Below are 57,671 nucleotides of genomic sequence, written 5' to 3'. Positions count from 1 at the left end.
ACAGCATAGGTCACCGGAAAAATCAGCTTACCTTGGTATTGCCCATGCGGATTAATAAAGGCGGCATTTTGTTTACACTGATTCATCAGTTTTAAGCTAAATTGACGCGCTTGTACATTGGGATTCGCCACTGAGGTGACTTGGCCATTTTTATAAAAAGTGCCGGAAAAATACAGCTTATCCAATTGTCTAAAATTGCTTTTTGACCAGTCTTTGACTTCAATTGCCAATAAACCCCACGCTGGATGCCAAATTAAAAAATCCGAATAACGCCCCAGTGCTTCAGGTTCATACCAAATGCAGACCTGATCCTCATCGCTAAATAAGTGTTCTAAAAATTTAAAGACTTTCTTTTCGCCAGCAGTGGCGTCAGTTTGGTTTAAGCTGCTTGGTATAAATTCGGCCATGATCGAAACACTGTATTTTCCCCACGCGAAATATACGCTAATTTTGCGTTTAATTTAAGCGGCTTTGCTGCCATTGCTTTAAGCCCCAAATGGCCAGTCCCACAAAAGCTGCATATAAGGCTGCGGTTAAAAAAAGTTGCTTATACATAAACATGCCCACATAAATCACGTCTAATACAATCCATAACCACCAAGTGGCAAGATATTTACGACTGGCCCAATACGTAGCCAATAGGCTAAACGCCACCAATTGTGCATCTAATAAAGGTAAGGCAGCTTGGGTAAAATAATGCAGGCTTAAACCAAAAGCCAAGCCCAATACAAAGGTAATACATAACTGCACTCGCGCAGTTTTGAATGCAATATGCTGTACCTGTTGGTTGTTGTGCGTTTTATGCCACGTTGCAAAACCATACATGGCCATGCCCATAAAAAAGCCTTGCAACACGGTTTCGGCATAGAGTTGATAGGTATAAAACAAATAGCCATACACGGCTGCGGCAATAAAATTAAACAACCAACATAAAATATGTTTTTTTACCGTTAAAGAGACTGCGATGACACTTAAAATGACCGCAAAGATTTCTAAACTGCTCATTCTAAATGCGCCATGGGCAATTTGAGGCGTTCATCCATATGTTGGCTGCTATATTCAGGATGAAACTGGGGTTTCCATAAACTCAGTTTATGCTCTTCGCCAAAACGATCGACATGTAACTGGAAGATGCCATAACGGCCAATATAATATTCATAAGATTGGCTGGCAAAGGTCAAATAAATGGACCATTCTTCTAAATCTAAACGACGCACTTCATGCTGAGTTTCTAGCGGCAATTTACTCAGTAAGTCATCCCGCATGGCAAACACGGCCCGCGAATCACGTTGCTCGATACATTGCTGCATAAAAAGGCGTGCTACTTCATCAAAGAGGATTTGTTTTTCTAAAAAAATTTGCGCCAATACATCGTCAATAAAACGCGCAGGCCCAGCCGTTAAAGGCGGGGTATAAGGCGCTTGTGTCATTGTACGACTGGTCAATTCTAAGTAGTGATACATCAATATCGCCAAGACCACAATTACAACGAAAATCAAGAGCATATGACCCATTGGGCAACCTATGTTTATCGCAAAACTTTATGGCGCTACTATAACGATTCTCAGGCAATAAAATAAACCTTATTTCAGCCTATCAGCGAAATATAATCCGCTTTAAAGGCCTAAGATCCAAACGGATCTTAGGCCTTCATGCTTAGTCGCGTGTTTTTACATCATACAACTCAATTTCAAAAATTAAGTTTGAATTGGCAGGAATTACGTTGCCCATTTTGCGCTCGCCATAAGCCAAATGTGCCGGCACGATCAGTTTACGTTTGCCACCCACTTTCATGCCCATAATGCCTTGATCCCAACCTTTAATGACACGACCTGTACCAATCACGCATTCAAAGTAGTTACCACGATCAAGTGATGAGTCAAATTTGGTGCCATCTTCTAACCAACCGGTATAATGCGTGGTAATTAACGCACCTTTGACCGCTTCTTTACCTGTCCCTTCAACTAGGTCAATGATTTGTAATTCGTTGCTCATTTCATATACCTCAACAAAAACGCTAGTATAAACAAGATTAGAAATTCAGTTCTTGAATATCCGGATCATTGAGTAAATATTCGGTTAAGCGTTGATGATTTGTTGCTGAACCAATCAAAATCCAACGGCCGCTAATACGATTTTGAGTTTTATGTTGGCTATTGCGAATGACTTTCAGCTGATAGGTTTTAAATAAATCTTCGTATTTGTCTAAGGTTTCTTGGTTATAGATACACACAATACGGTAAGGTCTGGCTTGGTTTAAATCTTCTATTTGTTCTTGCACATAAATTAAAATCGCCAGCACCATCATCACAATCACAGCGCTAAATACACTTAACATTTCATAACCTGCACCTACCGCCATGCCTAAAGCGGCAGTCATCCAAATCGTGGTGGCGGTGGTAATACCTGAAATGCGATTTTCTTCTTTAAAAATCACGCCTGCGCCTAAAAAGCCTAAACCAGTTAAAATATTGGCAGCTAAACGATCGGGATTGTCTACCCCAATTTTGATCGATAACATGGTAAATAAACAGGAGCTGACGCTCACCATAATCATGGTACGTAGCCCTGCCGATTTACTGCGATATTCACGTTCGGCACCAATGACCGCACCAATTGCTAAGGCCAGCACTAAACGATACATTTCTGCATCTGTCATGTTGTTCTTCTTATTGTGGATTTTCTTATAGTAGATATACAAAGCTTGGCGTTAAGATGCAAGTTTGCCTTAACGCCCAAGGCTTTATTTCAGCTGAGTCCATTCAATTGTGGCTTGCGCGTTGTCACCAATTAAGGTCCATTCACCATCCATGACATTGAGCTGTAATTGCATGGTACGTTCACACAGCGCTTGAATGGCGTTGGTTGTCGCTTCCGATAACTGCCACACTTCAACGTTTTTTAAAGTTTTGATTTTACTGCTACGCTTATACCATTCATCCACTGCTGAACCGTAGGCAATAACCGCCACTTGGTCGCAGCGTGCGCTGGCTTTTTTGACTTTATCTTCATCTGGCAAACCTACTTCAATCCATTTTTGTAATTGACCCGTAAGGTCTTTTTGCCACAGAGCTGGTTCATCAGTTTCAAATAAATCTTTGGTAAATTCTAAATGCTCATCAGCATAACGCGCATACGCCAAAATACGCACCATTAAACGTTCAATGGTTTCTGATGGGTGCAGTGCCATGGTCAGTTGGTAGTCGCCATACTGATGCACGTCCATATTGGCGATATTTAAGTCTGCCTTGTAAATGGTTGCTTTTAAAGCCATTGCTAAAATCTCCTGTTTGAATTGCCGCTAGGATACTCGATTTAAGCGGCAAACCTACGCTTTGGCGAAGTTTTTGCATGGTGTCGAGATAAATTTAAGTACTAGAGATAACCGCATGTGGCAGCGCTTTAAACAAAATTTATTTTTACAGGTGGTATTGGCCCTAATATTAGGGATTGGGATGGGGTTGCTTTGGCATGATGGCGCCTTAATGCTCAAACCCTTAGGTGATGGCTTTATTGCCCTGATTAAAATGCTCATTGCACCCATAGTCTTTTGTGTGGTGGTGTTAGGGATTTATGGCGCCCAAGATATTAAAAAAATGGGAAAAGTCGGCACCAAAACCATTATCTACTTTGAAATTGTGACCACACTTGCCCTGGTTTTAGGCATCGCGATTGCCTATATCTTTAAACCCGGTGCCGGTATGAATATTGATGTGGCCAGCTTAGATCAGCAAGACTTTAGTGTTTATGCCGAACGCGCTGAAGGCATCAGCTCTGGGGCAGAGTTTTTATTTAACTTGATTCCTAAAACTTTAATCGGTGCATTTAGCAATGGTGACATTTTACAAGTGCTGCTAATTGCCATTTTATTTGGCGTGAGCATGTTACTGATTCCCAAAACACTGGCCGAGATTGTATGCCAAGCGTTAGAAGCCTTTTCTGAAGTGTTTTTTAAAATGATGGGCTTAATTATTCGCCTTGCACCACTTGGGGTGTTTGGCTCTGTGGCCTATACCACCGCTAAATTTGGTCTAAATTCCTTTGCTCAGTTAGGTTATTTGGTGTTGCTGTTTTATGTCACTTGTATTTTATTTGTGCTGATTTTATTGGGCAGTATTTTAAAATTGAGCGGCTTAAATATTTTTAAGTTTTTAAATTACTTTAAAGCTGAGTTGTCTATTGTCATGGGGACCGCCTCTTCAGACTCAGTTTTACCGCAAGTCATGAAAAAACTTAAAAATTTAGGTATCAAAGACTCAACTGTAGGTTTAGTCATTCCGACTGGCTACTCATTTAATTTAGATGGTTTTTCAATTTATCTGACGTTAGCAGTCATTTTCATTGCCCAAGCCTGCAATATCGACCTATCCATGACCGATTTACTCAGTATTTTATTGGTATCTTTAATTACCTCTAAAGGGGCGCATGGAATCCCAGGCTCTGCTTTGGTGATTCTCGCCGCTACCTTATCAGTCATTCCAGCCTTACCAGCAATTGGGTTAGTCTTATTGCTGTCTGTCGATTGGTTTATTGGCATTATGCGTGCGTGCACCAATTTAATTGGCAATTGTGTGGCAACCGTAGTTATTGCGGATTGGGAAAATGATTTAGATCATGCCAAAGCACGTGAAGTACTGCATCAAGGCGCAACAACTCCACGCTCGGTTTAATCAATCGTGCTGATCAATACGGCAGGCCAAAAGCGCCGCTTCAAAGGCCTGCCAATCTCGCGCGCTTTGGTAAATCACTTCAATGCGGTTGTCGATATGTTCAGCACTGCTTTGGTAGTTAAATTGCTCAGGATTAAAATTAAAACTTTTCCAGCCTTGCTCAGTATTAAAAATTGCTTTAATACGTAACCAATCTTGCTGTTCACAAAGTAAATCTAATACATCATAAAAATTAAATTGCCAACGCTTGGAAAATTTCCAACCAGCTACCGCATAGCCTTGTGCTTGCTCAACATAGTGATACGGCAATTGTTTAATCTCAGGTAAAGCTTGATTAACTAAAGTCTTTTGTATTTTGAGAAGTGGCTGTACTTGACGCTTAGGTGCACGATAAACGTGATCAATGTCAGCCAGCTGAAGATTACCGTTTTCAGCAAGAAGCCACGTTTGTCCATAGGCTTGATATTCTTGCTGCAAGGCCTGTAGCGCCTGTTGATCGGCTGCTGTCATCAGATCTTGATGCGAAATCACAATCATCTGTGCAGCTTTGAGTTGATCTTGATAGAGGTGTTGTGTACTCCATGTGGCATCATGCAAACGTGAACCATCCACCACCGTAATTGGACTGCGTACAGCTAAATGCGCTTGCCAGTGAGGTTCGGTGAGTTGCTCTAACAACTCGGCAGGATGGCCCAGCCCTGTAGGTTCAATAAACAAACGATCCGGTTGTTCTTCGCTAAGTAAGCGCGACAAAGCAATTTGCATCGGTAATTGACTACTACAACATAAACAACCACCCAATAACTCTTTGACCGCATAGCCTGCATCTTGTGGCAGTAACGCTTGATCAACGCCAATTTGTCCAAACTCATTCATGAGCACTGCCCATGTTTCACCTTCAGGTTTTTGCGCGAGAAGTGCTTTTAAAAGTGTGGTTTTACCTGCGCCTAAAAAACCAGATATCACATGTGTGGCTACAGCTTGTGGCACAACGATTTGCATATCCACCCCCAATTTAAAATTGCCCTCATGCTATGCAAACTCAAGCTAAGTTGCAATACAAGCATTAAAATGCCAACTCAGACAGGCTGATGTAAGATTTGCTTACATTTTTAGTCGTCGCGTTGTATAGCTGCTTACTGCCTAAAAGGACTTCTTTGTTAAGTTATATTAAATTTTACGTTTAATTTCTAAGCGATTTTTCATATTTAGATACAATTTGAGCAAAAGTAAATGAATTTTATTTACAACAACTACACAGCTCAGACCTTATTGTATTTTTCACGTAATCATTAAATGACTTCTTTGTCACGCACCTTGCCCAACTTCACGGCAGCCTCGTAGTATGAGCTGCGTTGCACTGCTGCCCCCACATGAAGTGCAACATCTACTCTTTTTATTTTCAAGGATGCCAAATTATGAATATCAAAACCTTAACGCTAAGCGCCTTACTCGCTTCAACAGCAACTTTAAGCTTTGCCGATGTCAATGTGAATGAAACCCAGCAACCTGCTTCAGAAGCAGCTGCACCTATAGTGGTCTCTGATCAAGAACAAGTCGAAACACCGACGCCAATGCCAGCGCAAGAGACCCAATCTCAAGCGGAGTAAACCGGGCTTTTTTAACAACGCTGCCTCCAGAGTGCAATTGACTCAAACAGCGTTGAACATAAGGTCAAATTGTGCTGCGCAATTTGACCTTTTTTTATGTGCTCTTGGTTTTACTATAGAAAATAATGATGATTAAATCAAAAAACGATATGCCTATAAAATTAAAATTATCAATTAAAACAAAATATTAAATAAAAACCATCATTTCAAACCGATAAGATTTAGCCTAGCTATCCACTATGGCATAGCTTGTGAAAGAGCATTTTTAGGTCCTTAATAGGGCTATTGTGAATGGATTGAATGGATATTCGCTGTGACGACAAACAAAACTGAATATACGACTGAAGTTGCCATTTTAGGCGCAGGTCCTGTGGGTCTTACCATTGCTAACTACTTAAGTAAACAAGGCGTACAGGTCAAAGTGGTTGAGCAACTCGACAGTTTAATTGACTATCCACGTGCGATTGGTATTGATGATGAGTCTTTACGTACCATTCAATCTTTAGGTTTAGTTGATCAAGTTTTACCGCATACCACGCCTAATCATGCGATGCGCTTTTTAACCCCAAAAGGTCGCTGTTTTGCTGACATTCAGCCTATGACCCGCGAATTCGGTTTCTCGCGTCGTAATGCTTTTGTACAACCACAAGTTGATAGCATTTTATTAAATGGTTTAGCGCAGTATCCACACACTGAAGTGTTATTTGCCCGCCATTTAACCCATTTTAATCAAGATGCATCAGGGGTGACTTTAAATGTCACCACTAAAGATGGTGGCGAAGAAAGTATCCGCGCGCAGTATTTAATTGCCTGTGATGGCGGTAACTCAATTGTGCGTCGTACTTTGGGCATTGGTTTCGATGGTAAAACTGCGCCTAACCAATGGATTGTAATTGACATTGATAACGACCCACTGGCGACACCACATATTTACTTATGCTGTGATCCGGTGCGTCCATATGTTTCGGCAGCCCTACCACATGGTATCCGCCGTTTTGAATTTATGGTGATGCCAGGTGAAACTCAAGAAGAGTTAAGCAAACCTGAAAATATTGCCAAACTTCTTTCTAAAGTATTACCAACGACTGATGGCATTGAAGTGATCCGTCAACGTGTCTATACCCATAATGCCCGTATTGCCGATAAATTCCGTGTAGATCGCATTTTACTGGCAGGTGATGCTGCGCATATTATGCCAGTTTGGCAAGGTCAAGGTTATAACAGCGGTATGCGCGATGCGTTTAACTTGGCTTGGAAAGTCGCTCTAGTGGTACAAGGTAAAGCTCATGCTGCTCTACTGGATTCTTACCAAGTGGAACGTAAAGATCATGCCAAAGCAATGATTGATTTATCGGTAATGGCAGGTAACGTACTTGCGCCACCAAAGAAATGGCATGGTATTGTGCGTGATGGTATTGCGTATGCCCTTAACTATATCAAACCGATCAAGCAATATTTGCTAGAAATGCGTTTTAAACCTATGCCACAGTACCATGATGGTGCTTTAATCAATAATGGTGCCAAAACTACACCTGTGGGCAAAATGTTTATTCAGCCAAACGTACAGCTAGAATCTGGCGAAACAGTATTGCTTGATGAAGTTATTGGCAACGACTTTGCCATTGTGGCTTGGGGTGTTGATCCGAAATGGGGTATTTCAGATGCAACTATGCAAACTTGGCAAAAACTTGGGGTTAAATTTATCCAAGTGATTCCTGTGGTACAATTATCTAATAATAAACGTAAACACTATGACGGTGTGATTACCATTGGTGATCCTGCGACTGAGATTCGTAGCTGGTTTGGTAAAACCTCTGAATCTGTAGTGATTTTACGTCCAGACCGCTTTGTAGCAGCACTGGCTATTCCGCAAACTTTAGATCATGTCAGCCAACAATTATTTGCTAAGCTGCATGTCAACTAATCAAAGCTTTAAAAAAAACCACGCGCTCAGCGTGGTTTTTTTATGCGAATTTTATACTCCCTATACGGTTTTGATCTCAGCTATTAAATTAAAAAAATCCCATATAAAACTGTTCTTTTAAGATTTTTAAAATTAGGTGAATGGCATCGTTTTTATGCGCTTTACGATAGCTGGCATATAAGCCAATCATTGGTAAAGGCTCAACCGTATTTTTTACCACAATTTTATCGCCTAATAGCGGAATCACATAGGCCGGCACAATACTCCAGCCCACACCCATACCGACCAAATTCACATTCAGCAAGATATTGGTAGAGTGCTGCACCACGTTGACATTCAGCTTGGCATCTTTAAAGTAATTGGTAATTAATTTATGCAATTGCGGTGAAGCATCCTCATCACTAATCACAAAGTTTTGCCCATTAAAGCTTTTAATGCTGACATGACGTTGCTCAGCTATCGGGTCATCTTTGGGCACAATTAAAGCCAAAGGCTCACTAAAGATTTGCACGCATTCAATGTCAGGTGATTCATCTTGATAGCGCGTAAAGGCAATATCAAGCTCAGCTTTTTTTAAGGCTTTAAACTGATCAGCATCGGTAAAACTATGAAAATGAATTTTCAACTCAGGAAAATGCGCGCGGATATTGGGCATAATGTAGGGAAAGATTTTCATTTCTGCCACCGGCACAAAGCCAATATTCAGCTGATCTTTTTGTAAATTTGCCACGCGACGTGCATCTTGAATGGCGAGTTCTGCATGCTCTAAACTTAATAACGCTTGTTTTAAAAAAGCTTTACCTTCTTCGGTCAGTTCCACTTTACGATTAGAACGAATCAAAAGCTGCACACCAACTTCTGTTTCTAAGTCTTTAATTTGCTGACTTAATGACGGTTGCACGGTACACATACGCTGTGCGGCCTTGGTAAAATTCAGTTCTTCAGCAACTGCAACAAAATAGCGTAAATGGCGTAATTCCATAGCCGTATGCCCCCTAAGATAAACGAAGTTTGGCAGCAACTGTAGCCTTGTAATACAACAATGTTGCCAAAACAATTACAGCACAACCTAAATAAGTCAGTTGATAGTCAAAATAAGCAATGCAATAGCCCATCACCACTGAGCCTAGCGCAAGCCCCACATCAAATAAGGTAAAGAAAGTAGATACCGCATGCCCTATACGTGCCTTGTCTACCGATTGAATGGCCAGTGTTTGCATGCAAGGGAATAAAGAACCATAGCCCAGACCAATAAAGACCGCAGATAACCACAGTGTCCACTGATTTTGCACAAAACTAACAATTACCAAGCCAGTGGCAAAGGCAATAAAGGAAGGATAAATCACAAAGCTTGGACCTTTTTTGTCATAGAACTTACCCACCCATGGGCGTACCAACAACATTGAGGCAGCAAATACAATAAAGAATAGACTGGCGTATTGCAGCAAGTTTTGACTTTGCGCAAAAGCGGTTATAAAGCTGGTGATACTGGAATATGCAAAGGCCGTGAGTAAAGCCACTAAGCTAATACTAACCACTTTAAGCTCCACCACATCATGCAAACTGAGTCGCTTGCTAGCGACCTGATTTGTAGGGGTATGCTCAGGTACTTGAAGAGTTAAAGTAAAGAGATAACCAATAGTCGTTACAATGGTGAGCAGACCAAATAATGCATTAAAACTCATATACTGGATGGCGGTTAAGGCCAAAAGTGGCCCAAAGACCACGCCCAAATTGGTCGACATGACAAAATATCCCATGCCCTCGCCTTTACGGGATTCTGGGATAAACTCATTCACCACTGGCACATTGACCGTGGTTAAAATGCTAAACCAAAAGCCGTGTAAAAAGCGCACCAACAGCAGTGACCATAAACTATCAATAAAAATATAGCTAAAGGCAAACAGTAAAAATAAGATACCCGAACCACGTAGCGCCATTCTTTTGCCCAATTTCTCAATGATCAAACCTGAAAACGGTCGAATCATAATCGAAGACAGTAAAAATAACGTCAGTGCCAAACCGGCATCTTTCACCGTACCGCCTAAATCTTGCAAGATATAAATGGGCAAGATGGTTAAGGTGGCAAAGTAATAGATAAACAAAAATAAGTTATTACACAGACATAAGACAAAGGCGCGGTTCCATAATGACTCATGCATGAATCTGATCCTGCGGCAATTGAACGGGCGCTAAAACCAGCTGGACTAAATTTTCAATATAGCTTTGATCAGGCACCGCATTAAAAAAGATAATTTGATAATGAATCGGCGCATAGAGCGTATCTAGCATTAGCTCAAAAGCATAATCGGCGCGAATTTCTCCGCGCTTAATGGCCAGTGCAATCAACTCACGGGTTTGTTCACGCCGTGGTAATAAATACTGTTTAAAAAAATCAGCCGCGGCTTCACGATTTTGTGCCATCACCGCAAGTAAGGCACGACCAATCGGATGTTGCAAGGCACTTGCTAATTTAATCAGCTGCTGTTGTAAATTAAAGCTTAAAGATTGTTCAAAATCCAATTCAAACACTGAGGCGGTATGCTGTTTGAAACAATCTAAGACCAAGTCAGATTTATGTTTCCACCAACGATAAATCGTCGATTTACCTACACCTGCGCGACTGGCAATATCTTCAATGGTCATTTGGGCATAATCATGCTCAGTTAAGGCTTCAGCCACTCCATTTAAAATACACAGTTTACGGCGACTGGTTTTTTCTAAGTCCATGCTAGATCCAAAACGAAACGCTACGTATCGTTTTATTGTAGTGCAATTGCTATACAGTTGCCATAAAAAAAGACCTCTTCCGAGGTCTTTTTTTTTAGATCTTAACGATCTGATTTTTTATAAATACTACATGAAGGATGATGGTTTTCTTGTAAACGCGCCACCTTACGTTGTTCTGCAGCTTCAAAACGGCAACGCTTCCAATCATTGTCTAAGTTTAATGGTGGAATTTGTTTTGGCTTGCCTTGGTCATCTACTGCCACCATAGTGAAATAACAGCTATTGGTATGACGTACGGTACGTTTTTGAATATTTTGCGCTTCTACACGAATGCCAATTTCCATAGAAGTACGCCCAACATGGTTAACACTCGCCAAGAAAGTGACGAGTTCACCCACGTGAATTGCTTCTTTAAAGGTGACTTTATCTACCGACAAAGTGACCACATAACTGCCCGAATAGCGACTTGCACATGCATATGCCACTTGGTCAAGTAGCTTTAAAATGGTACCACCATGCACATTACCAGAAAAATTCGCCATATCAGGGGTCATTAATACGGTCATGGTCAGTTCAGATTGGTCATCTAACATTGGAGCAAGTTGGTCAAGTGGGGACATCGTGTTCTCAAGACAAAGGATGAATCATATTAGTTGAACGTCATTATACCTGCTTTAACAGAAATATCAGGTAAATTTGCCCAAAATACCATCACTATTATTTATATTAATTATGTCATCATTTAGATAAATATATAATAACTTCATGAGCAAGGTCTGCGCTGGCTACTAGTGAACAAGCGCACAACTGCTTTTAAGCTGAATGATGGACCAGACGTAGCATTTCAGGCGCAATATTGCCATAGCTAATATGCTGATTACCAAAATGTGCTTCAACTTCAAAGGAGCCATCGGCATTTTGCTTAATAATTTTAAAAATCACATCAGGCATCACTGCCAGTTTAACTTGCTGTCCGACTTGCATGCTCATCGTTGTTCCCCTCATTATATTTTGATGCTTTATCTGATTTCAGTATAGGTATTTTTTAGCATCTGGTAAATATAAACCCCTGAATCAGAAGGATTATATTAATAAATTATAAATATTAGATGATCGAAATTAAATCTTAATATTTTTTTATTTTTTGATATACATCAAATAATTAGCATTTTGAGGATTATTTTTTCAGCTAAATTTTTTGGGTTCTGCGACTTTTCAGTTACAAAAAAAGCCAAGTAAAACTTGGCTATAGCGCGTCCTTTTAATCAATATTGCACATGAAATTGTTGCAGACTGTGCTGCTTTTTGCTGGCCAAGACTTTTTGTAAAGCTGCCAACTGTTGCTGTGCTGCCTCTGCTCCAGCCTGCATAGTCATTTCACGACCGCGTACATCAAAAATATGTACCTTTTCACGTAAGTCAGGCTGAATCACAATATCAGCATGCTGTAGTTCTTGCTGTGCTAACTGCTGCTGCATGATATTGATGTTTTGGTTAAATAATCCCCATACATGATTGGTTTCGGTATACGCAGGCTGCGCTAGAATATCTACGGCAATAATGACATCCGCACCTAAATCACGCGCGACATTGACAGGTACTGGGCTAACCAAGCCGCCATCAACATATTCCATGCCTGCAATGTTGGTTGGAATAAACATACTTGGAATAGACACTGAGGCACGTACCGCCTGCCCAGTATCGCCATAGTTAAACACTACCTTTTGACCATGTTGTAATTGCGTGGCCACCACATACATCGGGATTTTCAGTTGATGCAGTGGTGTTTGATGAACCAGTGCATTGACATAGTCTTCAATTTTTTTACCGTCAAAAAAGCCCTTTTTATCTAAGCGGATATCACGTACATCATTGGCTTTCATATTTAGCGCAATGTCACGCAGTTGTGCAGCGTTTTTACCTTGTGCATATAAAGCACCTACTAAGCTTCCTGCACTGGTCCCTACAATAAAATCAGGTTGAATGCCAGCTTGTTCAAGTACTTCAATGGCACCAATATGGGCATAACCACGTGCGCCACCACTGCCTAAGACCAAAGCGACAATCGGACGCTGTTGTGTCTGTTTTAATTTTTGAAAATCAACACGATCAGGTTGTACCTGTGCCACTGCTGTTTTTGCATGGCTTGAAACAGCATTCAAACTTAAACACACAGCCAAAAACAGTTTGCCAGATTTCATCATGGGAGTTTAAAAATTAGCTAAAAATGTGGCGCAAGTGTATGCGATTTTCAAGCGCTGCTGTGTTGTATTTCATTTACCTGCAGCATTTAGATTTTATACTCGGAGAAAAAAAGCCTCCGTTTCCGGAGGCTTTGAATATCACCAAATATCAGAATTAACCTTGTCCTTAAACTTAGGATGGCGGTCCATTTTAAATTCTGGTTGTTTTACCCCTGCCTTGAGCTGTGAGGTGTAGTCTTTAAGCAACATCATCACAAATGGCATGAGCAGCAGAATTGCAATTAAGTTAATGCTGGCCATCACGCCCATAAATAAATCGGCCATTGACCAAATCAGCGGTACACTTGCAATTGAGCCAAAGTACACCATGATTAAGACAAAAACTCGGAATACAAGCATGACCCGTGGATTGTTATTTATAAATTGTACGTTGCCCTCTGCATAGGCATAGTTACCAATAATAGAGGAATAGGCAAATAAGAATAAGATTAAAGCTAAGAAATCATCTCCCCATGCACCAATCTGACTTTCCAAGGCCATTTGGGTTAAGGTCACCCCTTCAAAGCCTGCATTTTCGTACAAACCTGAAGCTAAGATGATAATTGCGGTACAAGAACATACCACAAAGGTATCAACAAACACGCCTAGCATTTGCACTAAACCTTGATTCACTGGATGTTTAACATCTGATGCCGCCGCCGCATTGGGTGCCGACCCCATACCTGCTTCATTGGAGAATAAGCCACGCTTAATACCCATCATCATTGCCATAGATATCATGGCACCAAAGAAACCACCTGCAGCCGCTTCAAACTCAAATGCTTTACTAAAAATGAGCTGAAACATACCTGGTAAAGCATCAATATTAAGAATAGCAATATACACAGCAACAGCTAAGTATAAAAATGCCATAAATGGCACAAAGCTTTCGGCAACTTTAGCAATACGTTTAATACCGCCAAAGATGATCAAGGCCGTCATAAAGACTAAAGCTAAACCTACCCAAGAAACTTCAAAGCCACCTGGCAGCATGATATTGGCTTGATCCCACCCCCAAGCATGCGAGGTTGCGCCAGTAATAGCATTGGCTTGTACCGCATTAAACACAAAGCCATAAGTAGAAATTAAAGCAATTGCAAAAACTACACCTAGCCATTTTTGCTTTAAACCTTGGGTAATGTAATACGCAGGACCACCACGGAATTGTTGGTTTTGATGATCACGAACTTTAAAGAGCTGTGCTAATGACGACTCAACAAAGGCTGAACTCATGCCTAAAAATGCGGTAAACCACATCCAAAATACTGCGCCAGGTCCACCAATGGCAATCGCAATCGCAACTCCGGCCACATTACCGACACCCACGCGGCTGGCAAGACCAGTCACGAAGGCTTGAAACGGGGTAATACCATGCGCATCATCACCAGGTTTACGGCTGTTTTTCATGACCTTAATACTGTGCAAAAACAGACGAACCTGCACAGCACCTGTTGCAACGGTATAAATAACACCGACTGCAACCAAGAACACCACCAAGAAGTCCCAAAGCGGACCATTTAGGGCATTAACCCCATCAAGTAGGGTCTGATTTAAACTTTCATTCATGTTGTTATCCTTATCCCATCAATCGTTGATGCGGGAGAAAAAAAGCAAAAAAGCCCCACATATATGGGGCTTAAATTTAAATACTGTCTAGCTTATCCGAAAAATCTTAAGATAGATTGAATCACCACAACGTTAATTAAATCAACGAAGAACGCACCACATAGCGGTACAATCAAGAAGGCTTTATGCGATGGACCATACATGTTGGTAATGGCTTGCATATTAGCAACAGCAGTTGGCGTTGCGCCCATACCAAAACCACAATGACCTGCAGCAAGTACTGCGGCATCATAGTTTTTACCCATTAAACGGAAGGTAATAAACGCAGCATATAATGCCATGGTAATGGTTTGAGCACCTAGAATCACCATTAATGGACCAGCAAGATCTGCCAACTGCCACAATTTTAATGATAACAAAGCCATAGCTAAATAAAGTGACAGCGAGGCATTACCAAATACATCAATCGCACGATCAAAGATAGTGACTTTAAAACCACCTTCTAACACGTTACGTAAAATTACACCACATGCCAACGCCCACACAAAAGTTGGCAGTTCAAACATAGTGCCTTTAGCATAACCTGTCATAAATTCTGCAAATGCTAAACAGATCGCGAAAAGACCTAAGGTAGTAATCGCATTATCAGCAGTAATCAAACGCACGCGATGTGGATATTCAAATGGTACATATTCATTACCACCTAAATCACCCACAGGGCGATTATCACGCTCTTCAATCTGTGCATTAGTACGTGGTGTCGCTAGCTGGTACTTATTAATTAAAGTTTTAGCTAATGGACCACCAATAATGCCCCCGATAATTAAACCAAAAGTGGCACTGGCCATACCCAGTGCTAAAGCCCCATTAATGCCGTGTTGGGTTTCTAAAATTTCACCCCAAGCACCAGCGGTACCATGCCCACCGGTTAAGGTAATCGAACCTGCAATTAAACCAATTAAAGGATCAATACCCAGTAAGGTAGCAAGACTGATACCTACTGCATTTTGCACCACAATAAATGAAGCAACAGCAGCTAAGAAAATAACTAACCCAAGCCCACCTTCTTTTAATTTAGAGAAGTTGGCACTTAAACCAATAGAAGCAAAGAAAATCAGCATAAAACTGCTTTGCAATGTGCTACTGGTCGTGATGCTATAGCCCCAAACGTTGTATACGATGAGAGAAATAACAGCCGCTACTAGACCACCTGCCACAGGCTCTGGAATATTGTAGCGTTTTAGAAAATCAATTTTATTGACCAAAAAGCGGCCCAGTAACAGCACAATGACCGCAGCAATAAGGGTATAAAATGCGTCGAAAGTAAATTCCATAGCCATGATATCCGTTAGAATGGTGAATTACTGTTATTGTTCTCATGGGGGCAAAGCACTGCCTCTAGAGTTACTTTAAATCAACTCTATTCAACCACAAGATAAATAATGTAAAGACCAATTTTGCAATAACACGTGATTCATTGAAGAATGAAAACAACGCAAAAAATAATAATTTGAGATCAAACCTTAGCGATCTGTCCCATCTAATCGGTAAAAAACGCGGTTATTATGCAGTTTTAATCTATCAAGTCCTATGCTTCAGGCTCAGTTTTTTGTTTAATTTGTTTCTTTTTTCAGCAAATCATAAAAAAAACCGAGGTGATATACCTCGGTTTGGTTATAAATCTAATTTTAGAAACTGTAACGTCCCATTAAACCCACACGGTTATCTTTAAATGATTTACCCTTAAAGTCTTCGCGCTTACCATTGACATATTCAATGCCTAAATCCACTGGCTTGACTGGTGAGTAAATAAAGTTGATCCATGCTTGCTGTACTTCTTTATTTGGTAGTATAGGTGTTGCTGAGTTGCTCTGAATATTCGCATAGCTATTCTCATCATCCGCAAATAACGCACCATAAGCTAAAGTTGAACGCCATTGTGGTGAGAATTTATAAGTTGCCCCCACTTGCACAGCATGGAATTCATTTTGTTCAATGTCTAGGTTGTCATCTAGAGCAAAAGCAGTGTTACTGCCGTATAAATACTTACTGTTACCTTGGACATAAGAATAGTCAGCAGAGAGTTTTAATGGTTGGCTAACTTGGTAGTTTAACCCTACCGCTGCGCCCCAAGCGATTGCATCATCTTTACCCACGTTTGCTTTGTAATGTTCAACTAAAGCACGCGCTGAAAGCGAGCCTTTACCTTCATCAAAGCCTTGCACTACTTTGGCAGCCAATACAGGAGCACTGTATTTCACACCTACCTCTTGATCATTTAGTTTGGATGCGCTGCTATCACCTTTTTCTAAGGCTAGCATCACTTGCGTTTGCGGTGCGACTTTATGGCTATAACGCACCATTGGAACACGTGATGTGCCACCCCCCACGTTAGTACCAAAGTCAATCATTTCTGGCGCATGATTCGATAAGAAGGTTGATGTAGTTTGACCAATTAACCAGTCATTGTAGGTTAAATAGGCATGGCGAATACGTAAGCTATCATTGCTACCTGCAAAGTCGGTTTCAACTTTACCTCCGAGTTTGCCATTTTCAAGTGGCGTAGAGAAATCGACGCCAATACGTGTGGTTTTTAAAGTTGAACGTAGTTTGTCCGAGGCCTTTTCATCACTATTAGCTACGCTGTTAAAGTCGTTATCAGCACCTTCAATAATATAGTTGGCATCAGCACGAACCGAACCATACAGCTTAAATTCAGCCCCATTGGCTGTGGTAAGTTTTAAAGCTTCTGGTTTAACTTTTTCAGCCGCAACTGGCTGTGCAACTTGCGTGATTTGTTGCTGTTGTTGCAATTGAATGTGTTGTTGTTGCTGAACTAAGCTTTTTAAAGCGGCAACTTCTTGGCGCAATTGCTCAATTTGTTGTTGCTCAGTTGCTGCTGATGCATTTGACCACATCAGGCTTGCGACTGCTGACACTAAGCTGATTTTTATTAAAGATTGCGCTTTATTGTTCACTTAAAACTCCAATTTTCTTGTTGCCATTGTTATGCATCCTTCTAAGCAATTGTTGTACCAGATCAAATCTGCTGAGGATGAATGTTTATGCGATTAAAATGGCATACTTTGTTACTTTTTTAAACAATCCAGTTACATTATTTTTTGACAAGTATATGCGTAGGCGTGCTTAGGCACAAAAAGAGGTCATTAGACCTCTTAATTGGCATGTGATTTAGAAATTATAAATGGCCATCATATTGACGCGCTGATCATCGCCACTACGGCTAACTTGGTTAGGTGTGGCAAAGGTTTTACGCTCCCCCATGGTGTACTCTAAACCAAAACTAACGGGTTTGATTGGGCTATAAAACACATTGGCCCATGTCTGCCATAATTCTTTATTTAAGTTACCGTTGGCATATTGCAGATAGTTGTCATTGTCATCTGCTTTCATAAAGCCATAGCCTAAAGTACCGCGCCATTGCTCATTAAATTTCTGCGTAATACCGACAATAATCGAGTCAAATTCGTTTTCATCGACAATGTTTTTATTGCTATCTTGAGCAAAGCCTTGGTTACTTGACAGTACAAAACTGCTGTCGCCTTTTACGTGGTAATAATCGGCTTTTAAAGTGGTGCTTGGGGTAATATCTAATTTTGTACCCAATCCCACACCCCATGCAGTGGTGGTATCACTGTCGGTGCGTTTTTCATTAACCATCCCCCGCAGACCAACTTGCATATTGTCAAGCACTTGATGGTTAAGACGTGTGGTGAGTGCCGGTAAACGCATGCTACTGCTGGAATCTTTAGGATCTTCAAGCGCCACAACAACATTGGTTGCTGGGCTAAATTTGTGTGTATAACGTACTTGTGGGGTACGTTTAATTGAACCACCGGTATAGGTCATGGCATCAACGGTGTCTGGAATATAATCAGGTGGCGCAAAGTTTGACCATGTTTGCCCCACCAACCAGTCGTTATAGCTTAAATATGCATGACGAATACGTAAGGCATCATTACTGCCTAAGAAATCTACTTCAACTTTACCAGTAACCTTGGCATCTTTGACTGGTGCAGCAAAGTCTAAGCCTAAACGTGTGGCACTTAAGGTGGTTCTTAAACGGTCTTTGTAACCCGGTTCACCCTCTAAAGCCACATTGGCAATTTGGTTATAGGGATTAGAGCCAGGTCCGCCTTCAATTTGATAACCGCCATCAGCACGGATGTTGCCATAGAGTTTAAATTCTGCACCACCTGTTGTAGTCATACTCAGCGGAGATTTTTTCTCTGCTGTCACGACTGGAGTGGCTTGCGGAGCCTGTACTTGATACTGACTCAAGCGTTGCTGTTCGGTATATTGCTGTACCAATTGACGCAGCTCTTGTACTTCTTGGCGTAACTGCTCAACTTCACTTTCCCCATTGGCATGTGCCAAAGAACTACCCGCAATTGCTGCACTTAATAGCAATAATTGAAATTTTGCTCGCATAAACTATCCTTTCACTCTTTTTGTTTTGGCATCCATCCTGATGCTGGCTCAAATTTGAACGATTTTTAGCTTTTGTAATAGCTATGCTTTAGTCGAATTTATCTTTTTAAATTTTCATGAATGAATTTTTGAATATTGATTCATGATTTGAAAACACTCTACAATGAATGGCACAAAAATAAGGATATAAGATGAATAATTTAAATCGTGCCGTGGTCGACCACGCCATTTGTTCACGGCGCTCGATTCGCGCTTTTTTAGCAGACCCAGTCCCTCAAGCTGTCATTAAAGAAATTTTGGCGGTCGCCAGTCGCGCACCATCAGGCAGTAATACCCAGCCATGGAAAGTGTATGTGGTGACTGGCCAAACACGGCAAAAGGTGATTGATACTGTTTGCCAAACCCAGCTTGAATTGCAGCAGCACCCAGATTTGGCGCAGCGCTATGTGGCCAGCTTCGACTATTACCCGAAAACTTGGTTTTCGCCTTTTATTGAACGGCGCCGCGAAAATGGTTTAGGGCTATATGGTTTATTGGGTCTAGGCAAAGACAATAAGGCGGGTATGGCTGCACAGCATTTACGTAACTATCAACTGTTTGATGCTCCTGTGGCGCTGTTTTTTACCACACATCAAAATTTAGGCGTTGGAGCGAAAATGGATATTGCCATGCTCATGCAAAATGTAATGACAGCTGCGCAAGCACGAGGCCTAGCGACGTGTCCTCAAGCAGCATGGAATCATTTTCATGCCTTGGTATTGCCTATTTTGGGCGCAGACGCCAATGAAGAGTTGGTGTGTGCGATTGCACTCGGTTATCCAGATGAGACCGCTTTAGTGAATGACTTTGTTACACCACGCGTCCCCGTTCGGGAGTTTACTGTGTTTTTAGATTAAGACAAACGCCCGAGTTGAATATGGCGCATCGCCCAATTGGCACCGCCAATAAACAGCAACATCATCAGTGCCATATTCAACAAAGGTGACCACATCAAAAAATTCAGTAAAACGCCACCAATCAAACCAGCACTAAATTGCATACTGCCCATCACGGCGCTCGCGGTCCCTGCACGGCTGCCTTGTTCTGACATGGCTAAAGCCATCGCATTAGGGCCAGTCAAACCAATGCCTGCCACAGTTAAAAATAGACCTAACAGTACCAAGGCCAAAGGGGCAGTGACCAAACCACATAACAACAAAAGTAAAGCGCCACCCGCTTGAATCATGCCACCGAGTTTTAAACGCGCTAAAATGCCATAACGCTTGACTAACCGTTTATTTAACGTAGAAAACAGCATAATCCCTACAGCATTACAGCCAAACACATAAGCAAACAACTGCTGCCCTAAGCCATAACTGTCCATTAACACCGCAGCGGAGCCACTAATATAGGTAAATAAAGCCCCACTACTTAAACAACCCGCCAGCATGGCATAGCAAAATAACGGATCTTTAAAAATGCTGGCATATAAGTTTAAGATTTGGCTAAAACTCAAATTTAAACGCCGTTCAGGCACTAAGGTTTCTTGAAAAAAGAAATGCACACAAAGTGCTGCGATGATACCAATTGCTGTTAAAAACGCGAAAATGATATGCCAATCAAAAAACAGGAGCACCCAAGCCCCTAAGGTAGGCGCCATAATTGGAGCAATTGTACTCACAATCATCATACTGGCAAAGGCTTGCGCTGAGGCATTGAGATCCAAGCGATCACGAATCGCTGCCCGTGCAATCACCACGCCAACACATCCCCCTAAAGCTTGTAATACCCGCGCGGCAATCAAGCTCCACTCACTATAGGCAAAGATACAGATTAAGCTTGCCAGCACATACAAGCTCAAACCAATATACAACGGTGGTTTACGTCCAATACGATCACTTAACGGACCATAAATTAACTGTCCAACGGCTAGACCTAAAAAATATGCTGGCAAACTGTTGGCCACCATTTGAGTGCTGACCCCAAAATCATCTGCCATCAGTGGCAAAGCCGGTAAATACATATCAATACTTAGGGGACCTAAAGCAGTGAGTAAGGCCAGCAGTAAAATCCAAGCATTCGAGTATTGTTTTGGTGCAGCATGTGACATGGCTATATTTATTTTTTAAATGGCAAGCGTGCAGACAATTCTACACCCTCATAGTATGATTTGCGTGGCAACAATGTTGTATTGATTGCAAAAAAACAGATCAACATAGATTAGGGATTCATCTTGAAAGCTTGGTTCTTAAAATTACAACAAGCCACTTATAATTCCACCTTGATGTATAACATCAGGATGTTAATCGCTTTTGCAGGTACAGCCTTTGTGCCCTATGCTCTGGATATGCAACTGGCAACTATTCCTTTAACTTTGGGCGTAGTAGCCGCCGGTTTAAGTGATATCGATGATCGTTTCTCAGCGCGTATCCTCAATCAGTTGTATACCTATTTAGGTTTCTTTATTACCGCTAGCTCGATTTATTTTTTATTCCCTTATCCGATCTTATTTGGCATCGGTTTAATTATTTCTTGTATTGGTTTTATCTTACTTGGTTCACTCGGGCGACGTTATGTCACTATCTCCTATGGCTGCTTGGTAGTGTCAGTGTATGCCATGCTGGGCGTGGATCTATTTGATGAGTGGTATAAACAGCCTTTATTGTTGGTAACAGGTGCACTGTGGTATGGGGTAATTTCTACCATTAGCTTTTTATTGTTTCCGGTGCGCCAAGTACAAGATCAATTGTCTAAAAGCTATAGTGCCTTAGGGCATTTCTTGTATGCCAAATCAAATTTATTTGATGTAGATATGACGCCTAAAAGCTATCAGCAAAGTATGATTGATTTATCGCTTGAAAACGGTAAATTGGTGGCGATTTTTAATGATTTAAAAACAGCGCTGCTGACCCGACTTAAAGGCGACCGTGGTCAAAAAGATACTCGGCGCAGCTTACAATATTATTTTGTCGCCCAAGATATTCATGAACGTGCCGATTCCGCACATATTGATTACCAAAAGCTCGCCAAGATTTTTGAACACAGTGATGTCTTGTTTCGCTTGCAACGGATTTTGTCTTTACAAGCCAAGGCCTGTCATGATTTAAGCGAAAGTCTGTCACGCCGCCAACATTATCAACACAATAAACGCTTTAAACATGCTTTTGCCAACTTAAAGCAGTCCTTAGAAAAGTTGCGCCAAGATCAACATTATGACCAAGTCTGGATTAATGCCCTATTTAGCCTGTATCAAAATTTAAAATCCATTGATGGACAATTGCGTAACCTAGAAACCGAACAAACCATGAATGAAGAAAAAGCCCGTCAAGCAGAAAATCAGCTTAAAGATGACGACTTAAAAGGCTTAGATGACATCATGATTCGGATTAAACAGCATTTAACCCCTGAATCGGTGTTATTCCGCCATGCAATTCGTTTGTCATTGGTGCTGCTGGTGGCTTATATTTTTGTCCAAGTAACCAATATCGAATATGGTTATTGGGTCTTGCTGACCGCTTTATTTGTCACTCAACCCAACTTTAATGCCACCAAACGTCGTTTACGCTTGCGTGTGATTGGTACGTTAATTGGGATTTTAATTGGCTATGCCATTTTATACTTTATTCCATCAATTGAAGGTCAGTTATTACTGTTAGTGTTCAGTGGTGTGTTGTTTTTTGAATTGCGTAGTAAACAATATGCACAAGCCACCGCCTTTATTACTATTTTGGCCTTACTGAATTTTAACCTCGATGGCATGGGTTTTGAGGCCGCAATTCCGCGTATGATTGATACGCTCGTGGGCTGTTTTATTGCATGGCTTGGGGTGTATTTTATTTTCCCAGACTGGAAATTCCGCCGCTTACCCCGTACCATCCGCCGTTCACTCGAAGCACAGTGTAACTACTTGGCGGAAGTGGTCACCCAATATCAAACTGGACGCAACAACGGTTTAAATTACCGCATTGTACGCCGCGCCGCGCATAACCGTGATGCCGATGTAGCCTCGTTAATTTCAACTTTAGCCACTGAACCAGATTTTGATCCCGATCAAAAAGCTTTAGCCTTTGAGTTTTTATGTTTAAGCCATACCTTTTTAAGTTATATCGCCGCTTTAGGTGCACATCGTGCACAGATTCAAGATCAAGAAGTTTTAAGCTTACTTGAAAATGCCTTGCATGATATTCAAGGGGCATTACTTGAAGATAAAGCACCCGATTTAACTGCACAAAATATGCTGCAAAATATTCGTCAGCGTCTGGTACAAAACCAAGATGAAGATCAGATCTCGTTGATTATTTTGCAACAACTGTCATTAATGCTGAGCATTTTGGAGCAGTTAAGCCATTTAAAACAAAGTTTAAGTCATGAACGTGATCAACATGCCACCGAACTTGCCTCGCTTTAGTTGCTATTTTTCGCACAATAAGTTCACGATGCTATGAGATTTAATGCTAAACTTTTCGCAGTTTTACATCTGTTATTTTCACTATGACCGCGAAAAATTTATACGCTTATACGCTGCAGCCTGTTCCGTACGAAGTGAGTGCCGATGAACAGCGCGAAATTCAATTAAAAATGTGGCGCAGTACCAATACTATTGGTACAAAAGCTTGGGCAATTATGGCTGCTGTGGTGGCTTTGTCTATTCTGGGTATTATTTTACTGAAAAACTATTCCACTATTTTTTGTTGGGTGGCAATTGTTTCAGTGGTGATTTACTTTTTAGTCCGTAAATTTGGCCTTGAATGGTACGTTAAACGCAAAATGAATGAATTTCCAACACAGGAAATTAAAGGCATTAAATTAGGTGTACAACCACACGGTTTAGTGATGCGTCAGCAAATGGGCGTGCAAGAAGGGGTGGCTGTGATTTCTTGGAAAGACATTTATGAGTGGTATAACACCCCTGAATATATGTTGGTCAAGTTTAAAGTCAAAGGACAAGAAGGTGCTTATATCCTGCCAAAACGTATGGATTCTAAGAACTTTTCTTTTGCTACTGTACGTAAGCATTTACAAGAAACAGTCGGCGCTCCTAAAACACTTTAAGTTTTAAGCTTTTTAAAAAACCTCCTAAATAGGAGGTTTTTTTATTTAAATGATAATGAGAATAAATATTAATACTTCACACATTCTCTATTTTCTTGAGATATACTCTACCGCATTCTATAAGCCTTATTTTTCGTCATGTTCAAAAAAATATTTTTCCAGATTCACTGGTTTTTAGGGATCACGGCTGGCCTTATCCTCTCCATTATGGGGGTAACAGGTGCGCTGTATTCTTATGAACCGCAAATTTTAAAATGGATCAACCAAGACAGCTATGTGGTTGAGGCTCAAAATAAAGCCACACTCAGCCCTGCTGAGATCTATCAGCGTTATGCTACTGCCCATCCTGATGCCAATATTAATAGCATTACCGTAGCCAAAGACCCAACTACGGCTGCTAGTATTAATGTGGCCAAAGAAGGTGAGCGTCGTGGTCAAACCATCATGCTCAACCCCTATGATGCTTCTGTATTGCCTGAAATTAAAGGTAAAGAGGTATTTCGCTTTATCGAACAATTGCACCGTAATTTAACTGTTGGCCCTGTAGGCAAACAAATTACCGGCGCCTGTACTTTAATGCTGATTTTCTTTGTGCTGAGTGGTCTGTATCTACGCTGGCCTAAACGTCATAGTATTAAACAGTGGTTATTTGTCAAACCACAACTGAAAGGTCGTAACTTCCTTTGGGATTTACATGCCGTTGTGGGAACTTGGGTGGTTGTGTTTTACCTGATTTTGGCATGTACCGGTTTGTACTGGTCATATGACTGGTGGCGAAATGGTATGTTTAAAGTGTTAGGGGTAGAACGCAGTCAAACTCAAGGCGGTCAAGGCGGTCAAGGCGGTCAAGGCGGTCAAGGCGGTCAAGGCGGTCAAGGCGGTCAAGGCGGTCAAGGCGGTCAAGGCGGTCAAGGCGGTCAAGGCGGTCAAGGCGGTCAAGGCGGTCAAGGCGAGCGTATGCAAGCGCGTGGTGCAGATCAAGCTACACGCAATCAACGTGCTGAAAAGATCAGCCCTGAACAAATTAATGTGGCTCTTAGCCAAGGTTGGCAAGGTTTTGGTCAAGTGGGACGTGATTTCTCGACCTTAACCATTAATATCCCTAAACGCGCCGATGGCGAAGTTTCAATGAGCTTCTTTGATGCTAATCCACAGCATGAACGGGCACGTAATAACTTCACTTTTAACTATCAAGACAACAGCATCGCTAAACTTGAGCTCTATGAAGATAAGAAGCTCAATGAAAAAATTATGAGCAGCATGCTGCCTGTTCATCGTGGTAGTTTCTTTGGTCCAATTTACCAATTTATGGCCATGCTGGCCGCTTTAGCCATGCCGCTGTTCTTTGTGACTGGTTGGATGCTGTATCTAAAACGCCGCAAACAAAAAGCATTAACTTTAGCTGCACGTCAGGGCGCCACCGCATTGGCTGTCAATGCAAATCAAAAACCATGGCTGATTGCCTATGCAACACAAACAGGTGTGTCCGAACAAATTGCTTGGCGGACTGCAACCAGCTTGCAAGATGCCAAAATTCCAACCCAAGTCAAAGCTGTACAAGATTTAAGCCTTGATGATTTCAAACAGGTTGAGCATGTATTGTTTGTTGCCAGCACCTATGGCACGGGTGAAGCACCAGACTTAGCGACCGGCTTTGCTAAAAAAATCTTAACTCAGCAGGCTGATCTACAGCATCTCAATTATGCAGTTTTAGCTTTAGGTTCAACAGATTATCCAGACAGCTACTGCTGTTTCGGCCATCAAATTGCTGCATGGTTACAACACAATGGTGCGCAAGCCCTGTTTGAAACCCTTGAGGTGAATAACGCCAGCAATGAAGATATTGCTCGCTGGAATAGTGCTTTAGCACAAAGTACCAATCTTGATTTAGCCAGCATGCACGTGGACAAGGTCTACGATGTTTGGACGCTCAAAAAACGTGAGCTGCTCAATCCTCACAGTTTAGGCCAAGGCGCATTTAATTTAGAACTGATCACCACGCATGATATTAGTTGGGAAGCCGGTGATATTGCCGAGATTCAACCGGGTAATAGTCAAGCGCGTCTTGAGGCATTTTTACAACAGCACAAACTCACAGCAACACCTGCGCTGTTACAGGCCTTACGTTATAAAGATCTGACGCAAAGCGTCAATGGTTTCTTTAGTGCTGAAGAATTATTAACACATCTCGCTGATTTACCAGCACGCGAATACTCGATCGCCAGTATTCCAAGCCAACAAATGCTACGTTTAGTGGTCCGTCAGCAGCGCCAGCAAGGTGAGCTGGGCTTAGGTTCAGGTTGGTTAACTGAGCATCTAGGCGTGGGTGATGAAGTGTTATTACGTATTCGCAGTAACCCATCTTTCCACTTAATTGATGATAATCGTCCAGCGATTTTCATTGGCAATGGTACCGGTATTGCTGGCCTCATGAGCTTAATACAAGCGCGTGTGCGCCTCGACTATACTGAAAACTGGTTAATCTTTGGTGAACGCCAACGTGAGCATGACTTCTTCTATCAAAAAACCATTGAAGCTTGGCAGACCACAGGCATGTTGAGTCGTTTAGATGTAGCCTTCTCACGTGATCAGACTGAAAAAGTCTATGTGCATCATAAATTGCGTGAACAAGCAGCTGAGCTACGTAGTTGGATTGAGCAAGGTGCCGTCATTTATGTATGCGGTAGCATTCAAGGAATGGCAAGTGATGTAGATGCCGCACTCATTGAAATCTTGGGTGAAAATACAGTTGATCAATTACGCGAAAACGGACGTTATCGTCGTGATGTATATTAATTTTTAAATCTGTTTTAAAAAACCGAAGCTTAGGCTTCGGTTTTTTATTATAGGATTTGTGCAAGGAACAAATTTAGCATGTCAAAATGGCTCAGTCTGGTTTTAGCAATTGTGTTTTTCAGCAATGCCTTATATGTGACTGCTATTACACAGCCTGATTTTGCAGTTTATTTATCTTATGCCTTAGCACTACTTTTAGCCAGTTACAGCTATTTTGAGCAGAAAATATTTCAACTAAACATTAAATTACAACGTGGCATGCAGCTTGTAAAATTTGGATTCATCGCTTGGCTGCTCAGTTTTATTGTCTTTTGTGTTTATTTACAATAACTGCCACATACGTCACCTTCACAGCCTTTACAAGCATTGATGATCTTTGGAGGTGGCATTGAAAATCATCAGCCTAGTCCAGCCCTCAAAATGCGTTTAGATCGCGGCCTGCAACTTGCTCAGCATCATCCTGCTCTACCGATCCTGGTCACAGGGGGTCAAGCATCGTCTAAGACACCTAGTGAAGCATGGGTGATGAAAAATTATTTGGTCGAGCACGGCATTCATGCGTCTAGAATTGTTATGGAACAACACAGCAGCAGTACAGAAACCAATTTAAGCTATAGCAGTGCATTGTTAACAACACTTGGTTTAAATCGACAAAGTCATATTGCATTGATCAGTAGCGATTTTCATTTGGCCAGAATCGCAGCAATTGCACGTCAGCAAGGTTATCGTCACTTTAGCTTAGTCCCTGCCCCAACACCTCATACTTTAATGTTTAATGCTTATCTGCGTGAATATTTTGCCTATGTCAGTGGCTTTATACTCAATGAATATTAATGCAAACGAATTTTACGTGCTTTTGGCAAACCTGCTGCCTTAAATTGCTGGGGTTGCAAACGCTCTAACTCATATAAATAGTTCTTTAAATCGGTGAGCAGTTGCTTGGGTGGGACTAATAGATGTTGGCCATCAGCGGCTAAATTTAGCGACAGTTGTTTTTTTTCACGCACGAGCACTGGAATAATCTTATCAATTAATTCATGTAATGAGATTGGAAATACGCGATAATTGGGCCAGTGGCCAATCACGGCTTTAATTAAGGAAGGATGTTGCCACAAGGCCAAAGCTTGCATTTCGCCATTATCTGACCACGCCCAATGCTGCTCAGGATTCACTAAAGCCATCACTTGTTGCTGCGAAACTAAAGCGAAAATAAATTGCTGATAAATCAAAGCTGCAGAAGATGCTAAAGGCGTAGATACAGGAGAATCAGATGAGGGCTGCATAATTTTGCCAAAGGCAGAAATAAAAAAACCCTACATAAGTAGAGGCCATTGTTTATTTTAAAATATATGGTGGGCGCTGACGGGATCGAACCGCCGACATTCTGCTTGTAAGGCAGACGCTCTACCAACTGAGCTAAGCGCCCTGAGCGAAGAGTAATAAAGCATCGCTTTGTCTGAGCGCAAGAGAAAATCTATGATTTTCTAAAGGCTACTCTTTTTACAGAGTTTTTTAAGATAAATGGCGCAGCGGACGGGACTCGAACCCGCGACCCCCGGCGTGACAGGCCGGTATTCTAACCAACTGAACTACCGCTGCATCACGATGTTTCTTACGAAACACAACCAACATCTTAAAAGATATGGTGGGCGCTGACGGGATCGAACCGCCGACATTCTGCTTGTAAGGCAGACGCTCTACCAACTGAGCTAAGCGCCCTTAAAGGGTGTTAATTATTCTTTGGGATGGCGCAGCGGACGGGACTCGAACCCGCGACCCTCGGCGTGACAGGCCGATATTCTAACCAACTGAACTACCGCTGCATCACAAAAAATATGGTGGGCGCTGACGGGATCGAACCGCCGACATTCTGCTTGTAAGGCAGACGCTCTACCAACTGAGCTAAGCGCCCTGATTCTAGATTGTCAATCTATTCGGTTCAGGAACCGAGTATTCATCTTAAAATGGCGCAGCGGACGGGACTCGAACCCGCGACCCTCGGCGTGACAGGCCGATATTCTAACCAACTGAACTACCGCTGCATCACAAGATGTGGTGGGCGCTGACGGGATCGAACCGCCGACATTCTGCTTGTAAGGCAGACGCTCTACCAACTGAGCTAAGCGCCCTCAAAAGTTTTACTGTATTAAATGGCGCAGCGGACGGGACTCGAACCCGCGACCCTCGGCGTGACAGGCCGATATTCTAACCAACTGAACTACCGCTGCATCTACACAATATTACGATTGTGGCAAGCAATGTTTAATCTCTTAAGTGGCGCAGCGGACGGGACTCGAACCCGCGACCCTCGGCGTGACAGGCCGATATTCTAACCAACTGAACTACCGCTGCACTTAAATCAATTAAACCATGAAAAGGATTTGGTGGGCGCTGACGGGATCGAACCGCCGACATTCTGCTTGTAAGGCAGACGCTCTACCAACTGAGCTAAGCGCCCTTTTCAAAACGTTTCATCGCTTGATGAGGTGCATTATAGAGAAACTTTTAAGTGTGTCAAACGCTTTTCTATAAGTTTTTCGCTTTTTTGCATTGAGTGATTAAAAAATAAGTTATTTTGACCAAAAAAACTAAAAAATGCCTAATTTTCACCCAAATATTTAATTCTAGGTGATTTTTTTAACCGTGATTTTTTTAGGTTTTTAAAGTTCTATGAAAAAATTTCACCGACTGCGCCGCTCAATCGGCAATTTTATCTGCACAGATATACACCAAAGCGTCTATATCCACTAAATCATACAGCTCAATCACATCATCATTTTGCATACGGATACACCCATGTGACAAAGGTACGCCCATTTTTTCTGTCTCTGGTGTGCCATGAATATAGATGTAACGATTAAAGGTATCCACCCCCTCACCTAAGTTAAAGCCCGCTTCTAATCCTTGTAACCATAAAATTCGCGATAAAATCCAATCCCGCTCAGGGAATTGCAGGGCTAAATTGGCATCGTAAATTTCACCGGTCGGCACACGTGCCTTAAACACTGCATTTTTAGGCTGATTATCACCAAACTTTTGCGCAATTTTATGCCAGCCGCGCGGGGTTTTACCGCTATTTTCGGCCTCCCCAATGCCATTTTTACCTGAAGAAATCACATAACATTTGCCCAATTTAGGCAAGCTTAAAGTTTGTTGAGCCAAATCAATTAAAATATCTGCGTCTTGTCTTTGCATTTATTGGATCTCATTTACGCTAATGCTTGACGCATGCGGTTCTGGACGTAACCAAAGCCAAATTGCCACGCTTAACATACTAAAGTTGGTAAAAACTTTTACCCAAAATGGTGCTGGGGTAAATAGCATTAGCATTGCACTGAGTAACATCATGATCGATGCCCACCATTTGGCTTTACGTGGCACAGTGCCGTTTTCACGCCACGCGCGAATGGTCGATCCATATTTGGGGTGCTTTAACAGCCACGCATCCATTTGTGGCCAACCTTTAGAGGCGGCCCATGCGGCTAAAATTAAAAATACAGTGGTGGGCATGCCCGGTAACACGGCGCCAATACAACCTAAGATGACAAAGATCACCACCAAAGCGCGCCAAAATAGGGTCTTCATTGCACGGTCCTAAACTGTCATTGAGCTAGTATAAAGTGTAATGTAGAGGAATTGTGCTGTTTACCCAAGGAATGTTGTGATGACGCTGCATCTTGTAGAACCCTGGCTGCAATTTTCCACTCCGATTGTGCGTCAACTTGGCTTTGCCATCGCCAGTCCCAATATTTTGCGCCAAATTCCTCAAGACCTTGTTTTGGAAAATCATTTTGCACTACATAATGATCTACTTTGGCAGCAGCATTTTTTGGATTATTTACCTAAATTAAAGCAATTAGACGCTGATCCGCGGCCTTTGTTAGATTTTGTTGCTAAACTTAAAAGTACACGCCTAGGCTTACGTTTTGAGATGTTGGTGTGGTTTTGGCTACTCGATGATGCTTATCATCCCTATCAACTTTTAGGCCACAGTATTCAAGTCATTGATGGGCCACGTACAGTCGGGGAATTAGATTTTCTGATTTTTAATCGAGATTTAAAACGCATTGAGCATTGGGAAATTGCGGTTAAATATTATTTGGCTGAACATGATTATGCGTTGCAACATTGGTATGGCCTCAATCGTTCTGACCGTTTAGCACGTAAGCTGCAACACTTTACCCAAAAACAATTTCAATTTCAGCACGCCATGCAACACGACATTGAGGCGCGTTTTTGTATGTTAAAGGGTCAGCTGTATTTGCCTGAGCACGCCTCACTCCCAATGCCTGAGTGGGTCAATCCTACACGGCGTTTAGGTCATTGGGGACATCAGATCCCTAATCCTGAGCTGCACTATTATCGCCTACAACGACATGAATGGATTTGTGCCAATGCAAAGCCCACAAGCCAAGTCGCCACCTGGTGGACCGATGGTTTATATAAAATGAGCGCTGATGAGAGCTATTATATGTACCGCCAAGCGCCACATTTAAGTCGCAGTATCGCTTAGATTTTACACAGGATTACATTTCACTACACAATGTTTATATTTTTTTCATGAAGCCAAATTTAAGCTCAATTGAGCAAAAACAGCTTAAAAATAATGTTAACGATGGAGCTTCCTATGAAAAAAATTCTTGCTGCCACACTATTGGTAACCTTTGCTTTAACGGGTTGTAATACCTTTAAAGGGGTGGGTAAAGACGTTTCTAAAGCAGGTCAAGGTATCACCAAAACTGCAGAGCGTACTCAAGACAAACTGTAAGTCTATTTCGTGAAAAAAACCTTAATTGTTTAAGGTTTTTTTCATTGTAAACTTCGCATCTTTTTTATCTTCCCCTATTATAGTTGCACTTTCTCCATAGATTTGACCCGCATGCAACCCTCAGATACTTTAGAACTTAGCTTACAATTATTACGCCAACCCTCTGTCACCCCCCTTGATCATACTTGCCAAGACATTATGGCAGAGCGCTTGAGCAAAATCGGCTTTAACATTGAAGCCATGCGTTTTGAAGATGTTGATAATCTTTGGGCACGTCGTGGGACTGAAGCACCGGTGTTTTGTTTTGCAGGGCATACTGATGTGGTACCTACTGGGCATTTAGAGGCATGGAATTCTGATCCATTCTTGCCTGAAATTCGTGATGGTAAGCTCTACGGTCGTGGTAGTGCTGATATGAAGACCGCTTTGGCTGCGATGGTAGTAGCTTCTGAGCGTTTTGTGGCTAAACATCCAAACCATAAAGGTTCTATTGCCTTTTTAATTACCTCAGATGAAGAAGGCCCTTCAATCAACGGTACAGTAAAAGTGGTTGAAACTTTAGAAGCACGTAACGAAAAAATGACGTGGTGTCTGGTGGGTGAACCCTCAAGTACCAATACCTTAGGCGATATTATTAAAAATGGTCGTCGTGGGTCTTTAAACGCCAAACTTACCGTCAAAGGCAAGCAAGGTCATGTAGCTTATCCACATTTAGCCATTAACCCGATTCATACGGCCTCTAAAGCTTTGGCTGAACTTTGTGACACGGTATGGGATCAAGGCAATGAATACTTCCCTGCCACTTCATTCCAAATTTCTAATATTAATGCAGGTACAGGTGCAACCAATGTTGTGCCGGGTAGCATGAGTATTTTAATGAATTGGCGTTATTCAACTGAAGTGACAGCGGATGAGTTAAAAGCACGCACGCTTGAAATTTTACAGCGTCACCATGTGGACTATGAAATTGAATGGACTTTATCAGGTTTACCTTTCTTAACCCCAGTGGGTGAATTGGTCAATGCAGCAACCCAAGCCATTAAAAAGGTGACTGGTACAGATGCTGAGCTGTCAACTTCAGGAGGCACCTCTGATGGTCGCTTTATTGCACCAACTGGTGCACAGGTGTTAGAACTTGGTGTGCTCAATGCCACGATTCATCAAATTAACGAACATACTGATGTTGCTGATTTGGAACCATTGGCTGAAATCTATGAGAAAATTTTAGAAAATCTCTTAACTTAACAGTGCATTGCCATAAAAAAGGAACTCTATGGAGTTCCTTTTTGCGTTATAGACCCAAACTTTTTTCAATCGCAGCTAAATTGGGCACATGAAACAATTGTTCGCCCACTTTGACATATTGAAAGACCTCTTCAGGACAAATCGCCTGTTCACTATCCACCACTTCAGAAATACGTAAACGCATACTTTGTGGCATTTCGTTGCACATTAAAGCAAAGCGCTGCTTACTGTCTTCGCCTTCAATCACCAAAGCTACGCCTTTAGCTTGACTCGGATGATGTATGGCATATACCGGTAATTCAGTATCATGCCAATCGACACTGCTCACATCAGTTGCACTGTCTAGCGCCGACAGTACAATGTTTTGTGGTAACAACATGGCTGGTTGGTTGTAGCATTCAATGATATAAGTATCAATAAAACCTGTCGATACCGAAATTAAATGCTGTAGTTCTTGCTGATTGACCTGTTGCATAACCGCTCCTTAGGCAGACGCGAGTAAAAGTTGTTGGATATATGCCAACAAATCTGCTTCTTGGAATGGTTTACCCATGTAATGATTCACTCCAAGGCTAAAGGCACGCTCACGATGTTTTTCACCCGTACGCGAGGTAATCATAATGATCGGCAGCGCTTGATGCAGGTCATGGTGACGAATTAAATTCGTCACCTCAAAACCGTCCATACGCGGCATTTCAATATCAAGTAACATCAAGTCAGGACGATGGTTTTCTAGTTGCTCCATGGCATCTACACCATCTTTGGCAGTCATAACCTCATACCCATGCCGTTCTAACAGACGTGAAGTGACCTTACGCACGGTCACCGAGTCATCCACAATCATAATCAAACGGCTGTGTTTGGTTGGTTCATGGACATCACGACTTGGTACAAGTGCCACTTTGTCACGTAATGAGGTTTGAACCTGACGGGCAATGTTTTGGCCATCTAAAATCAAGCATACTTGTCCATCACCTAAAATAGTTGCCCCAGCAATTGAAGCGACTTTGGAGAATTGCTGTCCAATGGATTTGACCACAATCTGCGAACGTGAACCAATCAGTTGGTCAACCAATAAAGCAATGCTTTGTCCGCCACTGCCTTTAATGAGTAGAACCGGTAAAGGATGTGAAACATGGTTAAGGCGTGGGATGTTTTGATTGCCTACAAATTCGGCCAAATAGCGTAATTTATACTCTACATGGTCAATGCTAAAGTAATCACTATCACTGGCAAAATACTGTTCTAAGGCACTTGGGACAATCCGTACAATACGGTCAATTTGGGCCAAGGGTAAGGCAAATTGTTGGTCGCCCACTTTAACCATTAAGGCATCGCTTACCGCCACTGTAGTCGGGACACGAATACTAAAAGTGGTGCCCTGTCCTAACTGTGATTCAACCGTAATATGTCCGCCTAGCTCACGAATCTCGCTTTGCACCACATCTAACCCCACCCCACGACCTGAGATTTGGGTGACTTGTTCTGCGGTACTAAAACCGGGATGGAAAATAAACTGCATGATTTCTTGTTCATCCAGCTCCTGCTTCATGCCAATCAAGCCTAGATGTTCTGCTTTAGCACGAATTTTCTGGGCATCAATTCCTTTACCATCATCACTAAAGGTCACCACCACATCTGTACCTTGGCGACTGATGTTGAGCACAATTTGTCCCACCTCAGGTTTCCCCAATTGCATACGCTCTTGAGGGCTTTCAATCCCATGATCAACTGCATTACGTAGCATATGTTCAAATGGTGTAATCAAACGCTCTAAAATAGTTCGGTCTAATTCACCTTCGCTATTATGTACCATTAGTTCTGCAGGACGGTTTAGTGCCGCTGAGGTGGTGCGCACAATACGTTGTAAACGTGGCAACATACCAGTAAATGGCACCAAACGAGTTCGCATCAGGCTTTCTTGAATTTCAGATTGAATACGCGATTGTTGCAATAACAAACCTTCAGCATCACGGATTTTCTCGGCTAAGGTCACTTTAAAATCAACCAAATCCGAAGCAGATTCACTCAAAGATTTAGACAACTGATTCAAGGACGAATATTGATCCATTTCTAAAGGATCAAAGTCAGCGTAAATGGCATGTCCGTCTTGGCTATGCTTGGCGATAATTTGTGTTTCAAGCTCACCTTCCATACGACGTAACTGATCGGCCAGACGATGGATGGTTAAATCCATTTCATTGAGATAGTTGCCCAACTGGGCCAAGTCCATCTCAATACGCGAACGGTTAATCGAGTTTTCACCCGAGAGATCAATCATTTTCTCAACCAAATCGGCTGAAATACGAATCATCTCATTGCTATGATCGCTTTTTTTGCTCTCTGGCCATTCACCTTGCATAGATGGCGGTACTGTGCCATCACCTTCAATCCACTGCTCTTGAGGCTGCGGCGTAAAGAAATCCACTTGAATGCTGTGATTCGGCAAACGCACTGTACTATTGGCATATTCAATATGAGCCAAACGCTTGGCTAAAGTCTCGACATGACTATAATCACGCTGATCTAAAGCACGTTTTAACCATGCCAATGTACTTTCTAATAAGCTGTCATGGACGTTAGAGCTGACTTGGTGTATTGCAAACTGCTCAAATACTGTTTCTAATTCATAAGCAATTTGCGCAATCGGTTCAATCTGTGCCATACGTGCACCGCCTTTTAGGCTGTGCGCTGCACGTTGTAATTGTAATAGTAGGCTACGATTATTGCGTTGCTCAAACCAGAAGCTTAATAAGGTCTCTGCCCGCTCAAGCAGTTCTGCAGCTTCTTCATAGAAACTTTGTTCGACAATATCTTCTAAACTCGGCTCAGGCACTGATGATATGAGCGCATTACTCACCTCAAACAGCGCTAAACTATCCTGCTCATCAAGTCTGTCTTGGAGCTGCGTGACTGTTGCAAGGTGATCTGTAGGCGTTGCTTCAACTGCTTCAACTGCTTCAACTGCTTCAACTGCTTCAACTGCTTCAACTGCTTCAACTGCTTCAACTGCTTCAACTGCTTCAACTGCTTCAGGAGATTGCATCACTGCTACAGCTGCCTGTGGAAGCGTGACAGGTTGGTCTTGCTGACTGCTATGACCTTGTGCCAGTTTTTCAATATTGACTAAAATATCCACCGCATGGTCTGCAGGGTAATCAATGTGTTGTGTTTTGATCAGCTCTAGACGTTCAGCAATATTATCCTGTACCAATTGGATAATCTTGATGATCTCTGGACTTACTTTGAGCTTCGCTTGAATGACGCGCTCATAAATACTTTCTAATTCATGCGCAATTAAACCAATATGGGTGGCTTGTACCATATTGGCACCACCTTTTAAGGTATGCAAATAGCGCATCAGATTCTTTAAAGCCGCAGTATTTTGCTGTTTGACCCAAGTGTTTAGATCTTGATCAATGACTTCAAAAAGCTCATCCGCTTCTTCTGTAAAGATCTCTAATAAATCTAAATCAAAATCACGATTGCTCTGTGTTGAATGAATTTGGCGACGATCTTCAGCCAAACGCTGGGATAAAGCCGCAAAGTCAACATTAGTGGTTTTATAAAGATTGAATTCAGGGAGATCATTAAAGCCAACCAACTGCTCGACTTCATGATCAATAAAGTCATGTAATTGCTGTAGGGCCGTTTGTGCAGCTGGTGACAAGACAACACGTTGCCCAGATGCCAACGTATCAAATAAGTGAATAAATTCAATATGGGCCTGATTAAATAAGGCTTCTGCGTAGCTTAGGTTGAGTAACTCAGGCTTATCCCAAAGTTTGTTATAAGCACTTTTAAGTGCCAAGGCATATTGATGAATGCCCACCGCAGCACGGTTGTCTGTATGTAAGCTCAGACGCTCTGCTTGTTCAGTTAAACTTCTTAGATAGACAGGGAAATTCAGTTGGGCACGTTGGATAAAGTCAACTTCGGTGTCGAGGAGTAGATCAATATCAAGCTGTAATAATTGCGCCACTAAACCATGCGGATTATCTTGCTCATTCATTGGTACAAGACGGCCATATAAGCCCCACACTGCCTCAAACTCACGACTGACTGCGCTGCAACGCACTGGGTCTTGGGCACGTAAAGCCGGTAGATAATGGCGAATAAAGTCAGCATATTGTTGTAATAATTTAGTTTCTGCTGATGTAGCAACCACATCTTCTTGCAATAAGAAACTTTTAAATAGTTTTTCGACTTTGGCACTGGCATTAAACACATCGTCAATTTGTGCCATGGCTGAACTGCCACGCAAGGTATGCAAGGCACGAATTAAGGCATTGTAATCATCGGCACTATTGGCTGCAGCATTTAACAAGAAGCGATCAATCGTCGCCAAATGCTCTTCGGCCTCTTCAATAAATACTACTAAGGTTTCAGCCAAATCATAAGCAGTATGCTGAGCTGATGTGGTCTCAGCTAAAATTTCCTTATGAGCAGTTGACGCAATTTCTAAACCACTCAAGCCAGCTATAGTTGCTTCAGCTTGAATTAAGGTCAGTAATTCTGGCGTAATGCGTTGCTGTTGTTGTAATTGTTGTCCCAATAAAATCAATGGGCGCACATCATGCTGTAAGGCCTGAACTTGCTTAAAACAAGGATAGAGTTTGGCTTGATAAAACTGATATACATACTCAGTATAACGACGCAGTGTGCTAGTTAACTCAATATTATCAGCTAAAACACGGTTTAAGGTATCTTCCACTGCCCACGCTAACTCGCCTGCCTGTAAGGCCCCGACCATACGTCCAGAGCCTTTTAAGGTATGAAAATGGCGACGAATCTCCACTAAGCACTCAGGTTGATTCGGCCATTTTTGAAACAGAACCTGCAGCTCCTGAAAAATTTCTTCAATTTCTTCAACAAAAATTTCTAGAATTTCTGCATCTTGTTGAAGATAACTGTCTTCGGGAAGCGTCATCGGGGCAACTAAATTTTTTAATATTTCTTTCATAGCTCAGCTTCTTAAGTTTTACCCTCACTCGAGACAAGTACATGGTCAATCAACCGGAGACTTAAAGTGTTGAGTCTCCGTTACCGGGTTATTCTGGTAATTTAAAGTCAGTTACAGACTCACGTAATGACTCTGCCATGCTTGCCAACTCCGACACCGAACGTGCAGTATCAAAGGTCGCGCTTGTGGTTTGTGAAGTAATTTCTTGCACAACATTCATGGTCGTTGCGATATGACCTGCTGATGCTGACTGCAATTTCGCAGCATCGGAAATGTTGGCAATCAGTTTCGCTAAGTTGTTAGATACGGTTTGAATCTCACCCAAAGCCACGCCTGCATCTTTGGTTAGACTTGCTCCTTTGACCACTTCAGAGGTGGTTTGTTCCATCGAAATGACCGCTTCATTGGTATCAGTTTGAATGGTTTTGACCAAGGTTTCAATCTGCTTAGTGGCAGAGGCTGAGCGTTCTGCAAGACGCTGAACTTCATCGGCAACCACAGCAAAACCACGACCTGCTTCACCCGCCATCGACGCTTGAATTGCAGCATTTAAAGCCAAGATGTTAGTTTGGTCGGCAATATCGTTAATTAAAGCAACGATGTTTCCAATTTCTTGTGATGACTCACCTAAACGTTTAATACGTTTTGAGGTTTCTTGAATCTGTTCACGAATAATATCCATACCTTGAATCGAACGCTGTACTACATCAGCACCATTTGATGCAATTTGTACCGAACGCTCAGCCACCTGTGCTGATTCAGAGGCGTTAGAAGATACTTCATCAATCGAAATTGCCATTTCGTTAATCGCAGATGAAGCCCCCGCAATTTCTTGCGCTTGATGTTCAGATGCTTCTGCTAATTGATTGGTAATGTGTTGCGTGTTGGCGGTATATTGCGCCACTTCCTGTGAAGTTTCATTAATACGCGATACCAAATCGCGCAGCTGATCAATGGCAAAGTTAATCGAGTCTGCAATTGCACCCGTGAAGTCTTCCGATACCGTCGCATAGGAACGTAAGTCACCATCCGCAAGATCAGCAATTTCATCTAATAAACGTAAAATCGCGTTTTGGTTGCGGTCATATTCTTCTTGTAAACGTGCTACACGCTGCTTATCTGCTTCACCACGCAAGGTCAGCAGCTTGAATACCCCAACCAAAAAGCCAATTAAAGATAAAATTAAGCCAATTGCAGGAATCCATAGTCCTAACGATGAACTGTTTGATAACTGTTTTAAGTTATTTAATAGTGGCGTAGATTCATTATAAATGACACTTGAGGCTTGACGCACTTGAGCAATCGGTTCAGCATTTTTTTGCACCACAGTAGCAGCACTTGCCATCACCTGATCGTATTCAGCTTTAATATTGCTTAAGGCAGCACGTAAGTTGGTATCTTCGACCCGCGCTACGCCTAAGGCAGCATTACCATTGAGCTGACCATTTAAAAAGGCCGCAAAATTACGCACATCACTATTAAAATCTTCGGCAGAGGACTTTGAGTGTTGCGAGCCGTTCATTAAACCATTCATTGAGTTTAAAATACGTTCAGCTAAAAACACTTGGTTTTTGGCAAGGGCAATTTGGCTCCCGGAACTGCCTTGACGCGACATTTGCTCAATAATTAAATTGTACTGTGCTTGAATGCTAGGAATGGTTTCACTTAACGCCAAGTTGGCATCATATAACTGATTAATCAGTGGTTGCTGCGCTGTAATGATCTCCACGTTGCTGGCCACTTTAGCCCAGCTTGCGTCAATGTTTTGTAAAGCATCGCCATTGCCATAACCACTTTGCACACGCTGTAAATGCTCAGCAAACTCATCTTTGACTAAAGTTAGTTGTTTTAATGCTTCAGGTGTACCCGCTGCAGTGGTCATCGCTGCTTGGTTTGGCAGGGTTTGCGATAACAAACGCAGTTCACCTAAACTTTGCGTATAGGCATTATTTTTTGGCACGCTATAGAGCAAATACGCTAAGAATACTAAAGCCAAGAGCAAGCTAAATGCAGCACCATAAATATAAGGTTTGGATTTTTCACTATCACCAAAGACACGTGAGGCCTCATCAACCTGTTTTTGGACTTTGTTGAGCAAACCCGCGCCTTCGCTCGCACTTTTCTTAATATTAAAGCCCATTTAGCTTCTCCCAATTGCGTGTACGTCTGTCTGCATTTAATTCAGACGCTTAAATATTATAAAATAGAGGCATTCATATATTTTGGATGTTGCAGTAGTTGACTGAATAAGAACACCTGCCATTTTTGGTTATGTTGCTGAAAATAACCACGGCAATACGGGTGTAAAACGTCTTCTATTGCATCTTGATTGGAAAAAAAGCTCTTCTTATTAAAATGTTGAATCCCCAATACTTGATCTACAATCAACCCAACATAATGATCGTCATGCTGAATGCATAACACTTTTTGTGCACTTGAGCTTTGGCTTCTGTGCCCAGCTAAATAGTGACTTAAATCCGAAACGGAGAGTAATCGACCACGAATGTTGGCCACACCCCGTACCCAAGCTTGTGTATTGGGTACAGGTGTACATTTTGGTGGATAAATGACTTCTGAGACTTCCCCCAATGGCGCAACAAAGTATTGCCCCATGATCTCAAAAGCAATTCCTGACCATCGATTTACTTGATTGTCTTGATTGACATAGTGTTTATTGCCACGTTTTGCCAAACGAAGTAATTCGATAAATCCATTGGCAGCCATAACTTATTCCACAGTCAAATGTTGCTTAATGACATCAATTAATTGCTGTTCATCCACAGGTTTAGTCAAATAATCACGTGCCCCTTGACGTTTACCCCAAACGCGGTCGGTGGCTTGATCTTTGGTGCTAACAATGACAATCGGAATATGTTGGGTGCTGGCATTACGTGCAATCTGACGTGTGGCTTGAAAACCATTCACCCCAGGCATCACCACATCCATCAGTACCATATCTGGTAACTCAGCTTGTGCCATCGTTACCCCATCAGCGCCATTTGATGCCTCAAGCACCTCAAAACCGTGTTTAGTCAGAATTTCACGAAACCGAAATGTTTCAGTCGGTGAATCATCCACGATTAGGATACGTGCCATAGCTTTCCCCAATAAAAAATTAAATTAAAATCGTTATACTTTTGCTTTTACATGTGTGCGAATCGCACCTAATAACTCGTCTTTACTAAAAGGCTTAGTTAAATATTGATCCGAGCCCACCACACGGCCTTTGGCTTGATCAAATAAACCATCTTTACTGGAGAGCATAATCACCGGTGTGTTTTGATATTGCTGTGAATTTTTAATTAAAGCACAGGTTTGATAACCGTCTAAACGTGGCATCATGATGTCAACAAAAACGATGTCTGGATTCGCATCAGCAATCTTAGATAAGGCTTCAAAACCATCTACCGCAGTGACTACATTGCAGCCTTCGCGTTGTAATAATGTTTCTGCGGTACGGCGGATGGTCTTTGAATCATCAATCACCATTACTTTTAAATTCTGAAATTTTGCGTCCATTTCATGACCCCTGCCCATTTTTAGACTGCATGTAATATGCTTTTATAGAAATTATCTGCATTTTTAACACAGATTTACCTTTGGTTTCAACGAAGTGAGTTTGAAAGAGCTTGCATTTGCAAGGCTTTATGACAACCTTATCACACCCCTGTTGCAACAATATTTTTTTTTTAAGTTTGTCAGGGTTTTTAAAACAGCAGCACATGATAAGATAGTGTAATTATTTACTTAAAAATGAGTAATTTAGTCAACTTTATTTGGGTAAGACTAGGATGACAAAATTAACACACCCATGGACTTTTTTAAGCCAATTGGGAAAATTAAAATGGCTTATTTTTGTGACACTTAGCGCATTTTCACTGCCACTTTTAGCCAATAGCGTTAAGCCGGCGTGGTATCGTTATTACGATAGCAAGGGGGTCGCCAACGTCAGTACAACGGTAAGTCCCAATCATATTCGTTATGGTTATGAAGCATTGGACCGTAATATGCAGGTGATTCAACGCACCAAACCGTTTAACCCAGATAAAGCCTCATCACATATCAGTACAACCAATACAGTAAGCAAGCAAAAAGAAGCCGATCAACGTCTTAAAAAAGCATATGGGTCAAGTCGTCTAGCCACGCAAAAACGTCAAGAAAGCCTATCGCACATTAATAAACAGATTCAGTTGCAACAACAACAATTGGCCCAACTACAAAAGGACCGAATCCTGTTTAAAAAACAAGAGCAGCAATACACTAAAAAGGGCCTTGCTATACCACAAACCCTGCAAAACACCCTTAAATATAATCAACAATATATTCAAAACGGACACAAACAATTGCAATCGTTACAGATGCAATATCAAAAATGCCAAATAGAATACGATAGAATCATCACGCGTTTAAAAGCGCTTGAATAATTTTGTTTTAGCATATCTAGGAATGATGCATGCGACCTCATCAATTTACTGCAACCTCTGTTTTATTGTGTCTAAGTTTGACTTTAAGCCTCAGTGGTTGTGGTCAAGAGGAACCTGAAAAACCTGTTTCTAGTCCTGCTAAAATCGAGCTCATTGCAGCTGACTTAGTGGATATTGCCTATGGCGAAGCCGTCAATAAAACCCGTTTTAGTGGCACCATTCGCGCGGTTAATCAAAGTAGTGTCCAAGCACAAGTCACCGCAACTGCGACGCAGGTGAATGGCAATATTGGTCAACGTGTCAATCAAGGCCAAGTTTTGGTGGTGCTTAACAACCAAGATAACGCGGCGCGCCTTGCACAAGCTCAAGCCAATTTAGCTGCCACACAGGCGCAGGCCAATCAAGCCAAGTTGATGATGCAGCGTAAACAACGCCTATTACAGCAAGGCTTCATTTCTCAAGTAGAATATGAGCAAAGCATGGTCGACTATCAAGCGCAGCAAGAAAATGTAGCGGCACAACGCGCCAATGTGGATATTGCCCAAAAAGCCAATCAAGATGGCGTGATTAGAAGCCCGATTTCTGGCGTCATCACGCAACGTCAGGTCGAACCCGGTCAAACTGTCGCTGCAGGTCAAACCTTATTTGAAATTGTTGATCCCGATCATTTGGAACTACAAGCACAGGTTCCTGTCGAACAGCAAAGTGCCTTAGCTGTGGGTAATCACATTGAATATCGTCTTCAAGGTCAATCCACGCTGTTGAGCGCCAAATTGACCCGTGTCGCACCGGTTGCCGATATCGCTAGTCGTCAGATTGAGTTTTTCGCTCAACCCCAACAAAATATGCCAAGTTTAAGTATTGGTGCTTTTATTGAAGGCGATATTATTTCTGGTCAAGCTGTTGCAGGTCAGTTAGTGCCTTTAGATGTGATTCACAATATTGACAGCCAAGCTTATGTTTGGGTAGTACGCAATCAAAAACTACATAAAGTTGCGATTACCCTATTGCAGCAAAATCCAAGTTTAAATCAAGCTGTGGTCAGTGGTTTAAGCGCCAATGACCGTATTAGCCGAGTCAAATTTAACGATAAACAAATCAATCACGCTGTTAGCATTAGCCAGTAACAGGATTTACGCGCATGTGGTTTACCCGAATTAGTGTCAAATATCCTGTTTTTACCATTATGATGATGTTTTGCTTAATGGTTTTGGGTGTTGCATCTTGGCAGCGCATGGGGGTTGAAGAATTCCCTGACGTCGATTTCCCATTTGTGGTGGTGTATACCAATTATGCTGGTGCATCACCTGAAGCGGTTGAATCCGACATCACCAAAAAAATTGAAGATCAAATTAATACCATTTCTGGGGTTAAAAAAATCGTTTCGCAATCCAGCGAAGGTTTATCGACTGTGATGGTGGAATTTAATTTAGATACCTCTTCGACCACGGCGGCACAAGATGTACGTGATAAAATTGCCGTGGTCAGCGCTGATTTTCGCGATGAAATCTCTGATCCGATTGTTGAGCGCTATGACCCCACTGCCAATGCGGTAATGTCGATTGTCTTTGAATCAGAAAATCTCGCCTTACGTGATTTAAGTTCTTATTTAGAGCAGCGCATTGTGCCACAACTGCGTACCGTCGCTGGTGTTGGTTCGGTGAATTTATTGGGCGATGCACAGCGCCAAATTCGCATTGCGGTGGAACCCAGCAAAATGCAAAGCTTGGGCGTCGGTATCGATCAAGTCATCAATACCTTAAAGTCAGAAAATATTGACTTACCAGGGGGAAGCTTAAAAAATGCCAACACTGAGCTCGTGGTTGAAATTCAATCCAAAGTGATCTATCCGCAAGGTTTTGGCGATTTAATTGTCGCCAATAAAAATGGCGTACCCATTTATCTAAAACAAGTCGCCACGGTCACCGACAGCCAAGCCGAAACCGATTCAGGTGCGTTTTTAAATGGTCAAGCTGCGGTCGCAGTCGATATTTTACGTAGCTCAGATTCTAATATTATTGAAGTCGTAGATAACACCTATAAAGTCCTCGATAAAATTCAAGCTCAATTGCCTGAAGGCACCAGAGCCAAAGTGGTGGTCGATTCGTCTAAAAGTATTCGTGGCAGTATTGATAACGTGGTGCGTACCATTATTGAAGGTGCGATTTTAGCCGTTCTGATTGTCTTATTATTCTTAGGTTCATTCCGCTCCACCATTATTACAGGTCTTACCCTACCGATTGCGCTACTCGGGACACTCACTTTTATTTGGGCCTTTGGTTTTAGCATCAATATGATGACGCTATTGGCGCTGTCTTTAAGTATTGGTCTTTTAATTGATGATGCGATTGTGGTACGGGAAAACATTGTCCGTCATGCCGATATGGGCAAAGATCATGTCACAGCAGCATTAGATGGCACCAAAGAGATTGGTTTGGCAGTGCTTGCCACTACCTTGACCATTGTGGCGGTGTTTTTACCGGTGGCCTTTATGGGCGGCATTATTGGACGCTTTTTCTACCAGTTTGGGGTAACGGTCAGTATTGCGGTATTAATCTCGATGTTTGTTAGTTTTACCCTCGATCCGATGCTCTCAGCGCATTGGGCAGAAAAACCAAAAACCAAGCAAAAACCCAATAAAGTTCAACGCTGCTTAGATTGGGTGTCTACACGCTTAGATCATTTAAGCGTGATCTATGAAAAGCTACTTAAACTGGCGTTACGCTTTCGCGTCATGACTTTAGCCTTAGCGGTTGCTTCACTCTTTGGCGCTTTGGCTTTATCTAAAATGATTGGTACAGAATTTGTGCCTGTACCCGATAAAGCCGAAATTCGAATTAAGTTTGAAACCCCAGTCGATGCTGCCATTGAATATTCTGAAGCCAAGCTCAAACAAGTGGATGCCATTATTCGCGAGCATCCGGAGGTGATTAGTACCTATGGCGTGATTAATAGTGTCACCGATCGTGGTAAAAACCATGTCAGCTTACGTGTCACAGTGACTCCGCGCCAACAACGTGAGCAAAGCTTAACTGATCTCACCAATCAATTCCGTCAGCGTTTACAATCTGTCGCTGGAATTACGGTCACTTCAGTGGCTTCTGCCGACGAAACGGTATCTGGTGGTCAAAAACCGGTGATGATTTCAATTCAAGGCCCAGAGTTGGATGAATTACAAAAAATCTCCGATCGCTTTATGGCAGAGATTGGTCAAGTCGAAGGCATCGTTGATTTAGAAAGCTCATTGAAAGAACCAAAACCGACTTTAAGCATCCAAATTAATCGGATACTGGCTAGCGATTTAGGTTTATCAGTCAGTCAAATTGGTAATGCTATTCGTCCACTCTTGGCAGGTGATGATGTCACCACTTGGGAAGATGATAAAGGCGAAACCTATGACGTTAATGTGCGCTTAGCGGATAGCCAGCGCGGCTTGCCAAATGATTTAGAAAAGCTGTACATCGGTTCACAAAAACTAGATGCCAATGGTCAGCCGATTTTAATTCCGCTCTCCACTGTAGCGACCTTGCAACAAGATTTAGGCGCTTCACAAATTAACCGTCGTTATTTATCGCGTGAAGTGTTGGTTGAAGCCAATACTTCTGGTCGTCCCGCAGGTGATATTGGTGCCGACATTCAAAGGATTCAAGATAACTTTGAATTACCTGCTGGCTATAGCTTTATGACGCAAGGTTCCAATGCTGATATGGCAGAATCAGCAGGTTATGCGCTCACAGCTATTACTCTTTCAATTGTGTTTATCTATATTGTGTTAGGTTCGCAGTTTAATAGCTTTATTCACCCTGCCGCGATTATGGCCTCACTGCCTTTGTCGTTAATTGGCGTGTTCTTGGCTTTATTCTTATTTAACTCCACCATGAACTTATTCTCCATTATCGGGATTATTATGCTGATGGGTCTGGTCACTAAAAATGCCATTTTGCTGATCGACTTTATTAAAAAAGCCATGGATCGCGGGGTGGATCGTTACACTGCGATTGTGGAAGCTGGCAAAACCCGTTTACGTCCAATTTTAATGACCACCAGTGCCATGGTCATGGGCATGGTGCCCTTAGCCTTGGGCTTAGGTGAAGGCGGTGAACAAAGCGCACCGATGGCGCATGCGGTGATTGGTGGCGTGATTACTTCTACCCTACTGACCTTAGTGGTTGTGCCAGTGATCTTCACTTATTTAGATGATTTTAAGAATTTTATGCAGCGAATCAGCAAAAAAATTCTCTCTTAACACAAAAGCGCCGACATTCAACATGCCGGCGCAGTTTTTATTGTATAATTTCGCCCTTAATTACTCATCTTTGCTTAGGACAGTTTCCATGCGCGCGAGTCGCTTTTTATTTGCAACGTTAAGAGAAACCCCAAATGATGCGGAAGTGATCTCGCATCAGTTGATGCTACGTGCCGGTATGATCCGTAAACTGGCATCTGGTTTATATAGCTGGTTACCAATGGGTGTTCGCGTCTTAAATAAAGTGGAAGCGATTGTCCGTGAAGAAATGGACCGCGCAGGTTCACTACAAGTATTAATGCCTGTGACTCAACCTGCCGCTTTATGGGAAGAATCAGGTCGTTATGTGCAATATGGTCCAGAATTACTACGTTTTAAAGACCGTCATAACAACGATTTCGTGCTTGGCCCAACACACGAAGAAGTGATCACTGATCTTGCGCGTAACGAATTAAAAAGCTACAAGCAACTTCCTGCCAACTTCTACCAAGTGCAAACTAAATTCCGTGACGAAATCCGTCCACGTTTTGGTGTCATGCGTTCGCGTGAATTTGTCATGAAAGATGCTTACTCTTTCCATACCAACCAAGAATCATTGCAAGAAACTTACGACATTATGTATGACGCATACTGCCGTATCTTCACTCGTTTAGGCTTAAACTTCCGCCCTGTACAAGCCGATACTGGTTCAATTGGCGGTTCAGGCTCACACGAATTCCACGTTTTAGCATCAAGCGGTGAAGACGATATCGCCTTCTCAACTGAATCTGATTATGCGGCTAACGTGGAAATGGCTGAAGCGGTATTGGTTGGCGAACGTGCTGCCCCTACGCAAGAACTTCAAGTTGTCGATACACCAAACCAAAAAACTATTGCTGATGTATCCGCATTCTTAGGTACAGATCCAGCCCAATCAGTCAAAGCTTTACTGGTACAAGGTGTAGCTGAAGAAGGTAAAACTGCACCTGTTGTCGCGTTATTCTTACGTGGCGACCACGAACTAAATGAAATTAAAGCGGAAAAACACCCGCAAATTGCTGCTCCTCTTACATTTGCCACTGAAGCGCAAATTGCTGAGCTTGGCTTAACCGCTGGTTTCGTTGGCCCACAAGGTTTAGTTGAAAAAGGCGTGACAGTCATTGTTGACCGCGCAGCGTCAGTATTGTCTGACTTTGTAGCGGGTGCAAACGAAGCTGACAAACACGCAACGGGCGTGAACTGGGAACGTGATGCCAAGTTTACCGAAATATATGACTTACGTAATGTCGTTGAAGGCGATCCATCTCCAGATGGTAAAGGCACACTACAAATCAAACGTGGTATTGAAGTCGGTCATATCTTCCAATTGGGTCAAAAATACTCAGAAGCTTTAGGCTGTAAAGTATTGGGTGAAGATGGTAAACCATTTGTCGTGACCATGGGTTGCTACGGTATTGGTGTAACGCGTGTAGTTGCCTCTGCGATTGAGCAAAACTACGACGAAAAAGGCATTATTTGGCCGACCGCGATTGCACCATTTGAAGTTGCCATTGTGCCAATGAATGCGCATAAATCACCACGCGCTTTAGCTGCAGCTGAAGAATTGTATGCAGAGCTACAAGCTGCTGGATATGATGTGTTATTAGATGACCGTAACGAACGTCCGGGGGTGAAATTCTCAGATCTTGAGTTAACCGGTATTCCACATCGTATTGTGATTGGTGAAAAAGGTTTGGATGCAGGTACTTTTGAATATAAAGGTCGCCGTGACGCTGAATCTGTAAATTTAAGCAAAGCAGAATTATTAGCAAAAATTGCCAAATAATTTAATTTGTTTGATTTAGAAAAAATCCCGCGCCATGCGGGATTTTTTTGTATAGCATAATTAAGATAAAAATTTGCAGCAAAATAAAAATACTACTCCAACAAGGAGCTGCCTTATGCATGGATTACGCACATTAATGGTCTTGAGTCTTGCCTTTAGCTTGACCGCCTGTTCTAAACCTCACCCCTCATCCACCGCTCAACCGACTGAATTTAATCCTGAGCTAAAACTTGATGCACAACATTTAACCATTGCCACAGCGGATGCCTCGAGTCCGTATACCACAATTGGGCAAGCACTCGCTGAGCTTTATCAAAATCAATATCAAATTCCAGTCGATACAAAAATTACCCAAGGATCAGCCGAGAATTTACGCTTATTAAAGGACAAAAAAGCTGATTTAGCCTTAGTGATGAGCGATGTTTTACATGATGCCATACAGGGTAAGGCTGAATTTCAACAACCCGTTTATAATGTAGTGCAAATTGCGGCGCTATATCCAAGTTATATACACATCATTGCCCCCAGCCAATCCAGCATTCACACGCTAGCTGACTTAAAAAATAAAAGAATTGCGGTCAGCGCTCAGTCATCACATAGCGAAACCAATGCCAAACGGATTTTAGCCAGTGTGGGCTTAAAGCGTAATGATTATAAAATGTGGTATTTTGGCCATGCTGAAGCCATGGATGCCTTTAAAAATGGTCGTATTGATGCTGCTATTTTGAGTGGGCATATCCCCAATCAAGCCTTAAATCATTTGATGCAAGATGGCTTTAACTACAAATTTATTGGCTTAGAACCGCAACACATCAAAGCGTTACAACAGCAACACCCCTATTTTGTTGCCACAAACATTGCAGAAAATAGCTATGGTCGCCATGCAGCCGTACCCACAGTTGCGGTAATGCATACTTTAGTGGTGCGTCAAGATATAAGCCAACAAGATGTCTATGCGCTGACCCAAAGCTTTTTTCATCATCTGCCACGTTTACAACAATTGAGTCGCGCTGCTCAGGCAATTAATGTACAGCAATCACAACAAGGTTTAGTGTTTGCTTTACATCCCGGTGCTATTCAATACTATCAACAACAGCAATAACCCAAAAAAAGCCCAACCGAAGTTGGGCTAACGCTTAAACTTAAATTATTGACCGAGTACTGCTGTTTTTAGATTTTTGCAGCTTGTACTTGGCTCGCCACCTGAGTCGCTTCTTTATTTAATTTAGCATTTTTTGCCGCTGCGGCTTGTTGTGCTTTTGCTGCTTTTTCTGCAGCATTGGCCTTTTTGGCTGCTAATTTTGCCTGTTGCTTTTTAGCTTTCGCATCTGCTTTAGCTTTTAATTTAGCGGCTTTTTCTGCCGCCTTGGCTTTTTGCTCTTTTTCGCTTAAAACCACTTTGCTGGCATTGATTTTTTGTGCTGTTTGGGCTTTTTGAGCTGCGAGTTTTTTCGCTGCATCAGCTTCAGCAGCTGCTTTTTTTTGCGCTGCAAATTGTTGTAAAGTGACAGGCTGTGTTTCAGCAGCCATTACAGGTGCAGCCATCACAGCTGTAGCCAAACCTAGAACAATAGCTTGTGTTAAAGTTTTCATGTTTTTCCCCCTATAAAATCTAAGTACATTAAGCACTTAAATTAAGAATTACATATGGAAACAATGTAACCAGATTGTAACAAAAATAATTGATTGCTAGAAATTTCAACAAAAAAAAGCCCAAAGCTTAAACTTTGAGCTTTTTTTAAATTGTACTTAGAAAATACGGCTTTGATCTTTTTCAGCTTTAGGTAAAGCTTGCGCCAGTTTTTCTGCAATTGCCATATAACTTGGCGCTGCTGTATCTTCGGCTAAGACAGATGGCTTACCTATATCCGCATTTTCGCGAATTTGCGCATTCAACGGTAAACGACCTAATAATGGAATTTGGTATTGCTCAGACAGTTTGTCACCCCCACCTGTACCAAAAATCTGCTCTTCGTGACCACAGTTTGAGCATACATGGGTCGACATATTTTCAACCACACCCAAAATTGGAATATGCACACGGTTAAACAACTCAATGCCTTTAGTCGCATCCATAAGTGCCACGTTTTGCGGTGTGGTGACAATCACTGCGCCAGTGACTGGAATGCGCTGTGCCAAAGTTAACTGAATATCCCCTGTACCTGGTGGCATATCAATTAATAGTACATCTAAATCAGGCCAAAGCGTTTGGTTAAAGAGTTGCATTAAAGCGCCAGTGGCTTTAGGCCCACGCCATGCCACAGGGGTATTATGATCCCCCGTTAAGTGACCAATAGACAAAACCGCCAAACCATAAGCATCGAGTGGCACAAAGTTTTCCGCTTCAATCATAGGCGTACGACCGGCATTACCCAACATGGTGGGAATACTTGGGCCATAAATGTCAGCATCTAACACACCCACTTTTAAGCCGAGCTTTTGTAAGGCTAAAGCTAGATTGACCGTGGTGGTTGATTTACCCACACCACCTTTACCTGAAGATACCAACAGTACATTTTGAATACGTGGATGTTTAGGCACATCGCGTTGCTGCGGTGCGGCTTTTTGAATAGGTGCTTCTGCTTGCTTGGGCTGATAATTGGCATTGGCTTGTTGTACCGCATCCATACTGGCTGAGGCATCAACTACAGGCGGTAAATTGCTTTTTGCAGGTTCGGCTTTTTGAGTTGAGCAACTTTCGCCCTCGCTATGGTTATGTCCACAGCCCCCTGCTTTATGTGCCGTTTTTTGCTGAATCACATGCATATTGAGTTCTTTAATACCGCATTTTTCTAAGGCATCGGCTAGCTCATCATGAATTTGCTGCAAGTCATCGGCTTCGCTTGGGACCGTATTGATGGTAATTTGCAGAATTTGCCCTTGCACATTGACTTGGGTAATACGATCTTTCAGCGCATCTTTGGATTTTGGCAACAAATAACTTTGTAGCACGTGCTGGACTTCTTCTTCTTTCACCTCCTGTGCGGGCGAAAAAACCGATTTAAGCGAAGAAAGCCACGACATATATTTACTCCAAAACTGCATTTTTCGATCGAATTGCTTAGTTTAGCGGTTATTTAAGTTTAGGTTAAGCCGCTTTAATTTAATTCGCAATTTTTATAGCTCAAAAGCAAAAAAGATTGCCAAATGGCAATCTTTTTTGCTTTAGCGATGATGCTGATCTTCATCACCTTCACCAGTCTTTTTGTCGTCACGTTTTAAGTCATGTAACTTGTGTTCGGCTTTGAGCTTGGCATCTTGTGCCTTATGTTTTAAGTCATCTGCCAATTGCTCACCTTTGACTAAAGCCTCTTTAGCTTTGAGTTTTAATCCATCAGCAAGCTCATGGGCTTTATGTTTAAGATCGTCAATTTTACTCATGCTCACCACCTGTTGAGTTTGGCTTTAAGCTAGTTATAACGCTTTTTTTAAAATTAGCGGCTAAAAGCTGCAATTTGCAACATGCCCAATACATAAAACAGCATGTCATGTTTTAGTTGGCAATTAAATCGTGTTGTGATTGGCATCTTAAAAAAATTCAGCACTTAAATTTGCTTTAAGTGCTGATGCTGTTAGCGAATACCGCGCATAAAACTGGTCACGCTAAACAACCATAAGAATAAGATAAAGCTACGCGCCTGCGTAAAATGTGCTACATCGGTGCCATGTAAAATATTATGGCGAGTCATGGTCACATTAGAACTGCTATCCATTTTATAAGCCGCAAGCTCGCTAAAATACGCATTCATTTCTGTCGCAATTTTGGCTTTATGCCATAAGCTTTTAATCTCATTGCCTTTTAAGCCGGGCACAATTTTATAGACATCTAAAAACTTAGTGTCTTTTTGCGCTAAAAAGCCTTGTGCCAATAATACATCGGTCAGTAAGCCTTCGAGCTGTGCATACAGCAGCGGCACACAACCTGCATAAAAACCAAGTTTATACATTTCTAATGCTTGTTCAATGACGCCACGGCGTGCGCTGCTGTGAGCATTTTGACTTAAGTCATCAAAGGCTTTTAATAGTTCCGTTTTAAAGTATGCATCGTTGATGATCTCTAATACCTTAAATTGATTCACGTCTTCAGCTTGGTTAATCAGTTGCCAAAAATGCAGAAAATTTAAGGCATCATTGGCAAGTTTAGCATCCGCTGTTTGATTAAATTCATCTGCAAGTACTTGGAAATAAGCATCTTGCTTGGCCAGTTCCATTAAATGCTGCTGCAAAAAATCATGTTCTTTGTTTGACATGGTGGCAAAGTAGTCTTGCGCGTCTGCCAAAATTTGTTTACCCGCGAGCAGCTGTGTGCTGTTATTGGCTGCAATTTTGGTTACAGGGCCGTCAAAATCAAAATCGTCATCCATCATAACTGAAACTCTATCTAACTATCTAAATACTATTGCGAGGATTATACAAACCAATCATAGTTAACTGATCTCTATACTTCTTAAATCGTGCACTTGAAGTTCGGGAAAAAGAGACCTTAGCAAATTCGAGATTTCACTTGGACTTGTGTAAAACCATTCTTTACCTGGTGAGTTTTCTACTTTTCTACCTTTAAAATTTAAAATTGAATGGATCGCTTGTTCAAGATTATTAGCTTTTTCTGTTTTAATTATTAGAGCTATAATTGGTCTCTCAGGGAAACTTGTACCTACTTGAGTTAAAATTCTATTAAGTGAATCAGTAGATGACATACCTATTTTACAAGGCCAAATATCTCTGCCTTCTAATTGTGATAATTTTTCATAGGCTTCATAGTAGTACAAGTAGATACTTGCTCCATAAAAATCTTCATATATATTTGTAGCTTCTGAATTCTCAATAGTTTCAACAGCTAAAGATTGTAAATTTTCATTTAGATTTTCTGCCTCAAATGATATAGGTTGATCATTTATTTCACTATCCGTAATATCTTCTATATACCACTGCCCATAACCTCGATTTACACTTTTTTTATTTTTTGAAAGTGTATTCAGAGCTTTCTTCACACTGTGTGTCAGGTTTGTACCATTAATTATCCCACCATTATCAATATGATATTGTCTTACTTTTGAAACAATTACATCTCTCTTAACGGTTCGGTTATTAAAAAGTTGAAGTATTAACTCTTCTATTAAACTTGGTGTAAGGTAAAGCCCAGTGTATTTGTATTCAGCCAAAGTACTAACTCTGTATAACTTATATTTAGTCTTAGCCATTATATGACAAGTATTTGCATCCTTTGTTCAACTGTCATGCAAACTCATGTAAAATCGAGCCCATTGCATATGAATACGAATGAGAGAGTTAATCCGTGCGTAATATTTTAGTCACCAATGCCCTTCCTTACGCCAATGGCCCGATCCATATGGGTCACTTACTTGGTTATATCCAAGCAGATATTTGGGTTCGTGCGATGCGTGCAATGGGTCATAACGTGACTTATGTATGTGCAGACGATGCTCACGGTACAGCAATTATGCTACGTGCTGAAGCAAACGGCATTAGCCCAGAACAACAAATTGCCAATGTGCAAGCCGAACACGAACGCGATTTCGCTGGCTTTAAAGTCGATTTTGACCACTACGACTCGACCAACAGCGCAGAAAACCAAGCACGTGCGTCAGAAATTTATATTAAAAACCGTGATGGCGGCAACATTGCTGTACGTCCTGTTAAACAATTGTTTGACCCTGAAAAGGGCATGTTCTTATCAGACCGTTTTATTAAAGGCACATGCCCAAAATGTAAAGCGGAAGATCAATACGGCGACTCATGTGAAGTTTGCGGTACCACTTATAACGCGACTGAATTATTAGATGCAAAATCAACCTTAAGCGGTGCAACACCGATTGAAAAATCTTCAGATCATTACTTCTTTAAGCTACCGAATTTCTCAGAATACCTACAAAAATGGACACGCGATGAAGGTCGTTTACCGGTCTCTATTGCTAATAAACTTGATGAATGGTTTGAAGCAGGTTTATCCGATTGGGATATTTCTCGTGATGCGCCATATTTTGGCTTTGAAATTCCAGATGCGCCAAACAAATACTTCTACGTATGGGTAGATGCGCCAATTGGTTATATGTCGAGCTTTGAAAACTATATTAAAACCAAGCGCCCTGATCTAAGCTTTGATGATTACTGGAAAAAAGATTCTGAAAATGAGGTCTATCACTTCATTGGTAAAGACATCGTGTATTTCCACGCGCTGTTTTGGCCGGCAATGCTTGAAGGTGCTAACTACCGTACCCCATCTGGTTTATTCGTGAACGGTTTTTTAACTGTAAACGGTCAAAAGATGTCGAAATCTCGTGGGACGTTCATTAAAGCTGAAACCTATTTACAGCATTTAAACCCTGAATACCTACGTTACTACTTCGCATCTAAACTGTCTGATAAAGTTGAAGACTCTGACTTAAATCTTGATGATTTTGTACAAAAGGTTAACTCTGACTTAGTTGGTAAAGTAGTCAATATTGCCAGCCGCTGTGCAAAATTCATTAATACCAAGTTTGATAACAAACTTTCTGCAACGTGTGCAGAGCCTGAATTGGTACAAAGCTTTATTGATGCAGGTGCATCAATTGCAGCGCAATACGAAGCGCGTGAATTCTCTGCTGCGATTCGTGAAATCATGGCGCTTGCTGACAAAGCCAACCAATATATTGATGAGAAAAAGCCGTGGGCACTCGCTAAAATTGAAGGCGAAGAACAACAAGTACATGATGTATGTTCTGTGGGGATTAACCTGTTCCGTCAATTAGCGGTTTACCTTGCGCCAGTATTGCCTACACTTGCTGAACAAGTTCAAGCATTCTTACAGTTAGACAGCTTTGACTTTGCTTCGCGTGAAACGATTCTTGTGGGTCATGAAATTGCATTGTTCCAACCACTCATGCAACGTGTTGATCCAAAAGCGGTAGCTGCAATGGTCGATGCATCTAAAGATTCTTTAGCTGCTCCTGCTGAAGCACCAAAAGCTGAAAAGAAAAAAGAAAAGAAAGTTGAAAAGAAACCTGAACCTAAAGTAGGCGAAGCTGAAATCATTGGCATCGAAGACTTTATGAAAGTTGATTTACGTGTGGCTGAAGTTTTAGAAGCCGCTCACGTTGAAGGTTCTGACAAGCTTTTACAACTCACTTTAAATGTGGGTGAAGCTGAACCACGTAACGTATTTAGCGGTATTCGTGAGTTCTATGCGCCTGAAGATTTAAAAGGCAAATTGGTGGTGATGGTGGCTAACCTTGCACCACGTAAAATGCGTTTTGGTATTTCAAACGGTATGGTATTGGCTGCGGGTAATGGCGACGGTGTTTGGGTGATCTCACCTGAATCTGGTGCTAAACCGGGTGATAAAGTGTCTTAATTTTTAAATTAAGATGATAAAAAGCCTCTACATTGTAGGGGCTTTTTTTTATTGTTTAAATTATATCTTTCATTTTAAAGATATATTTTTAGACCAGCACTCTAAATTTGGTGGAATTTGCAATTGAATTTTCAACTACATTGACTACAATTCACTCGCTATTTATGGGGTAAATACATTATGAAAAAATTATTAATTGCTGCATTAGCAGTATCGTCTGTTGCTTTTACTGGTTGTTCTGTTCGTATGGCAGACATGACTGTCGCTTCAACTAAAAACTACAACTTAAACTCAAACCAATTTGTAAAAGGCGAACGCGTTACAGGTGAAGATAAGGTACCTGTAGTTCTATTTCCATTGGGTATTCCTAACTTTAAAACTGCCATCGACCGTGCAATTGAAAAAGATCGTTGTGCAGTGGCTTTATCTGATGTGGTAATTACGCAACTAAACCAAGCCTTTATTGTTGGCCAAGTGGGTTACCGTGTTGAAGGTACGCAAGTGATTGACCGTTCACAACCTCAATGTAAAAAATAAGATCTAACATCTTAATAAAGCCTCTACATTGTAGGGGCTTTTCTATCTCCAGGATCTAAAACCATTCCTATGATCCTAGACAGTATCGTGGACAACAAATCCCTCTAAATTCTTAAAATATTTCTGTTCAAAGGCTTCTGGGCTTAACCAGCCGTTTGCGGAATGCCTTCTGACCCGATTGTAATAAATCTCAATATAGTCAAACAAGACTGTATTCGCTTCTTTTCGAGTGGCAAACACACTGCCATGGACCACATGACCTTTCAATGTATGAAAGAAGCTTTCGGTCACTGCATTATCCCAACAGTTTCCCCTGCGTGACATACTTTGAACGCAGTTATTCGTCAATAATAGCGCCCTAAAATCACGACTACAGTACTGTGAGCCTTGGTCCGAATGCACCATGACACCCATTGGATACCCCTGACGAGCCATTGCATAATGAAACGCATCACACACCAATTGACGGTCTATTCGATGGCTGGTTTGCCAGCCGACAATACGACGGCTGAATAGATCCAGCATCACACATAAATACAGCCAACCTTGCTTAGTACGGATATAGGTAATATCCGTTGTCCAGATCTTATTGGGTTCATTGACCGTAAATTGACGATCCAACAAGTTAGGCGCTGTAGGCAAACGATGGTTTGAATCAGTCGTATGCTTGTATTTACGTGCAATCCTGCTACGTAAACCAAGCTTTTTAAGCATTCTTCCAACGGTTCGTTCGCTCATGCTGTAACCTAAATCATGCATGTCATGTACCAATGAAGGTGCACCCAATCGTGCATGATGCTGCCAATATACGGCTTTTAAATCATTATATTTCTGCGCTGGATTGGTCTGGCGTTTTCGCCAGGCATAATAGCCTGAAGTGCTGACACCCAGGCATTGACAGGCAGAAGATACAGTGACTTCATTCACATCCAGATCTTGAATTACCGTGTACTTTTCTTGGCATGATCTGTCAGAAAGTACACATGCGCTTTTTTAAAGATGTCATTGGCTTCCCTGAGCTGTTTGACTTCTTTCTCTAATTCTAAGATCCGCTGTTGTTCTGGTGAAAGTTGACGTTTGCTTGAACCCACTGGATTGGCTTCACGAATCCATTTGTCTAAAGTTGAATAACCCACACCTAATTTCTGGGCGATTGCAGCTATAGGTTCGTGGGAGTTTGAAAGTGCATAATCAATCGCTTGCTGTTTAAATTCAGGACTAAAACGTTTAGCCATTTCTTGAATCTCCAAAGATTAAAGTTACGTTATCTTTAGAGGGACGTGCTGTCCATTATTTTGGCTAGGATCA

General features: G+C 41.8%; 52 protein-coding genes and 10 tRNA genes (1 of these 62 running past the window's edge). 19 read left to right on the top strand and 43 right to left on the bottom strand.

Going from position 1 to position 57,671, the window contains the following annotated elements:
* From AC5YCI_RS05285 to AC5YCI_RS05260, 6 genes are all read right to left on the bottom strand, one after another.
* Nucleotides 1-407, bottom strand: partial view of a DEAD/DEAH box helicase gene (locus tag AC5YCI_RS05285; protein ID WP_496128726.1) — the start only. The gene continues 1,675 nt to the left of window position 1, outside the view; 407 of the gene's 2,082 nt are visible here — the first part of the coding sequence; it begins with the start codon at nucleotides 405-407; its stop codon lies beyond the left edge, outside the window.
* 49 nt (nucleotides 408-456) lie between these two features.
* Nucleotides 457-1,005: a nicotinamide riboside transporter PnuC gene (gene pnuC / locus AC5YCI_RS05280; RefSeq protein WP_496128727.1), complete on the bottom strand. Its 549-nt coding sequence runs from the start codon at nucleotides 1,003-1,005 to the stop codon at nucleotides 457-459.
* A complete protein-coding gene (locus AC5YCI_RS05275) occupies nucleotides 1,002-1,514 on the bottom strand; it encodes a hypothetical protein (protein ID WP_496128728.1) in 513 nt (170 codons plus the stop codon). The genes pnuC and AC5YCI_RS05275 overlap by 4 nt, the downstream gene beginning before the upstream one ends.
* Before the next feature lie 142 nt (nucleotides 1,515-1,656).
* Complete coding sequence (locus AC5YCI_RS05270) at nucleotides 1,657-1,995, bottom strand: FKBP-type peptidyl-prolyl cis-trans isomerase (protein WP_496128729.1); 339 nt, start codon at nucleotides 1,993-1,995, stop codon at nucleotides 1,657-1,659.
* Between the two features lie 37 nt (nucleotides 1,996-2,032).
* Complete coding sequence (locus AC5YCI_RS05265; protein WP_496128730.1) at nucleotides 2,033-2,659, bottom strand: MgtC/SapB family protein; 627 nt, start codon at nucleotides 2,657-2,659, stop codon at nucleotides 2,033-2,035.
* Nucleotides 2,660-2,743: 84 nt separating this feature from the next.
* The gene (locus AC5YCI_RS05260) at nucleotides 2,744-3,274 is read right to left on the bottom strand and encodes a YaeQ family protein (protein ID WP_496128731.1); all 531 of its coding nucleotides are present in this window, start codon (nucleotides 3,272-3,274) and stop codon (nucleotides 2,744-2,746) included.
* Nucleotides 3,275-3,389: 115 nt separating this feature from the next.
* Between AC5YCI_RS05260 and dctA the strand changes: the two genes are divergently transcribed.
* Nucleotides 3,390-4,670: a C4-dicarboxylate transporter DctA gene (dctA, locus tag AC5YCI_RS05255; protein WP_496128732.1), complete on the top strand. Its 1,281-nt coding sequence runs from the start codon at nucleotides 3,390-3,392 to the stop codon at nucleotides 4,668-4,670.
* Here dctA and AC5YCI_RS05250 read toward each other — a convergent pair whose 3' ends face one another.
* Nucleotides 4,671-5,672: a CobW family GTP-binding protein gene (locus tag AC5YCI_RS05250; protein ID WP_496128733.1), complete on the bottom strand. Its 1,002-nt coding sequence runs from the start codon at nucleotides 5,670-5,672 to the stop codon at nucleotides 4,671-4,673. It lies immediately after the preceding gene.
* Between the two features lie 416 nt (nucleotides 5,673-6,088).
* On the opposite strand from AC5YCI_RS05250, the gene AC5YCI_RS05245 reads away from it, so the two are divergent.
* Nucleotides 6,089-6,280, top strand: coding sequence for a hypothetical protein (locus tag AC5YCI_RS05245; protein ID WP_496128734.1), 192 nt, complete (start codon nucleotides 6,089-6,091; stop codon nucleotides 6,278-6,280).
* A gap of 313 nt (nucleotides 6,281-6,593) precedes the next feature.
* Nucleotides 6,594-8,204, top strand: coding sequence for a bifunctional 3-(3-hydroxy-phenyl)propionate/3-hydroxycinnamic acid hydroxylase (locus AC5YCI_RS05240; RefSeq protein WP_496128735.1), 1,611 nt, complete (start codon nucleotides 6,594-6,596; stop codon nucleotides 8,202-8,204).
* Nucleotides 8,205-8,292: 88 nt separating this feature from the next.
* Here AC5YCI_RS05240 and AC5YCI_RS05235 read toward each other — a convergent pair whose 3' ends face one another.
* From AC5YCI_RS05235 to AC5YCI_RS05190, 10 genes are all read right to left on the bottom strand, one after another.
* Nucleotides 8,293-9,186: a LysR substrate-binding domain-containing protein gene (locus AC5YCI_RS05235; protein WP_496128736.1), complete on the bottom strand. Its 894-nt coding sequence runs from the start codon at nucleotides 9,184-9,186 to the stop codon at nucleotides 8,293-8,295.
* A gap of 13 nt (nucleotides 9,187-9,199) precedes the next feature.
* Nucleotides 9,200-10,366, bottom strand: a complete 1,167-nt coding sequence (locus tag AC5YCI_RS05230) for an MFS transporter (protein ID WP_496128737.1) — start codon at nucleotides 10,364-10,366, stop codon at nucleotides 9,200-9,202.
* The gene (locus AC5YCI_RS05225; protein ID WP_496175273.1) at nucleotides 10,359-10,934 is read right to left on the bottom strand and encodes a TetR/AcrR family transcriptional regulator; all 576 of its coding nucleotides are present in this window, start codon (nucleotides 10,932-10,934) and stop codon (nucleotides 10,359-10,361) included. Before AC5YCI_RS05225 ends, AC5YCI_RS05230 begins: the two co-directional genes overlap by 8 nt.
* 101 nt (nucleotides 10,935-11,035) lie before the next feature.
* A complete protein-coding gene (locus AC5YCI_RS05220; protein WP_496128739.1) occupies nucleotides 11,036-11,554 on the bottom strand; it encodes an acyl-CoA thioesterase in 519 nt (172 codons plus the stop codon).
* Nucleotides 11,555-11,747: 193 nt separating this feature from the next.
* The gene (locus AC5YCI_RS05215) at nucleotides 11,748-11,924 is read right to left on the bottom strand and encodes a lipocalin/fatty acid-binding family protein (RefSeq protein ID WP_496128740.1); all 177 of its coding nucleotides are present in this window, start codon (nucleotides 11,922-11,924) and stop codon (nucleotides 11,748-11,750) included.
* 275 nt (nucleotides 11,925-12,199) lie between these two features.
* Nucleotides 12,200-13,135, bottom strand: coding sequence for a patatin-like phospholipase family protein (locus AC5YCI_RS05210; RefSeq protein ID WP_496128779.1), 936 nt, complete (start codon nucleotides 13,133-13,135; stop codon nucleotides 12,200-12,202).
* Nucleotides 13,136-13,276: 141 nt separating this feature from the next.
* A complete protein-coding gene (locus AC5YCI_RS05205) occupies nucleotides 13,277-14,743 on the bottom strand; it encodes an alanine/glycine:cation symporter family protein (protein WP_496128741.1) in 1,467 nt (488 codons plus the stop codon).
* A 92-nt stretch (nucleotides 14,744-14,835) separates the two neighbouring features.
* Nucleotides 14,836-16,077, bottom strand: a complete 1,242-nt coding sequence (gene gltS / locus AC5YCI_RS05200; protein ID WP_496128780.1) for a sodium/glutamate symporter — start codon at nucleotides 16,075-16,077, stop codon at nucleotides 14,836-14,838.
* A 354-nt stretch (nucleotides 16,078-16,431) separates the two neighbouring features.
* The gene (locus AC5YCI_RS05195) at nucleotides 16,432-17,661 is read right to left on the bottom strand and encodes a DcaP family trimeric outer membrane transporter (RefSeq protein WP_496128781.1); all 1,230 of its coding nucleotides are present in this window, start codon (nucleotides 17,659-17,661) and stop codon (nucleotides 16,432-16,434) included.
* 274 nt (nucleotides 17,662-17,935) lie between these two features.
* Nucleotides 17,936-19,195 (bottom strand): DcaP family trimeric outer membrane transporter, encoded by a 1,260-nt coding sequence (locus AC5YCI_RS05190; RefSeq protein ID WP_496128742.1) that lies wholly within the window; start codon nucleotides 19,193-19,195, stop codon nucleotides 17,936-17,938.
* Nucleotides 19,196-19,386: 191 nt separating this feature from the next.
* Between AC5YCI_RS05190 and AC5YCI_RS05185 the strand changes: the two genes are divergently transcribed.
* Nucleotides 19,387-20,091: a nitroreductase gene (locus AC5YCI_RS05185; RefSeq protein ID WP_496128743.1), complete on the top strand. Its 705-nt coding sequence runs from the start codon at nucleotides 19,387-19,389 to the stop codon at nucleotides 20,089-20,091.
* Here AC5YCI_RS05185 and AC5YCI_RS05180 read toward each other — a convergent pair.
* Nucleotides 20,088-21,284, bottom strand: coding sequence for a multidrug effflux MFS transporter (locus tag AC5YCI_RS05180; protein ID WP_496128744.1), 1,197 nt, complete (start codon nucleotides 21,282-21,284; stop codon nucleotides 20,088-20,090). The genes AC5YCI_RS05185 and AC5YCI_RS05180 overlap by 4 nt on opposite strands.
* A gap of 123 nt (nucleotides 21,285-21,407) precedes the next feature.
* Here AC5YCI_RS05180 and yccS point away from each other — a divergent pair, with 123 nt between their 5' ends.
* From yccS to AC5YCI_RS05155, 5 genes are all read left to right on the top strand, one after another.
* Nucleotides 21,408-23,582, top strand: a complete 2,175-nt coding sequence (gene yccS / locus AC5YCI_RS05175) for a YccS family putative transporter (RefSeq protein WP_496128745.1) — start codon at nucleotides 21,408-21,410, stop codon at nucleotides 23,580-23,582.
* 83 nt (nucleotides 23,583-23,665) lie between these two features.
* The gene (locus AC5YCI_RS05170; protein WP_496128746.1) at nucleotides 23,666-24,226 is read left to right on the top strand and encodes a hypothetical protein; all 561 of its coding nucleotides are present in this window, start codon (nucleotides 23,666-23,668) and stop codon (nucleotides 24,224-24,226) included.
* Nucleotides 24,227-24,364: 138 nt separating this feature from the next.
* Nucleotides 24,365-27,022, top strand: coding sequence for a PepSY domain-containing protein (locus AC5YCI_RS05165; RefSeq protein WP_496128747.1), 2,658 nt, complete (start codon nucleotides 24,365-24,367; stop codon nucleotides 27,020-27,022).
* Nucleotides 27,023-27,100: 78 nt separating this feature from the next.
* Nucleotides 27,101-27,352 carry a hypothetical protein gene (locus tag AC5YCI_RS05160; protein ID WP_496128748.1) on the top strand — a complete coding sequence of 84 codons (252 nt, stop codon included), beginning with the start codon at nucleotides 27,101-27,103 and terminating at the stop codon, nucleotides 27,350-27,352.
* A 39-nt stretch (nucleotides 27,353-27,391) separates the two neighbouring features.
* Nucleotides 27,392-27,856: a YdcF family protein gene (locus AC5YCI_RS05155; RefSeq protein WP_496128782.1), complete on the top strand. Its 465-nt coding sequence runs from the start codon at nucleotides 27,392-27,394 to the stop codon at nucleotides 27,854-27,856.
* Here AC5YCI_RS05155 and AC5YCI_RS05150 read toward each other — a convergent pair.
* The 13 genes from AC5YCI_RS05150 to AC5YCI_RS05090 form a co-directional block, all read right to left on the bottom strand.
* Nucleotides 27,853-28,305, bottom strand: a complete 453-nt coding sequence (locus AC5YCI_RS05150; protein WP_496128749.1) for a DUF2750 domain-containing protein — start codon at nucleotides 28,303-28,305, stop codon at nucleotides 27,853-27,855. The genes AC5YCI_RS05155 and AC5YCI_RS05150 overlap by 4 nt on opposite strands.
* Before the next feature lie 67 nt (nucleotides 28,306-28,372).
* Nucleotides 28,373-28,448: transfer RNA gene (locus AC5YCI_RS05145), tRNA-Val, on the bottom strand.
* 96 nt (nucleotides 28,449-28,544) lie between these two features.
* A tRNA-Asp gene (locus AC5YCI_RS05140) sits at nucleotides 28,545-28,621 on the bottom strand.
* Between the two features lie 44 nt (nucleotides 28,622-28,665).
* Nucleotides 28,666-28,741, bottom strand: a tRNA-Val gene (locus tag AC5YCI_RS05135).
* Between the two features lie 27 nt (nucleotides 28,742-28,768).
* Nucleotides 28,769-28,845, bottom strand: a tRNA-Asp gene (locus tag AC5YCI_RS05130).
* A gap of 13 nt (nucleotides 28,846-28,858) precedes the next feature.
* Nucleotides 28,859-28,934 (bottom strand) — tRNA-Val (locus AC5YCI_RS05125).
* 53 nt (nucleotides 28,935-28,987) lie between these two features.
* Nucleotides 28,988-29,064 (bottom strand) — tRNA-Asp (locus AC5YCI_RS05120).
* An 11-nt stretch (nucleotides 29,065-29,075) separates the two neighbouring features.
* Nucleotides 29,076-29,151 (bottom strand) — tRNA-Val (locus AC5YCI_RS05115).
* Nucleotides 29,152-29,173: 22 nt separating this feature from the next.
* Nucleotides 29,174-29,250: transfer RNA gene (locus tag AC5YCI_RS05110), tRNA-Asp, on the bottom strand.
* Nucleotides 29,251-29,297: 47 nt separating this feature from the next.
* Nucleotides 29,298-29,374 (bottom strand) — tRNA-Asp (locus tag AC5YCI_RS05105).
* Between the two features lie 30 nt (nucleotides 29,375-29,404).
* A tRNA-Val gene (locus AC5YCI_RS05100) sits at nucleotides 29,405-29,480 on the bottom strand.
* A gap of 239 nt (nucleotides 29,481-29,719) precedes the next feature.
* Nucleotides 29,720-30,217, bottom strand: a complete 498-nt coding sequence (elsL, locus tag AC5YCI_RS05095; RefSeq protein ID WP_496128750.1) for a cell wall-recycling L,D-carboxypeptidase ElsL — start codon at nucleotides 30,215-30,217, stop codon at nucleotides 29,720-29,722.
* Nucleotides 30,218-30,607: a YbaN family protein gene (locus AC5YCI_RS05090; RefSeq protein ID WP_496128751.1), complete on the bottom strand. Its 390-nt coding sequence runs from the start codon at nucleotides 30,605-30,607 to the stop codon at nucleotides 30,218-30,220.
* Nucleotides 30,608-30,686: 79 nt separating this feature from the next.
* On the opposite strand from AC5YCI_RS05090, the gene AC5YCI_RS05085 reads away from it, so the two are divergent.
* From AC5YCI_RS05085 to dapE, 3 genes are all read left to right on the top strand, one after another.
* Entirely contained in the window at nucleotides 30,687-31,535 is an 849-nt protein-coding gene (locus AC5YCI_RS05085; RefSeq protein ID WP_496128752.1) for a DUF1853 family protein, read from the top strand.
* Between the two features lie 114 nt (nucleotides 31,536-31,649).
* Entirely contained in the window at nucleotides 31,650-31,790 is a 141-nt protein-coding gene (locus AC5YCI_RS05080; protein ID WP_496128753.1) for an entericidin A/B family lipoprotein, read from the top strand.
* A 111-nt stretch (nucleotides 31,791-31,901) separates the two neighbouring features.
* Complete coding sequence (gene dapE / locus AC5YCI_RS05075; protein WP_496128754.1) at nucleotides 31,902-33,035, top strand: succinyl-diaminopimelate desuccinylase; 1,134 nt, start codon at nucleotides 31,902-31,904, stop codon at nucleotides 33,033-33,035.
* A 46-nt stretch (nucleotides 33,036-33,081) separates the two neighbouring features.
* On the opposite strand, the gene AC5YCI_RS05070 is transcribed toward dapE, so the two are convergent.
* From AC5YCI_RS05070 to pilG, 6 genes are all read right to left on the bottom strand, one after another.
* On the bottom strand, nucleotides 33,082-33,510 hold the full coding sequence (locus AC5YCI_RS05070; RefSeq protein ID WP_496128755.1) for a hypothetical protein: 429 nt from the start codon (nucleotides 33,508-33,510) through the stop codon (nucleotides 33,082-33,084).
* Between the two features lie 9 nt (nucleotides 33,511-33,519).
* The gene (locus AC5YCI_RS05065) at nucleotides 33,520-37,998 is read right to left on the bottom strand and encodes a hybrid sensor histidine kinase/response regulator (RefSeq protein WP_496175272.1); all 4,479 of its coding nucleotides are present in this window, start codon (nucleotides 37,996-37,998) and stop codon (nucleotides 33,520-33,522) included.
* Nucleotides 37,999-38,086: 88 nt separating this feature from the next.
* Nucleotides 38,087-40,138 (bottom strand): methyl-accepting chemotaxis protein, encoded by a 2,052-nt coding sequence (locus tag AC5YCI_RS05060; protein ID WP_496128757.1) that lies wholly within the window; start codon nucleotides 40,136-40,138, stop codon nucleotides 38,087-38,089.
* Nucleotides 40,139-40,194: 56 nt separating this feature from the next.
* Entirely contained in the window at nucleotides 40,195-40,722 is a 528-nt protein-coding gene (locus AC5YCI_RS05055) for a chemotaxis protein CheW (RefSeq protein WP_496128758.1), read from the bottom strand.
* A 3-nt stretch (nucleotides 40,723-40,725) separates the two neighbouring features.
* The gene (locus AC5YCI_RS05050; protein WP_496128759.1) at nucleotides 40,726-41,094 is read right to left on the bottom strand and encodes a response regulator; all 369 of its coding nucleotides are present in this window, start codon (nucleotides 41,092-41,094) and stop codon (nucleotides 40,726-40,728) included.
* A gap of 33 nt (nucleotides 41,095-41,127) precedes the next feature.
* Nucleotides 41,128-41,517, bottom strand: a complete 390-nt coding sequence (gene pilG, locus AC5YCI_RS05045; RefSeq protein WP_496128760.1) for a twitching motility response regulator PilG — start codon at nucleotides 41,515-41,517, stop codon at nucleotides 41,128-41,130.
* Nucleotides 41,518-41,789: 272 nt separating this feature from the next.
* Between pilG and AC5YCI_RS05040 the strand changes: the two genes are divergently transcribed.
* The 5 genes from AC5YCI_RS05040 to AC5YCI_RS05020 all read left to right on the top strand — a co-directional run bounded on the left by AC5YCI_RS05040 (nucleotide 41,790) and on the right by AC5YCI_RS05020 (nucleotide 49,574).
* Complete coding sequence (locus AC5YCI_RS05040) at nucleotides 41,790-42,422, top strand: hypothetical protein (protein ID WP_496175271.1); 633 nt, start codon at nucleotides 41,790-41,792, stop codon at nucleotides 42,420-42,422.
* Between the two features lie 29 nt (nucleotides 42,423-42,451).
* The gene (locus tag AC5YCI_RS05035) at nucleotides 42,452-43,549 is read left to right on the top strand and encodes an efflux RND transporter periplasmic adaptor subunit (RefSeq protein ID WP_496128762.1); all 1,098 of its coding nucleotides are present in this window, start codon (nucleotides 42,452-42,454) and stop codon (nucleotides 43,547-43,549) included.
* Nucleotides 43,550-43,563: 14 nt separating this feature from the next.
* Nucleotides 43,564-46,668 (top strand): efflux RND transporter permease subunit, encoded by a 3,105-nt coding sequence (locus tag AC5YCI_RS05030; RefSeq protein WP_496128763.1) that lies wholly within the window; start codon nucleotides 43,564-43,566, stop codon nucleotides 46,666-46,668.
* An 88-nt stretch (nucleotides 46,669-46,756) separates the two neighbouring features.
* The gene (locus AC5YCI_RS05025) at nucleotides 46,757-48,472 is read left to right on the top strand and encodes a proline--tRNA ligase (RefSeq protein ID WP_496128764.1); all 1,716 of its coding nucleotides are present in this window, start codon (nucleotides 46,757-46,759) and stop codon (nucleotides 48,470-48,472) included.
* A gap of 115 nt (nucleotides 48,473-48,587) precedes the next feature.
* The gene (locus AC5YCI_RS05020; RefSeq protein ID WP_496128765.1) at nucleotides 48,588-49,574 is read left to right on the top strand and encodes a TAXI family TRAP transporter solute-binding subunit; all 987 of its coding nucleotides are present in this window, start codon (nucleotides 48,588-48,590) and stop codon (nucleotides 49,572-49,574) included.
* Between the two features lie 68 nt (nucleotides 49,575-49,642).
* On the opposite strand, the gene AC5YCI_RS05015 is transcribed toward AC5YCI_RS05020, so the two are convergent.
* From AC5YCI_RS05015 to AC5YCI_RS04995, 5 genes are all read right to left on the bottom strand, one after another.
* Nucleotides 49,643-50,065 (bottom strand): hypothetical protein, encoded by a 423-nt coding sequence (locus tag AC5YCI_RS05015; protein ID WP_496128766.1) that lies wholly within the window; start codon nucleotides 50,063-50,065, stop codon nucleotides 49,643-49,645.
* Between the two features lie 156 nt (nucleotides 50,066-50,221).
* Nucleotides 50,222-51,496 carry an iron-sulfur cluster carrier protein ApbC gene (apbC, locus tag AC5YCI_RS05010; protein ID WP_496128767.1) on the bottom strand — a complete coding sequence of 425 codons (1,275 nt, stop codon included), beginning with the start codon at nucleotides 51,494-51,496 and terminating at the stop codon, nucleotides 50,222-50,224.
* 141 nt (nucleotides 51,497-51,637) lie between these two features.
* Nucleotides 51,638-51,853, bottom strand: coding sequence for a hypothetical protein (locus AC5YCI_RS05005; protein ID WP_496128768.1), 216 nt, complete (start codon nucleotides 51,851-51,853; stop codon nucleotides 51,638-51,640).
* A gap of 191 nt (nucleotides 51,854-52,044) precedes the next feature.
* The gene (locus AC5YCI_RS05000) at nucleotides 52,045-52,839 is read right to left on the bottom strand and encodes a hypothetical protein (protein ID WP_496128769.1); all 795 of its coding nucleotides are present in this window, start codon (nucleotides 52,837-52,839) and stop codon (nucleotides 52,045-52,047) included.
* A 60-nt stretch (nucleotides 52,840-52,899) separates the two neighbouring features.
* A complete protein-coding gene (locus AC5YCI_RS04995; protein WP_496175270.1) occupies nucleotides 52,900-53,673 on the bottom strand; it encodes a GIY-YIG nuclease family protein in 774 nt (257 codons plus the stop codon).
* 95 nt (nucleotides 53,674-53,768) lie between these two features.
* Between AC5YCI_RS04995 and metG the strand changes: the two genes are divergently transcribed.
* A complete protein-coding gene (gene metG / locus AC5YCI_RS04990) occupies nucleotides 53,769-55,826 on the top strand; it encodes a methionine--tRNA ligase (protein WP_496128771.1) in 2,058 nt (685 codons plus the stop codon).
* 180 nt (nucleotides 55,827-56,006) lie between these two features.
* On the top strand, nucleotides 56,007-56,363 hold the full coding sequence (locus AC5YCI_RS04985) for a hypothetical protein (protein WP_496128772.1): 357 nt from the start codon (nucleotides 56,007-56,009) through the stop codon (nucleotides 56,361-56,363).
* A 75-nt stretch (nucleotides 56,364-56,438) separates the two neighbouring features.
* Here AC5YCI_RS04985 and AC5YCI_RS04980 read toward each other — a convergent pair.
* Nucleotides 56,439-57,598, bottom strand: a protein-coding gene (locus tag AC5YCI_RS04980) for an IS3 family transposase (protein WP_496175269.1) whose coding sequence is annotated in 2 segments (ribosomal slippage) — nucleotides 56,439-57,352 and nucleotides 57,352-57,598 — 1,161 coding nt in all. Because the reading frame shifts where the segments join, the coding sequence is not laid out codon by codon here.
* Nucleotides 57,599-57,671: the final 73 nt, after the last annotated feature.

This window comes from Acinetobacter sp. CY17, from assembly GCF_059515825.1.
The sequence above is the reverse complement of the archived record's forward strand: the minus strand, read 5'-3'. Positions and strand labels throughout refer to the sequence as shown.

Bases quoted from the DNA above. Each gene is read 5' to 3' on its own strand.
- pnuC (WP_496128727.1), bottom strand. From the start codon at position 1,005: ATGAGCAGTTTAGAAATCTTTGCGGTCATTTTAAGTGTCATCGCAGTC.
- AC5YCI_RS05275 (WP_496128728.1), bottom strand. From the start codon at position 1,514: ATGGGTCATATGCTCTTGATTTTCGTTGTAATTGTGGTCTTGGCGATA.
- AC5YCI_RS05270 (WP_496128729.1), bottom strand. From the start codon at position 1,995: ATGAGCAACGAATTACAAATCATTGACCTAGTTGAAGGGACAGGTAAA.
- AC5YCI_RS05265 (WP_496128730.1), bottom strand. From the start codon at position 2,659: ATGACAGATGCAGAAATGTATCGTTTAGTGCTGGCCTTAGCAATTGGT.
- AC5YCI_RS05260 (WP_496128731.1), bottom strand. From the start codon at position 3,274: ATGGCTTTAAAAGCAACCATTTACAAGGCAGACTTAAATATCGCCAAT.
- dctA (WP_496128732.1), top strand. From the start codon at position 3,390: ATGTGGCAGCGCTTTAAACAAAATTTATTTTTACAGGTGGTATTGGCC.
- AC5YCI_RS05250 (WP_496128733.1), bottom strand. From the start codon at position 5,672: ATGCAAATCGTTGTGCCACAAGCTGTAGCCACACATGTGATATCTGGT.
- AC5YCI_RS05245 (WP_496128734.1), top strand. From the start codon at position 6,089: ATGAATATCAAAACCTTAACGCTAAGCGCCTTACTCGCTTCAACAGCA.
- AC5YCI_RS05235 (WP_496128736.1), bottom strand. From the start codon at position 9,186: ATGGAATTACGCCATTTACGCTATTTTGTTGCAGTTGCTGAAGAACTG.
- AC5YCI_RS05230 (WP_496128737.1), bottom strand. From the start codon at position 10,366: ATGCATGAGTCATTATGGAACCGCGCCTTTGTCTTATGTCTGTGTAAT.
- AC5YCI_RS05225 (WP_496175273.1), bottom strand. From the start codon at position 10,934: ATGGACTTAGAAAAAACCAGTCGCCGTAAACTGTGTATTTTAAATGGA.
- AC5YCI_RS05220 (WP_496128739.1), bottom strand. From the start codon at position 11,554: ATGTCCCCACTTGACCAACTTGCTCCAATGTTAGATGACCAATCTGAA.
- AC5YCI_RS05215 (WP_496128740.1), bottom strand. From the start codon at position 11,924: ATGAGCATGCAAGTCGGACAGCAAGTTAAACTGGCAGTGATGCCTGAT.
- AC5YCI_RS05210 (WP_496128779.1), bottom strand. From the start codon at position 13,135: ATGAAATCTGGCAAACTGTTTTTGGCTGTGTGTTTAAGTTTGAATGCT.
- AC5YCI_RS05205 (WP_496128741.1), bottom strand. From the start codon at position 14,743: ATGAATGAAAGTTTAAATCAGACCCTACTTGATGGGGTTAATGCCCTA.
- gltS (WP_496128780.1), bottom strand. From the start codon at position 16,077: ATGGAATTTACTTTCGACGCATTTTATACCCTTATTGCTGCGGTCATT.
- AC5YCI_RS05195 (WP_496128781.1), bottom strand. From the start codon at position 17,661: ATGTGGTCAAATGCATCAGCAGCAACTGAGCAACAACAAATTGAGCAA.
- AC5YCI_RS05190 (WP_496128742.1), bottom strand. From the start codon at position 19,195: ATGCGAGCAAAATTTCAATTATTGCTATTAAGTGCAGCAATTGCGGGT.
- AC5YCI_RS05185 (WP_496128743.1), top strand. From the start codon at position 19,387: ATGAATAATTTAAATCGTGCCGTGGTCGACCACGCCATTTGTTCACGG.
- AC5YCI_RS05180 (WP_496128744.1), bottom strand. From the start codon at position 21,284: ATGTCACATGCTGCACCAAAACAATACTCGAATGCTTGGATTTTACTG.
- AC5YCI_RS05170 (WP_496128746.1), top strand. From the start codon at position 23,666: ATGACCGCGAAAAATTTATACGCTTATACGCTGCAGCCTGTTCCGTAC.
- AC5YCI_RS05165 (WP_496128747.1), top strand. From the start codon at position 24,365: ATGTTCAAAAAAATATTTTTCCAGATTCACTGGTTTTTAGGGATCACG.
- AC5YCI_RS05160 (WP_496128748.1), top strand. From the start codon at position 27,101: ATGTCAAAATGGCTCAGTCTGGTTTTAGCAATTGTGTTTTTCAGCAAT.
- AC5YCI_RS05155 (WP_496128782.1), top strand. From the start codon at position 27,392: ATGATCTTTGGAGGTGGCATTGAAAATCATCAGCCTAGTCCAGCCCTC.
- AC5YCI_RS05150 (WP_496128749.1), bottom strand. From the start codon at position 28,305: ATGCAGCCCTCATCTGATTCTCCTGTATCTACGCCTTTAGCATCTTCT.
- elsL (WP_496128750.1), bottom strand. From the start codon at position 30,217: ATGCAAAGACAAGACGCAGATATTTTAATTGATTTGGCTCAACAAACT.
- AC5YCI_RS05090 (WP_496128751.1), bottom strand. From the start codon at position 30,607: ATGAAGACCCTATTTTGGCGCGCTTTGGTGGTGATCTTTGTCATCTTA.
- AC5YCI_RS05085 (WP_496128752.1), top strand. From the start codon at position 30,687: ATGACGCTGCATCTTGTAGAACCCTGGCTGCAATTTTCCACTCCGATT.
- AC5YCI_RS05080 (WP_496128753.1), top strand. From the start codon at position 31,650: ATGAAAAAAATTCTTGCTGCCACACTATTGGTAACCTTTGCTTTAACG.
- dapE (WP_496128754.1), top strand. From the start codon at position 31,902: ATGCAACCCTCAGATACTTTAGAACTTAGCTTACAATTATTACGCCAA.
- AC5YCI_RS05070 (WP_496128755.1), bottom strand. From the start codon at position 33,510: ATGCAACAGGTCAATCAGCAAGAACTACAGCATTTAATTTCGGTATCG.
- AC5YCI_RS05065 (WP_496175272.1), bottom strand. From the start codon at position 37,998: ATGAAAGAAATATTAAAAAATTTAGTTGCCCCGATGACGCTTCCCGAA.
- AC5YCI_RS05060 (WP_496128757.1), bottom strand. From the start codon at position 40,138: ATGGGCTTTAATATTAAGAAAAGTGCGAGCGAAGGCGCGGGTTTGCTC.
- AC5YCI_RS05055 (WP_496128758.1), bottom strand. From the start codon at position 40,722: ATGGCTGCCAATGGATTTATCGAATTACTTCGTTTGGCAAAACGTGGC.
- AC5YCI_RS05050 (WP_496128759.1), bottom strand. From the start codon at position 41,094: ATGGCACGTATCCTAATCGTGGATGATTCACCGACTGAAACATTTCGG.
- pilG (WP_496128760.1), bottom strand. From the start codon at position 41,517: ATGGACGCAAAATTTCAGAATTTAAAAGTAATGGTGATTGATGATTCA.
- AC5YCI_RS05040 (WP_496175271.1), top strand. From the start codon at position 41,790: ATGACAAAATTAACACACCCATGGACTTTTTTAAGCCAATTGGGAAAA.
- AC5YCI_RS05035 (WP_496128762.1), top strand. From the start codon at position 42,452: ATGCGACCTCATCAATTTACTGCAACCTCTGTTTTATTGTGTCTAAGT.
- AC5YCI_RS05030 (WP_496128763.1), top strand. From the start codon at position 43,564: ATGTGGTTTACCCGAATTAGTGTCAAATATCCTGTTTTTACCATTATG.
- AC5YCI_RS05025 (WP_496128764.1), top strand. From the start codon at position 46,757: ATGCGCGCGAGTCGCTTTTTATTTGCAACGTTAAGAGAAACCCCAAAT.
- AC5YCI_RS05020 (WP_496128765.1), top strand. From the start codon at position 48,588: ATGCATGGATTACGCACATTAATGGTCTTGAGTCTTGCCTTTAGCTTG.
- AC5YCI_RS05015 (WP_496128766.1), bottom strand. From the start codon at position 50,065: ATGAAAACTTTAACACAAGCTATTGTTCTAGGTTTGGCTACAGCTGTG.
- apbC (WP_496128767.1), bottom strand. From the start codon at position 51,496: ATGTCGTGGCTTTCTTCGCTTAAATCGGTTTTTTCGCCCGCACAGGAG.
- AC5YCI_RS05005 (WP_496128768.1), bottom strand. From the start codon at position 51,853: ATGAGTAAAATTGACGATCTTAAACATAAAGCCCATGAGCTTGCTGAT.
- AC5YCI_RS05000 (WP_496128769.1), bottom strand. From the start codon at position 52,839: ATGATGGATGACGATTTTGATTTTGACGGCCCTGTAACCAAAATTGCA.
- AC5YCI_RS04995 (WP_496175270.1), bottom strand. From the start codon at position 53,673: ATGGCTAAGACTAAATATAAGTTATACAGAGTTAGTACTTTGGCTGAA.
- AC5YCI_RS04985 (WP_496128772.1), top strand. From the start codon at position 56,007: ATGAAAAAATTATTAATTGCTGCATTAGCAGTATCGTCTGTTGCTTTT.